This window comes from Mycobacterium sp. E3298 (assembly GCF_001666895.1).
Taxonomy (GTDB): domain Bacteria; phylum Actinomycetota; class Actinomycetes; order Mycobacteriales; family Mycobacteriaceae; genus Mycobacterium.
Genome location: NZ_LZJB01000302.1, coordinates 1 through 55455, shown reverse-complemented (window position 1 = coordinate 55455; position 55455 = coordinate 1). Strand labels below are relative to the sequence as shown.

Annotated in this window: 57 protein-coding genes (1 of these 57 only partly in view); 31 read left to right on the top strand and 26 right to left on the bottom strand. The window is 68.2% G+C overall.

Features of this window, described 5'->3' with window-relative positions; all coding sequences use genetic code 11:
• The 3 genes from A9X05_RS14320 to A9X05_RS14310 form a co-directional block, all read left to right on the top strand.
• Positions 1 to 93: the 3' portion of a DUF5685 family protein gene (locus tag A9X05_RS14320; protein ID WP_067782151.1), read on the top strand. It extends 963 nt beyond the left edge of the window; 93 of the gene's 1056 nt are visible here — the last part of the coding sequence; its start codon lies beyond the left edge, outside the window; the stop codon is at positions 91 to 93.
• Positions 94 to 273: 180 nt separating this feature from the next.
• A complete protein-coding gene (locus A9X05_RS14315; protein ID WP_067782150.1) occupies positions 274 to 1866 on the top strand; it encodes a Na+/H+ antiporter in 1593 nt (530 codons plus the stop codon).
• Positions 1867 to 1898: 32 nt separating this feature from the next.
• Positions 1899 to 3086, top strand: a complete 1188-nt coding sequence (locus A9X05_RS14310) for an AAA family ATPase (protein ID WP_067782148.1) — start codon at positions 1899 to 1901, stop codon at positions 3084 to 3086.
• Positions 3087 to 3165: 79 nt separating this feature from the next.
• Here A9X05_RS14310 and A9X05_RS14305 read toward each other — a convergent pair whose 3' ends face one another.
• Positions 3166 to 3798 carry a TetR/AcrR family transcriptional regulator gene (locus tag A9X05_RS14305; RefSeq protein ID WP_067782145.1) on the bottom strand — a complete coding sequence of 211 codons (633 nt, stop codon included), beginning with the start codon at positions 3796 to 3798 and terminating at the stop codon, positions 3166 to 3168.
• A gap of 38 nt (positions 3799 to 3836) precedes the next feature.
• Positions 3837 to 5006, bottom strand: coding sequence for an aromatic ring-hydroxylating dioxygenase subunit alpha (locus A9X05_RS14300; protein ID WP_067782142.1), 1170 nt, complete (start codon positions 5004 to 5006; stop codon positions 3837 to 3839).
• 88 nt (positions 5007 to 5094) lie between these two features.
• Between A9X05_RS14300 and alsS the strand changes: the two genes are divergently transcribed.
• The 3 genes from alsS (at position 5095) to A9X05_RS14285 (ending at position 8808) form a co-directional block, all read left to right on the top strand.
• Positions 5095 to 6777 carry an acetolactate synthase AlsS gene (gene alsS, locus A9X05_RS14295; protein WP_067782134.1) on the top strand — a complete coding sequence of 561 codons (1683 nt, stop codon included), beginning with the start codon at positions 5095 to 5097 and terminating at the stop codon, positions 6775 to 6777.
• 5 nt (positions 6778 to 6782) lie between these two features.
• A complete protein-coding gene (gene budA, locus A9X05_RS14290) occupies positions 6783 to 7580 on the top strand; it encodes an acetolactate decarboxylase (RefSeq protein ID WP_082970969.1) in 798 nt (265 codons plus the stop codon).
• Positions 7581 to 7665: 85 nt separating this feature from the next.
• On the top strand, positions 7666 to 8808 hold the full coding sequence (locus A9X05_RS14285; protein ID WP_067782131.1) for a glycosyltransferase: 1143 nt from the start codon (positions 7666 to 7668) through the stop codon (positions 8806 to 8808).
• Here the strand turns inward: A9X05_RS14285 and A9X05_RS14280 are convergent, their stop codons facing one another.
• The 3 genes from A9X05_RS14280 to A9X05_RS14270 all read right to left on the bottom strand — a co-directional run bounded on the left by A9X05_RS14280 (position 8809) and on the right by A9X05_RS14270 (position 10471).
• Positions 8809 to 9513: a TetR/AcrR family transcriptional regulator gene (locus A9X05_RS14280; RefSeq protein WP_067782127.1), complete on the bottom strand. Its 705-nt coding sequence runs from the start codon at positions 9511 to 9513 to the stop codon at positions 8809 to 8811.
• Positions 9497 to 9928, bottom strand: coding sequence for a hypothetical protein (locus A9X05_RS14275; protein WP_067751378.1), 432 nt, complete (start codon positions 9926 to 9928; stop codon positions 9497 to 9499). The genes A9X05_RS14280 and A9X05_RS14275 overlap by 17 nt, the downstream gene beginning before the upstream one ends.
• 75 nt (positions 9929 to 10003) lie before the next feature.
• Positions 10004 to 10471: a hypothetical protein gene (locus A9X05_RS14270; RefSeq protein WP_231968972.1), complete on the bottom strand. Its 468-nt coding sequence runs from the start codon at positions 10469 to 10471 to the stop codon at positions 10004 to 10006.
• 78 nt (positions 10472 to 10549) lie between these two features.
• Here A9X05_RS14270 and A9X05_RS14265 point away from each other — a divergent pair, with 78 nt between their 5' ends.
• The gene (locus tag A9X05_RS14265; protein ID WP_067751379.1) at positions 10550 to 11401 is read left to right on the top strand and encodes a sulfurtransferase; all 852 of its coding nucleotides are present in this window, start codon (positions 10550 to 10552) and stop codon (positions 11399 to 11401) included.
• Between the two features lie 3 nt (positions 11402 to 11404).
• Here A9X05_RS14265 and A9X05_RS29750 read toward each other — a convergent pair whose 3' ends face one another.
• A complete protein-coding gene (locus A9X05_RS29750; protein WP_231978377.1) occupies positions 11405 to 12256 on the bottom strand; it encodes a 5'-methylthioadenosine/S-adenosylhomocysteine nucleosidase in 852 nt (283 codons plus the stop codon).
• Positions 12257 to 12382: 126 nt separating this feature from the next.
• Here A9X05_RS29750 and A9X05_RS14255 point away from each other — a divergent pair, with 126 nt between their 5' ends.
• The 6 genes from A9X05_RS14255 to A9X05_RS14230 all read left to right on the top strand — a co-directional run bounded on the left by A9X05_RS14255 (position 12383) and on the right by A9X05_RS14230 (position 17215).
• The gene (locus A9X05_RS14255; protein ID WP_067751382.1) at positions 12383 to 13180 is read left to right on the top strand and encodes an alpha/beta hydrolase; all 798 of its coding nucleotides are present in this window, start codon (positions 12383 to 12385) and stop codon (positions 13178 to 13180) included.
• A 7-nt stretch (positions 13181 to 13187) separates the two neighbouring features.
• Complete coding sequence (locus A9X05_RS14250; RefSeq protein ID WP_067751385.1) at positions 13188 to 13970, top strand: SDR family NAD(P)-dependent oxidoreductase; 783 nt, start codon at positions 13188 to 13190, stop codon at positions 13968 to 13970.
• Positions 13967 to 14836, top strand: a complete 870-nt coding sequence (locus A9X05_RS14245; protein WP_067751387.1) for an LLM class F420-dependent oxidoreductase — start codon at positions 13967 to 13969, stop codon at positions 14834 to 14836. The genes A9X05_RS14250 and A9X05_RS14245 overlap by 4 nt, the downstream gene beginning before the upstream one ends.
• On the top strand, positions 14836 to 15567 hold the full coding sequence (locus A9X05_RS14240; protein ID WP_067782187.1) for a hypothetical protein: 732 nt from the start codon (positions 14836 to 14838) through the stop codon (positions 15565 to 15567). The genes A9X05_RS14245 and A9X05_RS14240 overlap by 1 nt, the downstream gene beginning before the upstream one ends.
• A gap of 83 nt (positions 15568 to 15650) precedes the next feature.
• The gene (locus A9X05_RS14235) at positions 15651 to 16145 is read left to right on the top strand and encodes a lipoprotein LpqH (protein WP_067782118.1); all 495 of its coding nucleotides are present in this window, start codon (positions 15651 to 15653) and stop codon (positions 16143 to 16145) included.
• 83 nt (positions 16146 to 16228) lie between these two features.
• Positions 16229 to 17215: an alpha/beta fold hydrolase gene (locus A9X05_RS14230; protein WP_067782181.1), complete on the top strand. Its 987-nt coding sequence runs from the start codon at positions 16229 to 16231 to the stop codon at positions 17213 to 17215.
• Between the two features lie 85 nt (positions 17216 to 17300).
• Here the strand turns inward: A9X05_RS14230 and A9X05_RS14225 are convergent, their stop codons facing one another.
• A complete protein-coding gene (locus A9X05_RS14225; protein WP_067751391.1) occupies positions 17301 to 18503 on the bottom strand; it encodes a cytochrome P450 in 1203 nt (400 codons plus the stop codon).
• A 16-nt stretch (positions 18504 to 18519) separates the two neighbouring features.
• Positions 18520 to 19173 (bottom strand): TetR/AcrR family transcriptional regulator, encoded by a 654-nt coding sequence (locus tag A9X05_RS14220; protein ID WP_067751394.1) that lies wholly within the window; start codon positions 19171 to 19173, stop codon positions 18520 to 18522.
• Between the two features lie 191 nt (positions 19174 to 19364).
• Between A9X05_RS14220 and A9X05_RS14215 the strand changes: the two genes are divergently transcribed.
• A complete protein-coding gene (locus A9X05_RS14215; protein ID WP_067782114.1) occupies positions 19365 to 20150 on the top strand; it encodes a spirocyclase AveC family protein in 786 nt (261 codons plus the stop codon).
• Between the two features lie 86 nt (positions 20151 to 20236).
• On the opposite strand, the gene A9X05_RS14210 is transcribed toward A9X05_RS14215, so the two are convergent.
• On the bottom strand, positions 20237 to 21211 hold the full coding sequence (locus A9X05_RS14210; RefSeq protein ID WP_067782111.1) for an LLM class flavin-dependent oxidoreductase: 975 nt from the start codon (positions 21209 to 21211) through the stop codon (positions 20237 to 20239).
• A gap of 279 nt (positions 21212 to 21490) precedes the next feature.
• Between A9X05_RS14210 and A9X05_RS14205 the strand changes: the two genes are divergently transcribed.
• Both A9X05_RS14205 and A9X05_RS14200 read left to right on the top strand, forming a co-directional pair.
• Positions 21491 to 22585, top strand: coding sequence for a dihydrodipicolinate reductase (locus A9X05_RS14205; protein ID WP_067782108.1), 1095 nt, complete (start codon positions 21491 to 21493; stop codon positions 22583 to 22585).
• A 9-nt stretch (positions 22586 to 22594) separates the two neighbouring features.
• Positions 22595 to 23794: a MalY/PatB family protein gene (locus A9X05_RS14200; protein ID WP_067782107.1), complete on the top strand. Its 1200-nt coding sequence runs from the start codon at positions 22595 to 22597 to the stop codon at positions 23792 to 23794.
• Here the strand turns inward: A9X05_RS14200 and A9X05_RS14195 are convergent.
• A complete protein-coding gene (locus A9X05_RS14195) occupies positions 23791 to 24519 on the bottom strand; it encodes a DUF2652 domain-containing protein (protein WP_067782178.1) in 729 nt (242 codons plus the stop codon). The genes A9X05_RS14200 and A9X05_RS14195 overlap by 4 nt on opposite strands.
• Before the next feature lie 114 nt (positions 24520 to 24633).
• Here A9X05_RS14195 and A9X05_RS14190 point away from each other — a divergent pair, with 114 nt between their 5' ends.
• Positions 24634 to 25539, top strand: a complete 906-nt coding sequence (locus tag A9X05_RS14190) for a haloalkane dehalogenase (protein ID WP_067782106.1) — start codon at positions 24634 to 24636, stop codon at positions 25537 to 25539.
• A gap of 109 nt (positions 25540 to 25648) precedes the next feature.
• Here the strand turns inward: A9X05_RS14190 and A9X05_RS14185 are convergent, their stop codons facing one another.
• Positions 25649 to 26392 carry a 3'(2'),5'-bisphosphate nucleotidase CysQ gene (locus A9X05_RS14185; RefSeq protein WP_067782103.1) on the bottom strand — a complete coding sequence of 248 codons (744 nt, stop codon included), beginning with the start codon at positions 26390 to 26392 and terminating at the stop codon, positions 25649 to 25651.
• Between the two features lie 163 nt (positions 26393 to 26555).
• Between A9X05_RS14185 and A9X05_RS14180 the strand changes: the two genes are divergently transcribed.
• Positions 26556 to 27110: a hypothetical protein gene (locus A9X05_RS14180; RefSeq protein ID WP_082950371.1), complete on the top strand. Its 555-nt coding sequence runs from the start codon at positions 26556 to 26558 to the stop codon at positions 27108 to 27110.
• A 236-nt stretch (positions 27111 to 27346) separates the two neighbouring features.
• Here the strand turns inward: A9X05_RS14180 and A9X05_RS14175 are convergent, their stop codons facing one another.
• Positions 27347 to 28522, bottom strand: a complete 1176-nt coding sequence (locus A9X05_RS14175; protein WP_067751442.1) for a thiolase family protein — start codon at positions 28520 to 28522, stop codon at positions 27347 to 27349.
• 149 nt (positions 28523 to 28671) lie between these two features.
• On the opposite strand from A9X05_RS14175, the gene A9X05_RS14170 reads away from it, so the two are divergent.
• Complete coding sequence (locus A9X05_RS14170; protein WP_067751424.1) at positions 28672 to 29064, top strand: hypothetical protein; 393 nt, start codon at positions 28672 to 28674, stop codon at positions 29062 to 29064.
• A gap of 228 nt (positions 29065 to 29292) precedes the next feature.
• Here A9X05_RS14170 and A9X05_RS14165 read toward each other — a convergent pair whose 3' ends face one another.
• Positions 29293 to 29880 (bottom strand): TIGR03086 family metal-binding protein, encoded by a 588-nt coding sequence (locus tag A9X05_RS14165; RefSeq protein WP_067782172.1) that lies wholly within the window; start codon positions 29878 to 29880, stop codon positions 29293 to 29295.
• 80 nt (positions 29881 to 29960) lie between these two features.
• Here A9X05_RS14165 and A9X05_RS14160 point away from each other — a divergent pair, with 80 nt between their 5' ends.
• Positions 29961 to 30848: a DMT family transporter gene (locus tag A9X05_RS14160; protein ID WP_067782098.1), complete on the top strand. Its 888-nt coding sequence runs from the start codon at positions 29961 to 29963 to the stop codon at positions 30846 to 30848.
• On the opposite strand, the gene A9X05_RS14155 is transcribed toward A9X05_RS14160, so the two are convergent.
• On the bottom strand, positions 30849 to 31214 hold the full coding sequence (locus A9X05_RS14155; RefSeq protein WP_067782096.1) for a VOC family protein: 366 nt from the start codon (positions 31212 to 31214) through the stop codon (positions 30849 to 30851).
• A 137-nt stretch (positions 31215 to 31351) separates the two neighbouring features.
• Between A9X05_RS14155 and A9X05_RS14150 the strand changes: the two genes are divergently transcribed.
• The 3 genes from A9X05_RS14150 to A9X05_RS14140 all read left to right on the top strand — a co-directional run bounded on the left by A9X05_RS14150 (position 31352) and on the right by A9X05_RS14140 (position 35267).
• Positions 31352 to 32098, top strand: coding sequence for a sensor domain-containing protein (locus tag A9X05_RS14150; protein ID WP_067782092.1), 747 nt, complete (start codon positions 31352 to 31354; stop codon positions 32096 to 32098).
• Positions 32099 to 32304: 206 nt separating this feature from the next.
• Positions 32305 to 33636, top strand: a complete 1332-nt coding sequence (locus tag A9X05_RS14145) for a CBS domain-containing protein (protein WP_067782089.1) — start codon at positions 32305 to 32307, stop codon at positions 33634 to 33636.
• Positions 33633 to 35267, top strand: a complete 1635-nt coding sequence (locus tag A9X05_RS14140) for an Nramp family divalent metal transporter (protein ID WP_067748267.1) — start codon at positions 33633 to 33635, stop codon at positions 35265 to 35267. The genes A9X05_RS14145 and A9X05_RS14140 overlap by 4 nt, the downstream gene beginning before the upstream one ends.
• On the opposite strand, the gene A9X05_RS14135 is transcribed toward A9X05_RS14140, so the two are convergent.
• Positions 35261 to 36283, bottom strand: coding sequence for a TIGR03617 family F420-dependent LLM class oxidoreductase (locus tag A9X05_RS14135; RefSeq protein WP_067782086.1), 1023 nt, complete (start codon positions 36281 to 36283; stop codon positions 35261 to 35263). The genes A9X05_RS14140 and A9X05_RS14135 overlap by 7 nt on opposite strands.
• A 106-nt stretch (positions 36284 to 36389) precedes the next feature.
• Here A9X05_RS14135 and A9X05_RS32710 point away from each other — a divergent pair, with 106 nt between their 5' ends.
• Together A9X05_RS32710 and A9X05_RS14125 are read left to right on the top strand one after the other, a co-directional pair.
• Positions 36390 to 36629 (top strand): excalibur calcium-binding domain-containing protein, encoded by a 240-nt coding sequence (locus A9X05_RS32710; RefSeq protein WP_067782083.1) that lies wholly within the window; start codon positions 36390 to 36392, stop codon positions 36627 to 36629.
• Positions 36620 to 37135, top strand: coding sequence for a hypothetical protein (locus A9X05_RS14125; RefSeq protein WP_231978371.1), 516 nt, complete (start codon positions 36620 to 36622; stop codon positions 37133 to 37135). The genes A9X05_RS32710 and A9X05_RS14125 overlap by 10 nt, the downstream gene beginning before the upstream one ends.
• 5 nt (positions 37136 to 37140) lie before the next feature.
• Here A9X05_RS14125 and A9X05_RS14120 read toward each other — a convergent pair whose 3' ends face one another.
• A complete protein-coding gene (locus A9X05_RS14120; RefSeq protein WP_067782078.1) occupies positions 37141 to 37356 on the bottom strand; it encodes a hypothetical protein in 216 nt (71 codons plus the stop codon).
• A gap of 104 nt (positions 37357 to 37460) precedes the next feature.
• Complete coding sequence (htpG, locus tag A9X05_RS14115; protein WP_067782075.1) at positions 37461 to 39395, bottom strand: molecular chaperone HtpG; 1935 nt, start codon at positions 39393 to 39395, stop codon at positions 37461 to 37463.
• Between the two features lie 92 nt (positions 39396 to 39487).
• On the opposite strand from htpG, the gene A9X05_RS14110 reads away from it, so the two are divergent.
• Positions 39488 to 40108 (top strand): TIGR03085 family metal-binding protein, encoded by a 621-nt coding sequence (locus A9X05_RS14110; RefSeq protein WP_067782070.1) that lies wholly within the window; start codon positions 39488 to 39490, stop codon positions 40106 to 40108.
• Between the two features lie 7 nt (positions 40109 to 40115).
• On the opposite strand, the gene A9X05_RS14105 is transcribed toward A9X05_RS14110, so the two are convergent.
• The 3 genes from A9X05_RS14105 to A9X05_RS14095 all read right to left on the bottom strand — a co-directional run bounded on the left by A9X05_RS14105 (position 40116) and on the right by A9X05_RS14095 (position 43363).
• Entirely contained in the window at positions 40116 to 41666 is a 1551-nt protein-coding gene (locus A9X05_RS14105; RefSeq protein WP_067782067.1) for a class I adenylate-forming enzyme family protein, read from the bottom strand.
• Positions 41663 to 42448 carry a thioesterase family protein gene (locus tag A9X05_RS14100; RefSeq protein ID WP_231978379.1) on the bottom strand — a complete coding sequence of 262 codons (786 nt, stop codon included), beginning with the start codon at positions 42446 to 42448 and terminating at the stop codon, positions 41663 to 41665. Before A9X05_RS14100 ends, A9X05_RS14105 begins: the two co-directional genes overlap by 4 nt.
• Before the next feature lie 177 nt (positions 42449 to 42625).
• Positions 42626 to 43363 (bottom strand): VIT family protein, encoded by a 738-nt coding sequence (locus A9X05_RS14095; protein ID WP_197499059.1) that lies wholly within the window; start codon positions 43361 to 43363, stop codon positions 42626 to 42628.
• A 320-nt stretch (positions 43364 to 43683) separates the two neighbouring features.
• On the opposite strand from A9X05_RS14095, the gene A9X05_RS32175 reads away from it, so the two are divergent.
• The gene (locus A9X05_RS32175; RefSeq protein ID WP_082969655.1) at positions 43684 to 44343 is read left to right on the top strand and encodes a chitin-binding protein; all 660 of its coding nucleotides are present in this window, start codon (positions 43684 to 43686) and stop codon (positions 44341 to 44343) included.
• Between the two features lie 338 nt (positions 44344 to 44681).
• Entirely contained in the window at positions 44682 to 44972 is a 291-nt protein-coding gene (locus A9X05_RS14085; RefSeq protein WP_067782060.1) for a hypothetical protein, read from the top strand.
• Between the two features lie 7 nt (positions 44973 to 44979).
• Here A9X05_RS14085 and A9X05_RS14080 read toward each other — a convergent pair whose 3' ends face one another.
• The 3 genes from A9X05_RS14080 to A9X05_RS14070 form a co-directional block, all read right to left on the bottom strand.
• Entirely contained in the window at positions 44980 to 45615 is a 636-nt protein-coding gene (locus A9X05_RS14080) for a class I SAM-dependent methyltransferase (protein ID WP_067748286.1), read from the bottom strand.
• Positions 45612 to 46544 carry an SAM-dependent methyltransferase gene (locus A9X05_RS14075; RefSeq protein WP_067782058.1) on the bottom strand — a complete coding sequence of 311 codons (933 nt, stop codon included), beginning with the start codon at positions 46542 to 46544 and terminating at the stop codon, positions 45612 to 45614. Before A9X05_RS14075 ends, A9X05_RS14080 begins: the two co-directional genes overlap by 4 nt.
• Before the next feature lie 440 nt (positions 46545 to 46984).
• The gene (locus A9X05_RS14070) at positions 46985 to 47416 is read right to left on the bottom strand and encodes a nitroreductase family deazaflavin-dependent oxidoreductase (protein ID WP_067748291.1); all 432 of its coding nucleotides are present in this window, start codon (positions 47414 to 47416) and stop codon (positions 46985 to 46987) included.
• 126 nt (positions 47417 to 47542) lie between these two features.
• On the opposite strand from A9X05_RS14070, the gene A9X05_RS14065 reads away from it, so the two are divergent.
• Positions 47543 to 48559, top strand: a complete 1017-nt coding sequence (locus tag A9X05_RS14065) for a YihY/virulence factor BrkB family protein (RefSeq protein WP_067782055.1) — start codon at positions 47543 to 47545, stop codon at positions 48557 to 48559.
• Here the strand turns inward: A9X05_RS14065 and A9X05_RS14060 are convergent, their stop codons facing one another.
• A complete protein-coding gene (locus tag A9X05_RS14060; protein ID WP_067782169.1) occupies positions 48560 to 48772 on the bottom strand; it encodes a DUF3072 domain-containing protein in 213 nt (70 codons plus the stop codon).
• Between the two features lie 98 nt (positions 48773 to 48870).
• Between A9X05_RS14060 and A9X05_RS14055 the strand changes: the two genes are divergently transcribed.
• Positions 48871 to 49374, top strand: a complete 504-nt coding sequence (locus tag A9X05_RS14055) for a DUF2505 domain-containing protein (RefSeq protein ID WP_067748295.1) — start codon at positions 48871 to 48873, stop codon at positions 49372 to 49374.
• A gap of 17 nt (positions 49375 to 49391) precedes the next feature.
• Here A9X05_RS14055 and A9X05_RS14050 read toward each other — a convergent pair whose 3' ends face one another.
• Both A9X05_RS14050 and A9X05_RS14045 read right to left on the bottom strand, forming a co-directional pair.
• Positions 49392 to 49709 (bottom strand): STAS domain-containing protein, encoded by a 318-nt coding sequence (locus tag A9X05_RS14050; RefSeq protein WP_067782167.1) that lies wholly within the window; start codon positions 49707 to 49709, stop codon positions 49392 to 49394.
• Positions 49709 to 52282, bottom strand: coding sequence for a SpoIIE family protein phosphatase (locus tag A9X05_RS14045; protein ID WP_067782052.1), 2574 nt, complete (start codon positions 52280 to 52282; stop codon positions 49709 to 49711). Before A9X05_RS14045 ends, A9X05_RS14050 begins: the two co-directional genes overlap by 1 nt.
• 135 nt (positions 52283 to 52417) lie before the next feature.
• Between A9X05_RS14045 and A9X05_RS14040 the strand changes: the two genes are divergently transcribed.
• Positions 52418 to 55455, top strand: a 3038-nt coding sequence (locus tag A9X05_RS14040) for a BTAD domain-containing putative transcriptional regulator (protein ID WP_156736708.1), incomplete at its 3' end; no start/stop codon positions are given.

The window sequence follows — 55455 nt, the reverse complement described above, 5'->3', positions numbered from 1 at the left end:
TCGCGGCGCGGCGACGGAACCGGCTGCTGGTGCTGCTGCGAGGGCTGCGATTGCTGCTGCGACTGCGACGACTGCTGCTGCGACTGCACCTGAGCCCGCAACCAGTAAGTGCTTCTCGAATTTGATATCGCCGGCGCTATCACTTTCGAGAGTCACCAGATGCCCGCCACAGGGTGCGCGTGTGACCGGTGAGACCGCCCACCCAGCGAGCTGACCGCGGCGCCGGCCAAACCCCAAGCCGCGCAATCCGATCATGTCCGGCAGGATGGGTTGGTGTTTGGCCTCGTCCTGATCGTTGCTCTCGTCTCCACCGTCATCGTCGGGACGGTCCTGGGCCGGCGCTACCGCGTTGGCCCCCCGGTGCTGCTCATCGTGCTCGGCACGTTGCTGGGTCTGATCCCCAGCTTCGCGCACGTGCACGTCAACGGCGAGATCGTGCTGTTGCTGTTCCTGCCGGCGATCCTGTACTGGGAGGGCCTGAACACCAGCTTCCGCGAGATCCGCGCGAACGCGCGCATCATCGTGTTCCTCAGTGTCGGCCTGGTGATCGCGACGGCCGTCGCGGTGTCGTGGACGGCGCGGGCGCTCGGCATGGATTCCCACGCGGCCGCCGTCCTGGGCGCCGTGCTCTCCCCCACCGACGCCGCCGCGGTGGCGGGCCTCGCGAAGAAGTTGCCCCGCCGCTCGGTGACCGTGCTCAAGGCCGAGAGCCTCATCAACGACGGCACCGCCCTGGTCCTGTTCGCCGTCACGGTCCACGTCGCGATCGGGGGTGCGGCGATCACCCCGATCGACCTGGTGGGCCGATTCGTCGGCTCCTATCTGGGCGGTATCGCCGCCGGGCTGTTGGTCGGCGGGGCGGTGACGTTGCTGCGCAAGCGGATCGACGCGCCGCAGGAGGAGGGGGCGCTGAGCCTGCTGACGCCGTTCGCGGCGTTCCTGCTGGCGCAGAGCATGGACTGCAGCGGCGTGGTCGCCGTCATGGTCTCCGCCCTGGTGCTCGCCTACGCCGGACCGGTGGTGATCCGGGCGCGGTCGCGCTTGCAGGCGTATGCCTTCTGGGACAGCGCGACGTTCCTGCTCAACGGCTCGTTGTGGGTGTTCGTGGGCGTCCAGATACCGAACGCGCTGCGCGGCATCGTCGGCGTGGACGGCGGGGTGCGCCACGCCCTGTTCATCGCGCTCGCGGTCACCGCCGTGGTGATCCTGTCGCGAATCTTCTGGGGCGAGATCACCGTCGCGCTGATCCGACTGATCGACCGTCGCGAGGCGCAGCGCGAGCGCCGGGTCAGCTGGCGGCAGCGCTTCGTCACGGCCTGGGCCGGGTTCCGCGGCGCCGTGTCGCTGGCGGCGGCGCTGGCCGTGCCGACGACCACCCTCAGCGGCGCGCCCTTCCCCGACCGCAGCCTGCTCATCTTCATCGTGGTCGTCGTGATCCTGACCACCGTCCTGGTTCAAGGGACCACGCTGCCCGCCGTGGTCCGCTGGGCGAAGATGCCCGACGACGTCGCGTACGTCGAAGAATTGGAGCTGGCGCGAACCCGGGGCGTCCAGGCGGCGCTCACCGCGTTGCCCACCGTCGCCGACGAGGTCGGCATCAGCGACGACCTGCGTCGTCGGCTGCAGAAGGAATACGAGGAAAGGGCCGCGCTCGCCCTGGCCACCGAAGGCGGCTCGACGAACAACCGCCTGGTCAAGAAGAAGGAGCTGGTCCGGCGGGTGCGGCTCGGCGTGCTCGAACGGAAGCGGCGCGAGATCACCGCGCTGCGCAACCAGAACCTCATCGACGACATCGTGCTGCGCGAACTGCAGAACGAGATGGACCTCGAGGAAGTGCAACTGCTCGACGAGGCGGACGAGGCTTAAGCCCGTCGGTCGTCGACCGTACAGTCGGCCCCATGTTGCACACGGTGGCGATCCGCGGCTACCGCTCGCTGCGCGAGGTGATCCTGCCGCTGGGGCGGCTGTCGGTGGTCACCGGCGCCAACGGCGCAGGCAAGTCGTCGTTGTACCGCGCGCTGCGGCTGCTGGCCGACTGCGGCCGCGGGGAGGTGATCGCCTCGCTCGCCCGCGAGGGCGGGCTGCAGTCCGCGCTGTGGGCCGGACCCGAGGAGCTCAAGGGCGCCCGCCGGACGGGCAAGGCCCAGGGCACCGTCCGCACCCGGCCCGTATCCCTCGAATTAGGCTTCGCCTCAGACGATTTCGGCTATCTGGTGGACCTCGGCATCCCGCAGATGGCGGGAATCAAGTCGGCGTTCGGCCGCGATCCCGAGATCAAGCGGGAAGCGTTGTTCGCCGGACCGGTGCTGCGCGCCAGTGCGACGCTGGTACGCCGCACCCGCGACTTCGCCGAGATGAGCGCGGAGTCCGGCCGCGGATTCGACGAGCTGTCCCGCTCGTTGCCGTCGTACCGCAGCGTGCTGGCCGAATATGCCCACCCGCACGCGCTTCCCGAACTCGCGGCCGTGCGCGAACGGCTGCGCGGCTGGCGGTTCTACGACGGCTTCCGCGTCGACGCCGGGGCGCCGGCGCGACACCCGCAGGTCGGCACGCGCACCCCGGTGCTCTCCGATGACGGCAGCGATCTGGCCGCCGCGATCCAGACGATCATCGAGACGGGCTTCGACGACCTGAGCCGCGCCGTCGCCGACGCGTTCGACGGGGCCACGGTGTCGGTCGCCGTTCACGACGGGCTGTTCGACCTGCAGCTGCGGCAGCGCGGCATGCTGCGCCCGCTGCGTTCGGCCGAATTATCCGACGGCACACTGCGATTCCTGCTCTGGGCCGCCGCGCTGTCCAGCCCGCATGCGCCGTCGCTGATGGTGCTCAACGAACCGGAGACCTCGCTGCATCCCGACCTGGTGCGTCCGCTCGCGGGGCTGATCCGCACCGCCGCCACGCGCACGCAGGTCCTGGTGGTCACCCATTCCCGCGCGCTGCTCGAATTCCTGGACACCGTCCCGGTGGCCGACGCCGACGGGGACGACCGAGCCGTCGAGATCGAGCTGTACAAGGAGTGGGGCGAGACGCGGGTCGCCGGCCAGGGCCTGCTGACCACGCCGCCGTGGGACTGGGGCAAGCGCTAACGGCCGAAACGCCCCCGCCCCCGATCGAGTGTGCTCCTATGGCGGCGTCGCACGGCGTGTCGCCGCCCTGGGCGCACCCTCAATGTGCTGAGCGCACACTCGAATCCGTGGCGGGCTGAAAATGGGTGATCGCGGGTGCGACCCACTGGCGCAGGTAGTTGCGCAACTCGTCACCGGACCGCGGCGGTCGTCCGGGATCGACGATGAACGATTGCAGAACCCGAAGCATGAATTCGACCAGGCCGTCGCGCCTGTCCTCGGTGATGCCGACGCTGTTCCAGTCCACGTTGAAGCGGTCGATGATCGAGCGCCCCAGCGAGAGCGCGACATCGGAGGTCACGCTCGCCGAGTAAGACGCCGCCTTCTCGGAGGTCAACAGCAGCCCCAGGTATTGGTCCTGGGGAAGCAATTCCAACGTGTGAGCGATACCCTCGACCACCGCCTCGGCGGGGTCGTGAATGGCTTCCAGGTGGGCCGCCAGCCGGTCCAGGGACGGACCCGCTTCCGACAACGCCGTCGCCACCAGCAACGCATCGGTGCTCGGGAAATAGCGGTACACGGTTTGGCGGGTGACCCCGAGATCGCGCGCGACATCGCTGATTTTGATGTCCGCGCCCGACTGCTGTATCGCGCGGCTCGCCGCGGCGATGATTCGCGCAATGGCTTCCTCGTCGCTCGACGGCAATGCGCCGGCCCAGCCGTGTCTGCGCATCTACGGTGCCCTCACGCTCAATATGGTCGCACGAGAACTCAGCCCAGCGCGACGCCAATCTCCTGCGCGAACACCTTGATCATGTGTTGCACGCCGATCTCGTTGCGGCCGATGATCATATGGTCGTGTTGGCCCTGGCGCACGCCCTCGCCGCACTGCGGCAGCATCGCGAAGTCCTCGTCGCGCACCGCCGCGTGCACCGCGTCGTAGATCATGTCGTAGCCGCTGCGCTGGTCGTCGCTCGTGGCCGGGATGCGCGCCAGCCAGCTGTGTCGAACGGTGCAGCGGGTCGGGGCCCCGGCCGGCAGAATGTCGATGACCTCCACACCGACGTTGCTGTTGGCCAGGATCAGGTTTGGGTAGATCCAATAGATCAGTCCCATGTTGTCCCGCACGTCCCACGAACCGTTCGGATCGGCATCGAGGTTGACGATCCAGTTGAACGGAAACCCGAGCCGGTGGTGCTTGCCGTACTCGTCGTAGATCGCGACGTTGGGCAGCGCGTTTTGCCCAATCAGGCTCTCGCCGTGGACAAACGGAAAGTGGTAGCCCTCCGCGAACGCCTCCAACGCCCCCTTCCAGGACACCTCGGAGGTGAATTCGCGATGCGCGTGATACCCGAATGATCCGTAGTCGAGTTCGGCCAGCTGTGAAGCCACCGGTCCCAGATGCGCGTCGACGTCGATGGACGCGTCGGCGCTGAGCACCGCCCAGATGAAGCCGTAGGCCTCCTGGCTCGGCAACTCCACCAGGCCATAATCGCCGGTGTCCATGCCGGTGAAGCCGGATTTGCCTGGGATGCTGAACAATTCGCCCGTGTTCTGGTAGGTCCACGCGTGATAGGGGCAGGTGAAACGAGAGGCGTTGCCCGCGCCGCAGGCCGGCATCGCGCCGCGGTGGCGGCAATAGTTGAGGAACACGCGGCTGACCCCGGCGCGGTCGCGGGTCACCAATAACGAAGTGCCCAGCACCGAGCGGACTTCGAAGTCGTTGGGGCCGGGGATCTGCACGCTGGGCAAGATCGCCAGCGGGGTCCGCCGCAGGATCTGCGACTCCTCGAAGTCGGTGACTTTGCCGTCGCGGTAGTAATGCAGCGGCACCCGCAGCACTTCCGCGGCCAGGTCGGTCGTCTTGGTCAGCACCAGCCGCAAGGCGCGCCGTGTCAGGTCTTCGCTGAGCTCCGCCGGGCGCACGCTCTCGATCGTCACAACTGGGGACCATACACCAGAGCGATCATGGATGGTCAACCCACGCGTAGAGGTCGCAACGCACCGCGACCCGTGCTTGGCTGGATGGATGGCCCCCACGAATCGCGGTGATGCCGTGCGCAGCGCGCAGCGGGTCGTCGACGTCCTGTCGGCCCAGGGCGTGCAGTTCGTCTTCGGTGTGCCGGGCGCGAAGATCGACGCCGTCTACGACGCGCTGCTCGACTCCGGCCCTCGGCTGGTGGTGTGCCGCCACGAACAGAACGCCGCCTTCATGGCCGGGGCCATCGGTCGCCTCACCGGCATCCCGGGCGTGGTGCTGGTGACGTCCGGCCCCGGCACCACCAACCTGGCCACGGGGCTGTTGACCGCCAACACCGAACAGGACCCGGTGGTGGCGCTGTGCGGCGCGGTGCGCCGCGTGGATCGCCTCAAGCGCACGCATCAGTCCATGGACGCGGCCGCCATGCTCAGGACGGTCACCAAGTTCACCGGCGAGGTCAACGACCCCGACAACGCCGCCGAGGCCACCATCGGCGCGTTTCGCGCCGCGCTCGGCGAACCGCGCGGCGCGGCCGCGGTCGTTCTCCCGGCCGATGTGTTGGCCGCTCCGACGACGGCGAGCATCCCGGGCCGGCAGCCGATTCCCCAATTGGCCGCCGCCCCCGCCGCGTCCATCGCCGAGGCGAGCGAGCTGATCCGCGCCGCGCGCCGACCCGCTTTGCTGGTCGGCATGCGCGGCGCCGACCCCGACACCTGCCTGGCGCTGCGCGCCCTGATCGCCACGACCGGGCTGCCGGTTGTCGAGACCTTCCAGGCCGCGGGCGTGATCTCCCGCGCGTTGGAGGACAACTTCTTGGGCCGGGTGGGCCTGTTCCGCAACCAGCCCGGCGACGTCGTCCTGGCCCACGCCGACGTCCTGGTCACGGTCGGATACGACTCGGTCGAATACGACCCGGTGCTGTGGAACGACGACGCCGCGCGCACCGTCGTGCACATCGACTCGGTCCCCGCCGACATCGACAACCACTACCAGCCGACCACGGAGCTGCTCGGCAATATCGCGGCGACGCTCACCTCGCTGACCGACAAGCTGGCCGGCCTGACCCTGACAGACACCTATCAGCACGAGATCGCCACGCAGCGAAAGGCGTTGAGCGACATCGACACCACGGCAGGCCGCACCGAGCCCGAGGGCCCCGGCCTCAACCCCGTCGCCGTCGTGCTGCGGCTGCGGGAGGAACTCGACGACACCGCCACCGTCACCTGCGACGTCGGCTCCGTCTACATCTACCTGGCCCGCCATTTTCGCGTGTACGAGCCGCGGCGTCTGCTCTTCTCCAACGGTCAACAGACCCTCGGCGTCGCGCTGCCATGGGCCATGGCCGCCTGCCTGGTGCGGCCCGGAACTCCGGTCGTGTCCGTCTCCGGCGACGGCGGATTCCTGTTCTCCGCGCAGGAACTCGCGACCGCGGCCCATCTCGGGCTCACCTTCACCCACATCGTGTTCCGGGACAACGCCTATGACATGGTCGGCTTCCAGGAAGTCTTGAAGTACGGCCGCAAATCCGGTGTGCAACTGGGTGATTACGACCTCTTCTCCTACGCGGCGGCCTTCGGCGCCCGCGGCCACCGGGTTACCACGCTGGACGAATTCACCGCGACCCTGCGCCAGGCGCTCGCCGAGGACGGCCCCTCCCTGATCGACGTTCCCGTCGACTACAGCCACAACACCGATCTCGCCGCCCAGCTGCACGACGACCCCTTCGAATAAGGATCATGGACACACATTCGGGTGCCTACGAGCGTTTCCGCCACTGGGCGACAACGCTTCTCACACACCAACGCGTCGACGACGCCGAGGTCTATCAGTTCTCGACGATCGGCGCCCTGCTGGAGGGTGTCTACGACGGCGACGTCACCGTCGCCGAGATCCTGCGCCACGGCGACTTCGGGCTGGGCACCTTCAATCATCTCGACGGCGAAATGGTCATCCTCGACGGCGTCTGCTACCGATTGCGCGCCGACGGAACCGCCGGCCGGGCCGCGCCGACCGATCGCAGCCCGTTCGCGGCGATCACCCGGTTTCACACCGATTTCGAGATCCCGATCCGGACCCGCACCGGGCGCACGGAGGTGATCGCCGCCATCGACCGCCGGATCGCCAGCGCCAACCTGATCTACGCCGTCCGGATCACCGGGCAGTTCGCCGAGCTGCACACCCGCACGGTGATGGCGCAGCAGCCGCCCTACCCGCCGCTGACCCAAGCCACCGAGGAGCAGGCCGAGAAGGTGTTCACGGACGTGCCGGGCACGGTGGTCGGGTTTCGCACCCCCGACTTCGAGCAGGGGATCTCGGTCGCCGGCTATCACCTGCACTTCCTCAACGGTGACCGCACCGGCGGCGGGCACATCCTCGATTTCACGCTCGAGCATGGGGACGTCGCGGTCAGCGGGGCGTCGCAACTGCATCTGAGCCTGCCCACCTCCGGTGACTTCCTCGGCGCCCGGCTGTCCGGCACCGACATCGCCGAGCGGATAAACAAAGCCGAAGGCCCCAAAGGGGGCTCACAGTAGCCGCTACGCCGGAATTCATGGACTGTTCAGGCCAGCGTCAAGTCCACATTGTTGAGTGCACACGCGCACCGCGTGTCCTCACGTTATGCGTGTTGTACAGGTCGCCAACTTCTATGGCCCTCGCTCGGGCGGCCTTCGCACGGCGGTCGATCGGCTGGGCGCCGAATATTGCGCCGGTGGCCACGAGGTGTTCCTGATCGTTCCCGGCCAGCGCGCCGAACGCAGCCAGCTGCGCACCGGTGTGGTCCGAATCACTTTGCCCGCTCGCCTGATTCCGCTCACCGGCGGCTACCGCGCCGTGATGCCCGGGCCGGTCAAGGCTCTCCTGGAGGCGCTGCGGCCCGACGCGTTGGAGGTGTCCGACCGGCTCACGCTGCGGTCACTGGGCCGATGGGGCCGAGACCACGGTGCCACGACAGTGATGATCTCCCACGAGCGGCTGGATCGCCTTGTGGGACAGATACTTCCGCATCGCGCGGCGGTGAAGTTCGCCGATCTGGCCAACGCGCGCACCGCCGCCGATTACGACACCGTGGTGTGCACCACCGGTTTCGCGCGTGAGGAATTCGACCGGATCGGCGCGACGAACACCGTGACGGTCCCGTTGGGCGTGGACCTGCAGACCTTTCATCCGCGCCGGCATTCGTACCTGCTGCGGCGCCGCTGGGCCGCGCCGACGCAGCTGCTGCTGGTTCATTGCGGTCGGCTGTCGGTGGAAAAGCGCGTCGACCGCAGCATCGACGCCGTCGGCGAGTTGCGCCACGCCGGGGTCGATGCCCGACTCGTCGTCGTGGGTGAGGGTCCGTTGCGGGCCAGGCTGGAACGCCAGGCCGCGCGGCTGCCGGTGGACTTCACCGGTTTCGTCTCCGATCGGCATACGGTGGCCGGGCTGCTGGCGTCCGCCGACGTGACGCTGGCTCCCGGGCCGCACGAGACGTTCGGGCTGGCCGCGCTGGAGTCGCTGGCCTGCGGGACGCCGGCCGTCGTCTCGCGCACCTCGGCGCTGACCGAGATCATCACCGCGGACAGCGGCGCCTCGGCGGACAACCACCCGGCCGCAATCGCGCGGGCGGTCAGCGCGGTCACCAGCCGCCCGGAGCACCACCGCCGCGTCTCGGCTCGACGCCGCGCCGAGGACTTCACCTGGCATCGGGCGGCGACGGGCATGCTGGCGTCGTTGGGGGCGCCGACGCTCGACGACCCCGGCGACGCCGAACACACCGCGTAGCTAATAGGTTCTCGGCAGCGCGGCAACCAGCGCTTCGACCTGTGTTCGCGCGAGCGTGGTGACGCTTCCGTCGGGCAGCCCGAGGATGCGGTCGATGGCCAGGCCGTGCAGTCTGAATCGTTTTGTCATGCTGTCGATCGCACGCTCCCGGGCGGATTCGTCGGGCGCCTGCAACACCGCGACGATGGTGGAATTCGTGCGCGCGGCAAGGCCGTAGATCATGTCGGCGACGCCCTCGGGATCGAAGGTGTCGAAGACACCCTCGGCGACCCCCTCTTCGATCAGGCGCGTCAGAAGGGGCAGGACCAGCGCTTCGTCGACCGCTGTTATCCGTGCGTAGAGGTGGGCGTTGTCCGGTCGCAGCAATGACGCCATCGCGGCCAGCTGCTCCGACACATTCATCTGCATCTTGACGTCAAACCCGGCCCGCAGCAGGGCGTTCAGCCGATCCAGCGCGTCACCACCACTTCCGGCGACCGCATCCTCGACCCCGGCGAACGCGGCCCGCGCGCTGCGCTCGGCCAAGGCCGCGATCAACGCGTCCTTCGATGGAAACCAATGGTAGAAGGCACCTTTGGAGACGCCCGCGTCGGCGATCAGATCGTTTAGGCTGACGTTGTCATATCCGTCACGCAGAAACAGCACCGCCGCCCGATCGAGCAGATCCGCGCGACGGACGTCGGGATGCTTAACTACCCGAGGCACTCTCGGGCTTCCAGCCGACGTACGTCAGGTATAGCCCGACGGAGGCGAGGAAGATGAACAACACCCATAGCGCCGCAGTCGCGCCGGAACTGTAGATGGCGTTGCCGGCCGCGTCGTAGGCCCGCGGCAGCGTCAGCAACAGCAGACCACGGATGAAGAAGAACCAGCCCACGGCCGACACGACGATCGCCGCCAGACCGCGCCAATATTGGTGAAAGGCAATGATGAAAATGCCGCCCATCAACAGGATGGCTCCATACAGCCACGGCCACATGGGATTTGCCTTGAACTCGGTGAATAGTTCCTGCATGTATGAACCGCGGATTGCGATCGTGGTCGGCACGATCGACATGTAGGGGCCCAACACGCGGGCGAACATGCGGGTCCGGGTCTGCGATTGCTCGGATGCACTCATTGCGCCACCTCCCTGGCTTGCACCGAGAATAACCGACCGGTGGTCGGTATGCTAGACCAACGGTCGGTCGGATTCTTAGAAGTCGGAGGCCGCCCACGATCCGGGCGGGTAAGGCGGAACCGCGCCGGTGAAGGCGCCGTCGGTGAGCCTGCACAGAGTGTCGGAAATCGTTCCGGCGTCGGCCAATACCTGCGGATCCCCGCCCGGCACCACGCGCGCGACCACCGCCTGCCAGGAGTATCCGACGCCGCCGTGCTCGTACCAGACGAACCAGTCCGCACCGTGACTGCCGGCGCGGATCAGCCGGCGGAACGGCAAGGTCGGATCGCTGACCGAGTCCGTCGCGTTGAAGGGCGCCCCGACGTCGGCGATGGGCGGTAGGAGCTTGAGCAGTTCCGGGGGCAGCTGGGACACATGCTGCACCTCCTGCACGGGTGTCGTCAGGGCGCAGTGAGTGTTCGGGATCGCCTGCGCGGGCGTGGCCGTCAGCAGCGCCGACGCGAGCGCAAGGCACCCGGTGACTTGGTAACTGATGCGCGCCATGACATTGCTCCATCTGCGGTCCTACTGAGCAGGACGCTACGCCACCGCTTTGCTGAGCGAGGCCGCTAGGCTGAATCGGTGGAACCGCGGGACCAGGTTTTGATCACGGCCACCGAGTTGGCCGGCCTCATCGAGTCCGGCGCCCCGGTGGCCATCGTCGACGTGCGCTGGCGGCTCGACGAGCCCGACGGACGGCCCGCCTATCTGGAGGGACACCTACCCGGCGCGGTGTATGCGTCCCTCGAGGACGAGCTCAGCGACCACTCGGTCGCCGGTCGCGGCCGCCACCCGCTGCCGTCGGGCAGCAATTTGCAGGCAGCGGCGCGCCGCTGGGGTGTCCGGCAGGACTCGCCGGTGGTGGTCTACGACGACTGGAATCGCGCCGGTTCGGCGCGCGCGTGGTGGGTGTTGACCGCGGCCGGCCTGCCGGACGTCCGCATCCTGGACGGCGGCCTGGCCGCCTGGCGAGCGTCGGGTCGGAGCCTCGAAACCGGGCCCGTCACACCGCAACCCGGGAATGTGACTGTGCCGCATGACGATCTGCGCGCCGGGAACCGACCGTCCCTGACCGCCGAGCAAGCGGGCGCCGGTGTCGTGACGTTGCTCGACGCGCGGGCGCCCGAACGCTTCCGCGGTGAGGTCGAACCGCTGGACCCCGCGGCCGGGCACATCCCCGGCGCCTTGAACCTGCCGAGCACGGCCCTCCTCGCCGCCGACGGCACGTTTATCGCCGGTGATGCACTCACCCAGCTGCTCGCTGAGCGCGGAATCCGTGACGGTGCGTTGGGCGCCTACTGCGGTTCGGGCGTGACGGCCAGCGTCACGGTCGCGGCGCTGGCGGCGGTGGGCTTGAACGCGGCGCTGTTTCCCGGGTCGTGGTCCGAGTGGTGTTCGGATCCGGGGCGCGCGGTGGCGGTCGGCCCCGCCTGAGGGTCAGGCGCCGCCCCAACTTTGCAGGAAGGCGGCGGTCACCCGGGCGGCGTTGTCGGCCGCGATCCGCTTGTAGCAGAAGAACTGAAACGGAAAGCCCGGCAGGTGAAGCGGGTCACCCGGCCCATCCGTGATGCCGCGGATGCCGAGGAACGGGACACCGTGCTCGTCGGCCACCGTTTGGGCGGCCGCGGTCTCCATGTCGGTCGCGTCGAAGGCCGGGTCCGCCGCCGACACGATGTTGAGGTTGCTGATCAGGGCGCTTCGCACCCACCGTCCCGCCGCCGGGCGGAAGTTGCCGGTGTATCGGTATGACCGGTCGGGCGCGCTGCGCGGTTGGCAGCCAAAAACGTCCCCGCCGTTCGGGATGCAGGGGAACGCCACGCCGTTGTTGTTGTCCCAGCTGTATCCGTCGCCGCCGACCACGACTTGCGGCCGGCGCCGCAGATCGATCCGGCGGGCGACGCTTTCCAGTGCGACGCAGAGCGTTTCGGCCGTCGCCAGCATGGTGGGGTCGACGGGTCGAAACGTGTTGCCGTTGTCCAGTGTCCAGCGCGCCGGTATGGCCACATCCGCGATTTTGGTCCGCGCCGCCCCGCCGGCGACGCCCGAAAACACCACCGCGCCAATCGCGAATCGGGTCAAGGCGGCCTCGGTCGTGTCGGCGGCGTTCACCAGGCCGATGCCGGTCATCGCCACGATCACTTTTTGGCCCGCGATCGAGCCGAGGTAGAAATGCCTGCGGTCGACGATCGCCACCGGATCGGGATCGAGCGTGGTGTGCGACAGCACCGCGTCGGCTTCCGCCGGAAAGGCCGACAGCACCAGCATGCGTCTTTCGCCATCTACACCCACCGCACCAGTAAACGCCACCAGACCTCGTGGCTTCGCCGATTCCGGTCCGCCATGGCCACGTCAGCGGCTAGTCTCAGCGGCACTGCAGCCAAACCGGGGGGCGCGGCCCGACGAGGAGTCACGCTCATGCTCGAAGTGATCGAGAGAAGGCCGGGCGGCGAATCCCACAAGCCGCCGGTGCTGTTCGTGCACGGCGCCTGGCATGGCGCCTGGTGTTGGGACGAGCATTTCCTGGAGTTCTTCGCGGACAAGGGCCACCGAGCGCTGGCCGTCAGCCTGCGCGGTCACGGAAAGAGCCCGGCGCCCAAATCGATGCGGCTCTGCTCGATCGCCGACTTCGTTGCCGACGTTGCCGCCGTCGCCGACGGCCTGCCCGAACGGCCGGTGGTGGTCGGCCACTCGCTGGGCGGCTTCGTGGTGCAGAAGTATCTGGAATCGCACGACGCGGCCGCCGCCGTGCTGCTCGCCTCCGCGCCCCCGAGCGGCATCCTGGGATTCTTGGCCCGCCGATTGAAGCGACACCCGTGGTACACAGCCAGCGGCCTGGCGATGACCAAGTCGCTGCGGGGTGTCGGCGCCACACCGGAATTGGCCCGCGAAACCTTCTTCTCCCGGTCGCATTCCGAAGCCGACGTGGCGCGCTATACCGAAAAACTCTGCGAGGAGTACGCCCTGAAGATCGCGATCGACATGCTGTGGCACGACCTGCCCAGGCCGCGGCTGGTCACCACCCCACTGCTCGTGCTCGGGGCCCAGGACGACGTCTGCTTCACACCGCGGGAAGTGCGGGAAACGGCGGCCGCCTACCACACCGAGGCCGAAATCTTCCCTAAGATGAGCCACGACATGATGCTCGACCCAGGGTGGCTCGCCGTCGCCGAACGTATCCACGCGTGGCTCGAAACACGGGTGCCCGCACGATGACTGCTCCATGAGGGGCCGGCTCGACGGGAAGGTCGCGATCATCACCGGGGCGAGCACCGGCCTGGGACCCGTGCTCGGTTCGGTGTTCGTGCGGGAGGGCGCCCGGGTGCTGTTGGCCGCGCGGCGCGAAGAGCTCGTGCGCGAGGCCGCCCGCGCGGCCGGGCCCGGAGCCATCGCGATGCGCGCCGACGTCACCGACGAGCGTGCCGTCGCGGCCATGGTGGCGCGGGCCGTCGACGAATTCGGCCATGTCGACATCCTGTGCAACAACGCCGCCGCGCCCGGAGAGGACCGGTGGATCTGGGAGCAGACCCTGGACAACTGGAACGCCACGATCGCCATCGACGTCACCGCGGCGATGCTGTGCACCCGGGAAGTACTCAACCAGTCGATGCTGGCGCGCCGTCGCGGCGTGATCCTCAACTTCTCCTCCACGGCAGGCTATTCCGGCGTCGTCCGCAAGAGCCACTACGTCACCGCCAAGGCGTCGCTGCGGGCCTTCACCAAGGCGGTGGCGCTGGAGGTTGGGCCACACGGCATCCGGTGCAATTGCATCGTCCCCGGGGCCATCGACACCGAGCTATGGCGTCGGTGGGTGCAACGCACCGCCGACGAGCAGGGGGTGGACGTCGCCGCCCAGCGCGCGAAGGCGCTCAAAGGAGTTGCGCTGCAGGATATCTCCACCACCGAGGATGTCGCCAACCTGGCGTTGTTCCTGGCCAGCGACGAAAGCCGCACCATCACCGGCCAATCGATCCCGGTCGATGCCGGAGGGTACATGCAGGGATGAGCCCACAACTCTCGGTGGCCACGCCCGTGGTGACCATGTTTCCCAAGGCCAGCGGTGACTGGGAGAAACACGCCTCCATCGAGGAGCTGGCCCGCATCGCCGAGACGGCGGATCGGCTCGGCTACCACCACCTGACCTGCAGCGAGCACATCGCGCTGCCCGCGGCCGAGATGGGCCGCCGCGGCGCCCGCTACTGGGATCCGCTGGCCACATTCGGCTACCTGGCCGCGTGCACCCGGCGAATCCGGTTGGCCACCAACGTCCTGGTGCTCGGGTACCACCATCCGCTCGAGATCGCCAAGCGTTACGGCACTTTGGACAAAGTCAGCGACGGCAGGCTCATCCTCGGCGTCGGAGTGGGCAGCCTCAAAGAAGAGTTCGACCTTCTCGGCGCGCCCTTTGACGACCGCGGGCCGCGCGGTGACGACGCCCTCAAGGCGCTGCGCGCGTCGCTGTCGGTCCCGGAACCCACCTACCGTGGCGAGTTCTACGCCTTCGACGGCATGGTCGTGGACCCGTGCGCGGTGCAGCAGCATGTCCCGATCTGGGTGGGCGGCCGCACGTTGCGATCGCTGCGCCGCGCCGCGACGCTGGCCGACGGCTGGGCGCCCTTCAGCGTGGGACTGCCACAGGCGCGAGACTGGTTGGGCCGCATCGAGCTTCGTCCGGGATTCGAGATCGTCCTGCCCCCACCGGCACCGCTGGACCCGATCAACGAGCCGCAGCGCACCCGCGACGCCATCGGGGAAGCCGCCGCACACGGCGCCACGATCGTGCCCGCCGTCTTCCGGCACACCTCGCTGCAGCATTACCTGGACCAATTGCAGGCGCTCGCCGAGCTGCATGATCCCGGCGGCTCCGCGTGATACGCGTCCGGGCAGGCGTATTCAGCCTCACCGCCGCCGCGCCGGCCGACGACGACGGCAGCTACCTGCGTTGGCACCTGCTGGATCACATGCCGGAGCAGTATCAGCTACCCGGGATCGTGTACGGGTTGCGTTGGATCGCCGACGGCGACTACCCGCAGCACCGCCTGGCCGGAAACGGCCCCTTGGCCGAGATCGCCAACGCGGTGCACTACCTGGTCGGTGACCCCGTCGAGCAGACCTTTGACGACTTCGTCACGCTCGGCCGCGCGTTGCGCGAAAACGGCCGGTTCCCCGTCGTCCGGCCGTCGCTGCAAGTCGCCGGGCTTCGCCTGCTGCAGTGGCAATCTGCACCGCATGCGCTCATCTCCGCGGAGGTGGTGCCGTTTCGGCCGCACCGCGGCGTCGTCCTCATCGTCGAAGAACCCGTCGACGGGCGCCGCCCGGACGACTGGCTGCAATGGCTGCACGCCGAGCACCATCCGGCGCTGCTCGCCACGCCGGGCACGGCCGGCGCGTGGACCTTCGGGTCGAGCACCGGCTGGAGCCACCTACCGCGAGGGTGGCGCACGGAGTTCCAGTACATCACCGTCGTCTACCTCGACGCCGACCCGCTGACCACCACCGCCGCATTGGCGCCCAGCATCGAGGACCGGTGGCGATCGGGTGCCGTGCGGCCCTCGTTCGCCGGACCGCTCCGCGGCATGGTCAATTGGGAAGCCTGGCGATAAACCCATCGGTTGACTGGTCGCCAGGGAAAAGAGACCTTCCCGCAATGAAGAGGCCCTATAGTCCTGGCTGCAAAGGAGGTGAGATGACGAATCGGTACGTCTACGTGGCCGCCGGAATCGCGCTGGCGGCCGGGATGTCCGGCTGTTCCGGCAAGGAAAGCCATCCCGCACCGACCCCGAGTTCGACTCCCGCTGCGGTCACCACGACCGTCATGATCGACGGGAACAAGCACACGATGACCGCGCGGGTCGAATGCAGCAGTTCGGCGGCGCAACCGAACGCGTCTCCCCCGGAATCGGGGGATCTCACCACCCGGATCGGCGTGCACGACGACACGGCGTCGGTCTCGCTGGCCGTCTCGGACGAGAACCCGCCCATGGTCGACGGATTCGCGCTGTCGCTCACGCTGTCCGGCGGCCAGTACCAACTCCCCTATCAGGCCACCAAGTCGGCAACCCAGGTCCAGGCGACCAAGCAGGGCAAGAGTTACACGATCACCGGGACCGGCGAGGCGTCGACCCCGGGCCAAAGCGGCACGCGCCCGGTGACTTTCGGGGTGCACGTGACCTGCCCGTGAGCGCGGCGCGGCGGACCCGGTCTTCGTCCCCTTCCGCAAGCGGAGTGGTTGTCTACCGCGACCGCCTCTGCGATGCTGGCAGCTTGGACATCTTCGCGGAGTGGCAAAGCGGCGGCACGGAGCTGCGCTGGCGGTCGACCACCGCCGCCAACGACGGGCACGAGGTCGCGGTGTTCAGCCGCCGTTGCGGCACACCCGGCGCGCCCGCGCTGGTGCTCGTGCACGGCTTCCCAACGTCGAGCATCGACTTCTTCGCGCTGGCGCGCGAGCTGGGCTCGGAGTTCGACATCTACCTGCTGGACTTCCCGGGCTACGGCCTGTCCGACAAACCGGCTGAGCCGTACGCGTATTCGCTCTACGACGACGCGCGTCTGCTCGTGTACGCGATCACCCAGGTGTGGAACCTCACCGACTACCGCATGCTCACCCATGACCGCGGCAGCAGCGTCGGCATGATCGCCGTGGAGATGCTGGCGGCCCTCGATCCGCCGGCCGTACCGGTCGACCTCATCGTGACGAATGCCAACATCTACCTGCCGCTGTCGAACCTCACCGTCTTCCAGACCGCGTTGCTCGATCCCGCGACCGGGCGGCAAACCGCGGCGGCGACGACGCCGGACATGCTGGCCGCCGGAATGGGCGCCAGCACCTTCATGCCGCGGCGAACGCTGGACGACCCCGAGATCGCCGCGTTGGCGAAGTGCTTCGCCCACAACGACGGAATCCGCGTGCTGCCCGACACCATTCAATACCTCAACGAGCGCGCCGCTGACGAAACCGGTTGGCTGGAAGCGCTTTCCAAGAGCCCGATCAACACCACCGTGGTATGGGGGTTGCACGATAGCGTCGCGCCGCTGCGCGTTCCCAACCATGTGTGGCAGACGTATCTGAAGACCAAGCCCGGCCGCAACCGCTACTGGGTGGTGCCCGGCGCCGACCACTACCTGCAATGCGACGCCCCCGGCCCGCTCGCCGAGATCGTCCGTCTCACCGCCCGGGGCGGGGACATCCCGCTGCAGACGCTCGGCAACGAGCCCGACGGCGCGGTGCTGATCGACCAAAGCGCTTAACTTCGCCCCCCGAGTGTGCGCCTAGCCGCACGTTCGAGCTCGAGTGTGCGGCTGGCCGCGCACTCGCACCGGAGAGACCAGCGCTTCAGCCCGTGACGACGGGCAGCCGCGCCCAGCCGCGCACACTCGCGGTGTGCGCCCGCTGGGCGTTGGCGTAGTCGACCTCCCAGTCGGGCCAGCGCTTGAGGACCTCTTCGAGAGCTACCCGGCCTTCCATCCGGGCCAGCGCAGAGCCCAGGCAGAAGTGCAGGCCCTGCCCGAAGCTCAGGTGGGCGCCCTGGCGGTGGATGTCGTAGCGATCCGGGTCGTCGAAGTGGCGATCGTCGCGGTTGGCGGAACCGTTGAGCAGCAACATGTATGAGCCTTCGGGCACGACGGTGCCGTAGAGTTCGGCGTCCCGGGCGACGTACCGGGCCTGCACCGGCGACGGCGGTTCGTAGCGCAGGGTCTCCTCGACCGCGCCGGGAATCAGCGCCGGGTTCGCCACCAGTTCGCGGCGCTGATCCGGATGATCCGACAGCAGCTGCCCCATGTAGCCGATCAGCCGCGCGGTCGTCTCGTTCCCCGCGCCGGCGATCATGGCCGTGTAGGCCAGCACCTCGGTTCGCGACAACGGCCGCCGCGTGCCGTCGGGCTCGTCGACCTCGGCCCGCAGCAGATCGGTCATCAGATCGTCGGACGGGTGATCGGCGCGCCACTCGATGTACTCGGCGAACAGGGCGATGCTCTCCTCGAAAAGCTTCGCATTCACCGCGGCGGGGTCGCGCTCGTCAGACAACTCGATGTACGCCCCGCCGCGATCGCGAATCTTCTCCTGGTCCTGTTCGGGGATGCCCAGCAGGTACCCGATCGTCCGCATCGGCATCATCGCCCCGAGGTCGGCGATGAAATCGAAGCCGCCGGCGCCGACCAGCGGATCCAGCTCCCGCACACAGAATCCGCGCACCAGGTCCTCGACGGCCAGCATGCGCCGCGGCGTGAACACCCGCGACAGCAGGCGGCGGTGCAGGTCGTGCAGCGGCGGATCCTCGAACAACAGAATTCCCGGGGGCACTTCGATATTGGCGAACAGGATGTCGGCCGTGGTTCCGCGACCGGAGCGGTACGTTTGCCAGTTCGGCAGTTCGCGCGCCACGTCCTCGTAGCGGCTCAGCGCGTAGAAGTTGTATTTCTCGTTGTAGTAGAGCGGCGCTTCGTCGCGCATGCGCTTCCACACCGGGTACGGGTTGTCGTCGATGTCGGAATCGAACGGGTCGTAGTACAAGTCGACCACGCTGGTGCCTGACATTCTGGAATCCCTTCGCTCAGTCGTTTCGGTGCAGGAAGCCGTGCAGGATTGCCTGAACCAGTTCTTCGACGATCACCTCTCGCGACGGCGGCCTGGCGCCGAAATAGGTGGACCGCAACGCGGCCATGCCGGCGATCATCGCGACGGTCGAGTGGGCGGGCAGGTCGGGATGGTCGGACCGCAGGCCCCGCAGGTGCATGCCCTCGGCGCTGATCTGACCGAGCGCCCGGATCGCCTGCCTGATCTCCGCGATGCCGGCGTCGGCCTTCTCCTCCTCACTCAGCGCCTCCGAGGCCATCAGCGTCAACAGCAGGCCCTGGTGTTCGACGAACACGTCGTAGAGCTGCCCGACGAAGTGCCGCGCCAACTCCTTCTCGTCGGTCTCCTCCGGGACCACCGACTGCCAGGTCTTGCCGAACTCGTCGACGAAGGTGGTGAAGGGCAGGACGAGCGCCTCCCGGAACAGCGCCGCCTTCGAACCGAAGTGCCGAAACAGCAGGTGCTCGGTAACCCCTGCGGCCTGGGCGATTTCACGCGTCGTCGTGCTTCGGTAGTCCTGGCGGGCGAAGCGGGCCCGCGCCGCGTCGAGCAGCAACCCCCGCGGTGCGCCGCGGGGCCGGCGCGACGCCGCGGCCGACGCGCCGCGCTTCGTGGGTGGCCGCTGGGGCACGATCGTCGCTCCTGTCCGGGTGGTTGACTGCCTTTAGGATAGTGTGCACTATCTAAAGAGTCGAGCGTTGAAAGGGGTGCGAGCGTGGGCGCCGTGATCATGCTGGGCACGTTGTTCGGGTTGATCGCCCTGATCTTCGGGCTGGTGCTGCGCTTCGACCCGCAGGCACGCCGGACCCCGGGGAACGACCGGTGAGCTCCCAGATGACGCCCGTGATGCAGGCGGCCAGCGACTTCGCCCTCGTCGGCGGCATCACGTTCACCGCGCTCGGCGTGTTCTTGAGCGTTCGCCGGCGCCGCCTGCACCCGCTCCTGCTGCTGTGCATCTCGGCGATCTCGTTCTCGTGGATCGAGGCGCCATACGACTGGGCGATGTACGCGCAGTTCCCGCCGGCCATCCCGCGCATGCCATCCTGGTGGCCGCTGAACGTGACGTGGGGCGGGCTGCCCCTGTTCGTTCCGGTCGGCTACATCTCCTACTTCGTGCTGCCGGCTGTGACGGGCACGGCGCTCGGGCGGTGGCTGAGCGCGCGGTTTGGGTGGCGAAGGCCGCCAACCCTTTTGGTGGTGGGACTGATCGTCGGCTTCTGCTGGGCGCTCTTCTTCAACGGGTTCCTGGGCGCCAAGCTCGGCGTGTTCTATTACGGCAGGGTGATTCCGGGGCTGGCCATCCGCGAGGGGACCGTGCATCAGTACCCGCTCTACGACTCCCTCGCGATGGCGATCCAGATGATGGTCTTCACCTATCTGCTCGGCCGCACCGACTCGCAGGGACGCAACGTCATCGAGATGTGGGCCGCCAACCGGTCGAAGAGCCGCCTCGCATCTTCGCTGCTGTCCGTCGCCGCCGTGATCGTCATCGGCAACCTGCTCTACGGCGCGGTTTTCGCGCCGCACCTGGTGACGAAGCTGGGCGGGTGGGTGACCGCGGGGCCGACGGAACAGCTGTTCCCGGGCGTGCCGAACCAACCCGCATAGAAATCCGCGCGCCCAGCATGGGGTTGTCGGGCCGAAATGCGCGAATTCGGCTCAACAACTCGACGTTCGGATCCGGCTCGGGGAAGTCAGCCAAGCGCCTCGGGAAGCACGACGTCGCCCACGCGCTTCAGATACTGCCACGCGATCTCGGGCGGCAGCCCGCCGCACAGCGGCGACAGGTTGAGCACCTGCCCGGCACGGACTCGCGAAACAGCTTCTGGCACAGAGATAATCACGTGCGACTTCCCCGTCTCGCGCAGCTGGTCGACGGTGTCCACGTGGGAGAAACCGGCCGTCGTCTCGTCCCCTGGATTCCAGGCGGCGTAGGTGCGCACGTCGTGCAACAGGTGATCGCCGATCTCCTTCCACGCCTGGTCCACGTCGTCGGCGACGAACACCACCGAAGGGGTGTCGCGGCTGGGAAACATCGTCGGCCCCGGTGTATGGCCGTGTTCGCGGCACGCCTCCTCGTAGGCCTCCTGCATGCCCGGGGCGTTGGCGTTGCCGAGCATGCCCAGTCCGTACCTGCCGGCCCGACGCGCGGCGGCCAACGTTCCCCCGCCCCACATCATCGACGGACCGCCCTCGGTGAGTGGCGCCGGTGTCACCGCGATCCGGCGGCCGCCGTCGTCAACCGTTTCGCCCGCGAGCAGCCGGCGCAACAGTCCCAGCTTTTCGTCCGCGAGCCGGCCGCGCTTGCGGATTTCCAGCCCGAAGTGCTCGAACTCCTCGGGCCGGTACCCGAGGGCAAGCGTGTACGACGCGCGACCGCCGCTGACGAGGTCGAGGACCGTCATGTCCTCGGCCAACCGCACCGGGTCGTAGAACGGCAGAATCAGGATCAGGTTCATCGGCAACCGCTCGGTGCGCGCCGCGATGGCCGGCGCCAGCATCAGCGGCGACGGCAAATAGCCGTCCTCCGAGCCGTGGTGCTCGCACAGGACAGCGGCCAGAGCACCGTGTTCCTCGGCCCAGGCACACATTTCGGGCACCGCGGCGTACAGCGCGGCGGGTGGAGCCCCCCACGACGGGGCACGCATATCGAAGCGCAGTGTGTACACGGCAAACTCCTCGCTGGCCGAATCCGTTGCGACGTACGTTACACGTCTAGTCGAAGGCGTAAAGCGGAGCATGACCGCGATGCCCACCGAACTGAGTAGGCCGGGGCAGCGTAACCTAAGATTTGTTCTTTAAGATAGTGTGCGCTCTCTTAAACCCTTGACCGCGCGGCCCCGCGCTGTTAACTTCCGAATCGAACGTTGAGCGATAGCAGCCGGCCGCTGGCGTAAGGGCAACGGCCGCCTCAGCTTTCACCACACACCCGCCACGAGGAGGACGGCATGACGGCTCACCGCGTGGTGGTGTGGGCGACGGGCGGCATCGGGTCGATCGCCATCCGGACCATTCAGCGTCGCCCAAACCTGGACTTGGTCGGTGTGTGGGTGCACTCGCCGGAGAAGGACGGCAAGGACGCCGGCGAACTCGCCAACGGCGAGCCGATCGGTCTGGCCGCCACCACGGACGCGGACGCACTGATCGCGCTGAAGCCCGATTGCGTCATCTACGCCGCCAGCGGCCCGGAGCGCGACGCGCTGGCCATCCCCGACTACGTCCGGCTACTCGAGGCCGGCATCAACGTCGTCACGACCAGCACCACGCGGCTGGTCAACCCGCACGCCTACGAACCCGCGGAATGGCGCGACCAGCTGGTGGCCGCGGCCAAGCACGGCCAGGTTTCGCTGTACGCGTCGGGGATCGAACCCGGCTTCGCCGCCGACTACCTGCCGCTGGTGTTGTCCACCCAGTCGTCGTCCATCGAGAAGATCCACGCATTCGAGATCGGTCTGTACGACGACTACGGCGTCCCCGACATCATGAGCGACGCATTGGGTTTCGGCCGGCCGCTCGACTACCAGCCGTGGATCGGGTTTCCGGGGGCGATCGCCGGCGAATGGCAGGGACAGATCCGGTTGGTCGCCGACGCACTCGGCGTCGAGGTGCAGGAGGTCCGCGAATATTTCGACCGCGCGGTCACCGACCGGACGCTGGAGGTCGCCATGGGCACCGTCGAGGCGGGGACCTGTGGCGCGCTGCGCATGCGGGCGATCGGCGTGGTCGACGGCCGCGAGGCCATCGTCATCGAGCACGTCACCCGGCTGGCCCACGACGTCGCCCCGGACTGGCCGACCGGCATCGGGGACCTGTCCTATCGGGTGCTGATCAGCGGCGACCCCGACATCGATTGCACCTTGGCGGCGACGCTCAAAGACCCGCGCAAGGCCGGGGTGGCGGGGATGACGTCGGGCGCCGGCGCCATGGTCGCCACCGCCATGCGCGTGGTCAACGCCGTGCCGTATGTCGTTGCCGCAGAACCCGGGCTGCTGAGTTCGGTCGACCTGCCCCTCACGATTCCAAAGCACGCGTTCGCCACTTAGTCTGCCCGAGTGACGTTTAACCCACTCGAGGAACTCACGCTGCCACAGCTCCGGGAGCGCACCAGCATGAAGTGGCGCGCGCACCCGGACGACGTCCTGCCGCTGTGGGTCGCCGAGATGGACGTCAACCTCGCCCCGACGGTGGCCGACGCCCTGCGGCGGGCCATCGACATCGGTGACACCGGATACCCATGCGGCACCGCGTTCGCCGAAGCGGTCAGCGAATTCGCCTCGCGCCGTTGGCAATGGCACGACCTGGAGGTTGGCCGCACGGCGATCGTCCCGGACGTCATGCTCGGTGCCGTCGAGGTGCTGCGCTTGGTCACGGGCCGTGGCGATGCCGTCATCGTCAACCCGCCGGTGTATGCGCCGTTCTACGCGTTCGTGTCGCACGACGGCCGCAGGATCGTCGAGGCGCCGCTGGGCGCCGGGGGCCGGATCGATCTGGACGTGTTGGCGGAAGCCTTCGCGCGCGCCCGCGCGGGGGGCGGCAGGGCGGCGTACCTGTTGTGCAATCCGCACAACCCCACCGGGACGGTGCACACGGCCGAGGAACTCGGCGCGGTCGCCGAGCTGGCCCGCCGGTTCGATGTCCGGGTGGTGTCGGACGAGATTCACTCGCCCGTCGTCTTGCCCGGCGCCCGGTTCACCCCATTCCTGACGGTGCCCGGAGCCGAGAACGCCTTCGCCCTGATGTCCGCCTCCAAGGCCTGGAACCTGTCCGGCCTCAAGGCGGCGCTGGCCATCGCCGGACCGGAGGCGGTCGCGGACCTGCACCGGATGCCCGAGGAGGTCAGCCACGGGCCGAGCCACTTCGGCGTCATCGCCCACGCCGAAGCGTTCCGAACCGGCGACGATTGGCTCGACGCACTGCTGCGCGGCCTGGATGAAAACCGAACGCTGCTCGGCGATCTGGTCACCCAGCACCTCCCGGGCGTGAAATGCCAATGGCCGCAAGGGACTTACCTCGCCTGGCTGGATTGCCGGAAGCTCGGATTCGTCGAAGAATCCGCCGCGGGTCTGGCGGTGGTCGCCGACCTGTCCGGGGCCGCCCGGTGGTTCCTCGACCACGCTCGGGTGGCGCTCAGTTCCGGCCACGTCTTCGGAACCGGCGGCGCCGGCCATGTCCGATTGAACTTCGCGACCTCGCGGGCCATCCTGACCGAGGCCGTGTCGCGGATGGGCCGGGCGCTCGCCGACGCCCGCTAGGCGGGGATCTCCTCGGCGCCGCGGCCCAGGTTGCGGAAGCCCTCGGCGGGCTCCTTCAAGCCAAGCACGAACGGCAGCGAGCTCAGCTCGAGTTTCATCGTCGCCCCGAACCGCCGAAGAAAGCCGGACTCGGGCTGTGCGAGGGAAACCTGCGAGGTCGCGAGGTCGATGTAGTGCGTCGGCGTCTCCCCGATGTCGTCGAAGATGTGGGTCAGCGGTTTGCACTGGGAGCGCACCGATTCGTCGAGGCAGGCCGCGACGGAATCGGTCATCAGCACGTATTCGACCACGGGGACCATGTTTTTCAGCATGCGATGCACCAGGATGACGTCGAAGCCGGCGAGCTCCACGTGGCGCTTCACCCGTTGTTCGGCCACCTCACCCTGATGGACCACGAATTTCAGCGAGAGGTTATCCAACTGCGCGCAACTCGCGCACTCGCAGGCGAGGTCCTTCTTGAAGCGCTCGCGCCGCGCGATGAACGCCTCCCGCATCCGGGACAGCCGGTCACACACCAGCACTTTGGCGTCGCCGTCGGGCGCCCAGAAGAAGGCGGCGTCACCCTCGAGCTTCGCCAGCTTCAGCCCCCTGCCTGCGTCGATCACCGACTCCAGCAGGCCCGCCACCGTCAACTGCGCATGGGCTAGGTGCGTTCGGTTCCATTGCATGTAGTGGGTGTAACCGCTGATGTCCGCGATGACGAGGACCGCGCGCCGAATCGCCATGAACAAGCCAGTTTAATGTCCACACGACGTCTAGCCCAATGAAATCTCCCACTAGACGAACTCGCGTTGTCGCGAGAGGCTTGCAGAGGCGCCCGCCCACCGGAGGAGCTGAATATGCATGTGCTACGAACCCCGGACTCCCGATTCGAAAACCTGGAGGGCTATCCGTTCGTAGCGAACTACGTTGACGTCGCGGCAAGCGACACCCAGACGCTGCGCATGCACTTTCTGGACGAGGGCCCCGCCGACGGGCCGCCGATCGTGCTGCTGCACGGGGAGCCCACCTGGAGCTACCTGTACCGGACGATGATCCAGCCGCTGGCCGACGCCGGGAACCGCGTGCTCGCGCCCGACCTGATCGGTTTCGGCCGCTCCGACAAGCCCGGCCGGATCGAGGATTACACCTATCAACGGCACGTCGAATGGGTGACGTCGTGGTTCGAACGGCTGAACCTCAAGGACGTGACGCTGTTCGTGCAGGACTGGGGATCGCTGATCGGGCTGCGCATCGCCGCCGAACAGGGTGACCGCATCGCACGGCTCGTGGTGGCCAACGGCTTCCTGCCGACCGCGGAGCGACCCACCCCGCCCGCCTTCTACGCCTGGCGCGCGTTCGCGCGCTACTCCCCCGTGTTGCCCGCGGGCCGCATCGTTGCGGTGGGGACCGTGCGCCGGGTTTCCGCCAGGGTCAGGGCTGGGTATGACGCGCCGTTTCCCGACAAGACGTATCAGGCCGGTGCCCGGGCCTTCCCGCAGTTGGTGCCGACCTCACCGGACGATCCGGCGATCCCCGCCAACAGGGCCGCGTGGAAGGCCCTGGGCCAATGGGAGAAACCCTGCCTCGCCATTTTCGGGGCCCGCGATCCGATCCTCGGCAAAGCTGACCGTCCCCTCATCAAGCACATCCCCGGCGCCGCGGGCCAGCCGCACGCCCGCATCAACGCCAGTCATTTCATCCAGGAAGACTCCGGACCCGAACTGGCCGAACGCATTCTGTCCTGGCAGCAAGCGCTGCGCTGACGGCGTCAGCGGGTACTGACGAGCCGCACGACGCCCCGCATGACCACTCTGCTCGCGGGCCAGGAGGACATGCTCGTCGACATCGCCCTCGACCTGACCGGTGCGACGATCAGCCCGTGACGGCCAGCACGGCTTCCGCCAACTCGGGCCGGCAGACCACCAAATCAGGCAATTTCGGGTCCGACCGGTTGTAGGCGAGGGCGGACCCGTCGATGCGGGAGGTATGCAGGCCGGCCGCTCTTGCCACGGCCACCGGCGCGGCCGAGTCCCATTCGAATTGGCCGCCGGCGTGCACGTACACATCCGACAAGCCCTGGACGATCGATGCCACTTTGGCTCCGGCAGAACCCATTTCGACCAGCACCCCGTCCAGCGCGTCGCGGACGGCCAGCGCAACGGCCGGGGGCCGGGTGCGCGACACCACGATGCGCGGCTTGCCCGGCGCGGCGGGGGGCCAGGCCACCTCGGGGGTGGCCAGGGTGATCCCCTGCGCCGGCAGCGCCACCGCCCCGGCGACGAGCTCACCGGCCTCCCACAGCGCGACGTGGACCGCCCAGTCGTCGCGCCCGAGCTCGGAGAATTCCCGCGTCCCGTCAAGCGGATCGACAATCCACACCCGCTCCGAGCGCAGCCGGACCGGGTCGTCGGCGCCCTCCTCGGACAGCACCGCGTCCTCGGGCCGCTCGCCCGCTAGCGCCTCGATCAGAAAGTCATGGGATCGCTTGTCGCCCGCGGCTTTCCGCTCGCCTGCTTCCGCGTCTGCGAACTCTTCCCGGACCGTGAGCAACAGCCGTCCGGCCTCGGTGGCCAACCGCGCGGCCAGTTCGTGGTCATCCGTCAGCTGCAAGGCCATCACAATCCTTAAGTTGGCAGTGTTGACCAACTTTACCCTGCCATCGCGGCGCCGGCGGGCACCACCCCTCGCGGAATGTTCCGGCCGTAATCTGTTGATCGTGAGCGGGGGCAACGTTCCTTTGTTGGGTCGGCTGGGGCGCATTACGCGGGGGCGTCTGGTTGTGATCGGGATCGTCTCGGCGGTCGCGCTGGGCGGCATCCTCACCTTCGTGGTGCTGAAGCTGACCCAGGGTGACCAGGGCGTCAAGCCACCCACCGCCCAGCCGGCACCGCCGCAGAGCTTCGCGATCCCGGGCTGCTACAACCTGTCCGTTCCGCCCGTCGAACGGCCTAAGCGGCTCAACGTGCTGGGCTGCGCGAGCGTCGCCGTTGCGCTGCAAGACATGTCGTGGAGTTCGTGGGGCCAACAGGGCGCCGACGGCAGTGGCACGGCCGTGTTCAAGGTCTGCGATCCGAATTGCGCGGCCGGGTATCAACTCACCGAACCCGTAATCGTCCACGCGTGGAATCCACAGCCGCCGCGGCGCGAGGCCATCTGCCAGGTCGGCTTGAACATCTTCGCCGACATGATCCTGGCCTTTCCCAAAGGTGTTCCCCCGCCGACCGTGCAGAAGATGAACACCCAGTACAACGGGGAACCGGCGGTGCACTTCGCCAACTACTCGAGCGGCGACACGCGCGGAACGCAATTCATCGGCTACACGTACTGCAACTGATCGCCGCGCTCGCGATCGCCGCTGACCCGACGGCGGCGACCCGCTTCACCCGCAAGCGGGAGGTGCCCCCATCGCCCGGCTCCGCCGCGCTCGCGATCGCCGCTGACCCGACGGCGGCGACCCGCTTCGCCCGGCTCCGCCGCGCTCGCGATCGCCGCTGACCCGACGGCGGCGACCCGTCCCCCGCAAGCGGGAGGTGCCCCCATCGCCCGGCTCCGCCGCGCTCGCGATCGCCGCTAGACCTCGATCACCACGGCGCCGCCCTGGCCACCACCCGCGCACATGGCCGCGACGCCGATGCCGCCGCCACGGCGGGCCAGCTCGTAGACCAGCGTGGTCACCATGCGCGCGCCCGAGGCCGCGATGGGGTGGCCGAGGCTGCAGCCGCTGCCGGAGAAGTTCACCTTCTCCTCGTCGATGCCGTACTCGCGGCACGCCGCGATCGGCACCGAGGCGAACGCCTCGTTGATCTCCCACAGCGCGACGTCGTCGACCGACAGCCCGGCCCGCTGCAGCACTTTGCCGATGACCTTGACGGCCCCCAGCCCGGTGTCGCGGGGGGCGACGCCCGCGGCCGCCCACGCCCGGACCGCGCCCATGACATTGAGGTTTTCGGCCGCGGCGTAGTCGCGGTCCACGAGAGCCACCGCCGCGGCGGCGTCGTTGGTGCCGCTGCTGTTGCCGGCCGTGATCGAGAACCCCTCGATCTCGGGGTGCAGCACTTTGAGCGCGGCGAGCTTTTCGACGGTGGTGTCTCGGCGGGGATGCTCGTCCACGGAGAACTCGGTGACCGAACCGTCGAACTGGGTGACCTTCAGCGGGATGATCTCATCGACGAACTTGCCCGCGTCCATGGCCGCGATGGCGCGCTGATGTGAGCGGGCCGCCCAGGCGTCCATCTCTTCGCGCGTGATCCCGACCGCCTGGGCGGTGTTCCAGCCCACGGTGATCGACATGTCCTTGGCGGGCGCGTCCGGCGTTTCGACGTGCGTCGGCGGCATCCAGCGCTCCTCGAACTTGAGCTCCGGGCCGGGGATCCGCCAGTTGGTCAGCGGCGTCATCGACAACGACTGCACGCCGCCGGCGATCAGCACGCGTTCCATCCCGGAACCGATCTGCGCCGCCGCGTTGCCGATGGCGGTCAGGCTGCCCGCACAGTGCCGGTTCACCGACTGGCCGGGAATGTCCTCCATCCCCGTGGCGGTGGCGGCATACCTCGCCAAATCCCCGCCCCCGTAATGGGATTCAGCGAAGATGATGTCGTCGATGGCGGACGGGTCGACGCCGGAGCGGCGCACGACCTCCGGAAGCACCGTGGTGATCAGCGTCTCGGGTGGCGTGTTGACGAGCGTGCCCTTGAAGGAGCGGCCGATCGCCGTCCGAACCGCTCCGACAATGACGGGTTTGGCCATGTTCTCAACCTCGAACGGTCTGGCTGCGGTCGGCAGCGCGGGTGTCAGCAGATGACGCGAATCGTAACAAATACCGTATGGCCAATAGTAAACGGCCTGAGTTTCCGCCATCCCGATACCGACCGCGCGTGACAGGACACAATGGGTCGATGACAACCAGGCCAGTCGCCGTGCGTGACACCACCGAGCTCACCGCGTATCGCGTCGCGGCGATGCTCCTGGGCGTGGGGACGCTGCACTTCGTGGCGCCCAAGCCGTTCGACACGATCGTCCCGGCCGAGCTCCCGGGCAGCGCCCGCTTCTACACCTATGCGTCCGGAGTGGCCGAGGTGGGCATCGGAGCGGCGTTGCTGCCACGACGCACGCGGCGACTGGCCGCGCTCGCGGCCGCCGTGTTGTTCGTCGGCGTGTTTCCGGCCAACGTCAACATGTGCCGGCTGTGGTGGGACAAGCCCTGGCCGATGCGGATCGTCGCCCTGGCCCGGTTGCCCCTGCAGATCCCCATGATCACCACCGCACTCAAGATCAGCCGCAACAGCTGAGGGCACCCATCTTCGTCACATGCGCCACAGCCGTCGCTGGGGGCGGGGATGCCCGGCGTGCCCGCCTCTCAGCGACAATGCGTTCGTTGGGCTGGGCGGCGGCCTCATCGCCCGCGTTGTCGCTCCGAGGCGGGCAACCTGTGTGTCTCCCGGCGCGGGGGCTGGTGCTGCCTCTGCGACTGGCCCGACCACGGGACGCTCCGCAAAACGCCTGTGCCGCAGGCGGACTCAGCCACCGATGTCGACCGAGCGCCCCAGGAAAGCCATCAGCCGCGCGGTCGGCGTCGCGTCATCCGGTGCGGGCTGGGCCGGCCCGAAGCCGCCCGGCCGCCGCAACAGGTGCTCGGGCAGCGACTCCACCAACCCGCGGCACAGCCCCAGCAGGTCCGCGGGCAGCTCGATCAGCCGCCCTTGCGACCGTTGGATGTCCCAGGCGTGCATGGCCAGGTCGGACACCGGATACGTCAGCGCCCGCCGCAACGGAACCTCACCTTCGGGCGACCTCCGCGGTCCGTCGAGGTCGGCGCCGGGCAACCCGGCCCGCAGCCGCGCCGCCAGCTCGCGCAGCCGCTGGCTCGGGTCATCGCATATCCAGTCGGCAGGCTGCGACGGGCGGTCCCAGAGCTCACCGTCCTCGACCAGGGTCACCACTTTCGCCGCGCTGCCCGTGACGTGCCCGACCAGCTCGCGCAGGCTCCAGCCCTCGAGGTTGGACGACTGATCCCAGCGCTCCGGGGAAACCTGGTCGACGGCGGCGATGAGCAGATCGATTGCCTCGGTGGCCAGCACGCCGATCCGGGAGTTCGTGTCGTTCATGGCGTGCATCCCCTCGAAACGCCGTGTCGCGTACCGTCCAGAAGTCTAGGGTCGCAACCCCGGTTACACAGGAGGTCCGCTTGGGCAAGACGGATATCGCGGCGCTCCTCGCGGTCGCGTCCGCCCTGATGGTGGGTTTCGGAGACGTCATCCAGCAGCGATCCGCCCAACAGGTCACCGACAAGCCGGTCGGAACCATCGCTCTGTTCCGCCAGCTCCTGCGCGATCGGCAATGGTGGACAGGCAGCCTGGTGGCCGCCGCCGGGTTCGGCTTGCAGGCAGCGGCGCTTGACCTGGGCTCGGTGGTGCTGGTGCAGGCGCTGTTGGTGACGTCGTTGCTGTTCGCGTTGCTGATCAGCGCGCGGACCAATCACCGGAGAATCACGCCGCGGCAAGGCATTTGGGCCGTGCTGCTGGCCGCGGCGGTCGCGGTGGTCGTGACGGTCGGCGACCCCCAGGAGGGAACGCCGCGCGGGTCTGTGCATACCTGGAGCATCGTGGCATTGGTCATGGGTCCGGCGCTGATCCTGTGCGTGATCGGCGCGCGCATGTTCCCCGGCACCGTTGGCGCGCTGCTGCTGGGTCTGATGTCGGGCTCGCTGTGGGGATTGTTTTCGGTACTGACCAAGGGTGTGGTCGACCAGCTGGACCGCGGCATCCCCGCGCTGCTGCGCCTGCCCGAGGTGTACGTGTGGGTGGTGGTGGCCATCGCGGCGACGGCCTGGGAGCAGTCCGCGTTTCGGGCCGGTCCGCTCACCGCGTCGCTTCCGGCCGTGACCGTCGCCGAGCCCGTCGTCGGATCGGTGCTCGGCGTCACCGTGCTCGGTGAGACGCTGCGCACCAACGACATCGGCCTGGTGGCACTGGGCTTGTCGGTTGCGGTGATGGCGGCCGCGACCGTGGCACTCGCCCACAGCCAGGCCGCCGGGGCCCCGCCGACCGGCGAAAAGCCCGCAATATCAGCTTGATCAGATGCGCGAGCCGACCCGGTGCGCCGTGCCGTCCGGATCGACATAGGCGAATTCGCGCAGACCGTAGGGAGTGTCCTGCGGTGGGAGCAGGCGGCCCTCGAGGTCTTCCAGTGCAGCCCACTCCGCATGGAGGACGTCGGCATCGCTGACGTAGAGGTACACGCTTGCACCGGTTCGCAACGGGTCGTGCTCGTCCCACTCCGTCAGGTGGATGGATACGGATCCACGGTCGACGAACCCGTAGCGATCCGGTCCGTCGTATGCGCGTGCAGCGAAGCCGAGTCGTCGATAGCGATCCAGGGCGACGTCGAGATTCCGTACCGGGACGATCGGCGCTACCGAGGTGAAGTCAACTGCGGTCACACCGCGAACATATCGCTTGGCGCCGAACCCCCTCGCGACACCCGGCCGCTGACGTACGCTGCATCGGACCGACTTCTGAATAGGGGACGCGCTGGGGGTGCGCGAAAAGGCTTGCCTAGGCAGGAAAGGCATTCGACATGCGCCAGCTGACAGCTTCAGTCGCCATAGCCGCCGCCGGAATACTGCTCGCCGGCTGCAGCCACGATGGCGGGAGCGCCGCGTCGTCGACCACCAGCAGCACCACGGCTGTGGCTAAGACGCCCCTCATCAAGGCCCAGCTGCCCGACCTCATGCTCAGCCCTAGCGATATCGACACGATGCTGGGGGTCACCGGCACCACCAGCGACCCACCGAAGACCGCGCTGGAAGAAGACACAGCCAAGCGCAGCGACTACACGCTTCCCGCCGAATGCAAGTACGCCCTCCACGCGGCCCTGGCACCCGTTTATGCGGACAGCGGGTACACGGCGGTTTACGGCTACCACGACCTTGCACCCACTCCCCCGGGCGCGGATGACCTGGAAAGCCCTGACGTGTACCAGTTTGTCGTGTTGTTCCCCGCGCCCGACCAGGCGAACGCGTTTTTCACCACCTCATCGCAGCAATGGCCCGCCTGCGCCAACCGCTTGGAAACCGTGCCCGCCGACGGCGCCCATCCCGAACTCCAGTGGAAGGTCGGACCGGTCACCAACGCCAACGGGGTGCTGAGCACGACCGTAACGCTGAGCTTCAGCCGTAACGGAGTGAATTTGACCGTCCCGTGTCAGCGGGCGTTGACCGTTCGCAGCAACGTCGTCGTCGACGTGGACGCATGCCGCAAGGACGCGGGAGATCTCGGCATCAACATCGCCAACCAGATCGCCGGGAAGATCGGCAAGCAATAGGACCTCAATGGCCGCCCGCCGTTCATCCATCGGCGGTAGCTGCTCGCCGCGCCCCTGGCGTACGATCTTGCGGCCGAACCCGGTCAAGCGACGACACTTGCGCCACCAACGATCCTGGCGGTAAGCCGTAGCTGCACCCGGCGTCGCGACGCGGTTTCGTGCAGTCTGCTCGGATGGTCGGCGGCGGGGTGTCGAGGAGGAAACGCATGGGCGCATCGGAGAAGGCGGCCGAACGCGGCGGCGGACGGCCGGTGATCCACCTCTCGCAGCTGCTGCGTGCGCCGGTGCTGGCCCGCGCCGGGGAAACGGTGGGCCGTGTCGAGGACGTGATCGTGCGGCTGCGGGGCGCCGACGAGTACCCCCTTGTCACCGGGATCGTGGCCGGGGTCGGCGGGCGGCGGGTGTTCATCGGTGACAAATCGATCGACGAGTACGCCGCGGACCGAGTCCTGTTGACCAAGAACAAGGTTGACCTTCGCGGCTTCGAGCGCCGTGAAGGTGAGGTGCTGCTGCGCGCCGACGTGTTGGGCCACCGGCTGATCGATGTGGCCAATGTCGAGCTGATCCGCGCCTACGACGTGGAACTGGAAGACACCGGCGCCGGATGGATGCTGACGCGCGTGGACACCCGACGGCCACCGCGGTTGTTCGGACTGATCAGGCAGTCGGGCGGGCACGCGGCCCGCGATTGGAAGGCGTTCGAGCCGCTGATCGGCGACGCCCGCTCGGACGCCGTGCGGCGCCTGTCGGACCGCTTCGGCGAGTTCAAGGCCGCCGAGATCGCCGACCTTCTCGAGGAGGCGGACAAGGCCGAGGGCGGCGAGATCCTCGACCGCGTGCGCAGCGACCCCGAACTGGAAGCCGACGTGTTCGAAGAGCTGGAGCCGGACAAGGCCAGCCGGCTCCTCGACGGCATGCCCGACAACGAGGTCGCCGCGCTGCTGGGCCGGATGCGGGCCGACGACGCCGCCGACGCGATCGCCGACCTGCGCCAGTCGCGGCGCCGGCGCGTGCTGGAGTTGATGCCGGGCCCGCAGCGCACCAAGGTCATCACCCTGATGGGCTTCAACCCCGAGAGCGCCGGCGGCCTGATGAACGTCGACTTCGTCTCGTGCGCGGCCGCCACCACGGCGGCCGAAGCGCTGGCGCTGATCGCGTCCGCCGGCACCATACAGCCGGAGGCGCTGATCAAAGTGCATGTGATCGACGAGGACAGACGGCTCGACGGTGTCGTCTCGGTCATCACCTTGTTGCAGGCCCCGGCCGGTGAAACCCTTGCGCGGCTGATGGATTCCGATCCGGTGCGGGTCACGCCGGACGCCGACCTGACCGATGTCGCGCTGTTGATGGCCGACTTCAACCTCTACTCCATCCCGGTGGTCGACGACCAGGATCGCGTGCTCGGGGTGGTCACCGTCGACGACGTGCTCGAGGCGACCATCCCGGAGGATTGGCGCCGGCGAGAGCCCGCGCCGCGTCCCGTGCGCGAGATTCCCGGTGACCAGAGCGCGCGCGTGCCGGGAGGTAATGCGCTGTGACGACCGGTCGCGAAGAGATTCACCGGCCCAGCGCGGTGCTGGACGCCGCGCACCTCGGTGACATCGAGGGCGCGTTCGGTCGCATCAGCGTCGGCGAAACCGAGCACGGCCGCACCTGGAAGACGCGGTTGCTGACCCTGCTCGCGATCGTCGGTCCCGGAATCATCGTGATGGTCGGCGACAACGACGCCGGCGGCGTCGCCACCTACGCCCAGGCCGGACAGAACTACGGCTACTCCCTGCTGTGGGTGCTGCTGCTGTTGATACCCGTCCTGATCGTCAACCAGGAGATGGTGGTGCGGCTCGGCGCGGTCACCGGCGTCGGGCACGCGCGGCTGATCAACGAACGCTTCGGCCGCGGCTGGGGCTGGTTCTCGGTCGGCGACCTGTTCCTGCTCAACTTCCTGACGATCGTCACCGAATTCATCGGCATCAGCCTGGCCGCCGAATTCATCGGCGTCTCCAAATACGTTGTGGTGCCGGTCTCGGCGGTGGCGCTGGTCGCGATCATGGCGAGCGGGAGCTTCCGCCGCTGGGAGCGCGCCATGTTCATTTTCATCGCCGTGACGCTGCTGCAGATCCCGATGCTGCTGATGTCCCACCCCCAGTGGCGTCAGGCCGCCAAATCGTTCGTGATACCCAGCATTTCGGGCGGGGTGAGCTCGGATGCGGTGCTGCTCATCATCGCCATCGTCGGCACCACCGTGGCGCCCTGGCAGCTGTTCTTCCAGCAGTCCAACGTCGTCGACAAGCGCATCACCCCGCGCTTCATCGGGTACGAGCGCGCCGACACCGTGCTGGGTGCCTTCGTCGTGGTCATCGGTGCCGCGGCGCTGGTGATGACCGGTGAATGGGCGGCACGCTCCACCAACACCGTCGGCGGCTTCACCGACGCCGGTGCCACCGCACACCTGCTCGGCGAGCACCGCGGGACGCTGGGCTGGATCTTCGCGATCGTGCTGATGGACGCCTCGATCATCGGGGCCGCCGCGGTAACCCTGGCCACCAGTTACGCCTTCGGTGACGTGTTCGGCCTGAAGCACTCCCTGCACCGCGGATTCGCCGACGCCAAGCAGTTCTACCTGTCCTACACCGCCATGGTGGTAGTGGCCGCGGCCATCGTGCTGATTCCCGGCGCGCCGCTCGGGCTGATCACCACCGCCGTGCAAGCCCTCGCCGGCCTACTGCTGCCCAGCGCCAGCGTCTTCCTACTGCTGCTGTGCAACGACCGGGAAGTGTTGGGCCCGTGGGTCAATCGCCCCTGGCTCAACTGGGTCGCCGGGTTGATCGTCGGCACGCTGCTGCTGCTGTCGGGAATCCTGATGGCCACCACGCTGTTCCGCGATCTCAACGTCGTGGCGGTGGCCGGCTACCTCGCCCTGGCCCTGGCGGTACTCGCCGCCGCGGCGGTGCCGGTGCTGCGCTGGATGGCCCGTCGTCAACCCGCGGCGCCCGCGCCACGGCTGCCCGCGCGCGGCGTCGACCGCAACACCTGGCGGATGCCGCCCCTGACGCTGCTCGAGCCGGTCACCTGGTCACCGGGCACCCGACTCGGCATGATCGCGCTACGCGCCTACCTGATCGTCGGCGCACTCCTGTTGGTGGTCAAGGCGATACAGCTCAGTCACTGACGCCCTTGTTGTATGCGGCGGGCCACCTCGCCGTACCGCTCGAACCGCTCCGGATCACCCACGGCGTTGTAAAGCACCAGGCGCGTGGCCTTTTCGGCGTACTTCTCGATCAGCGCGTCGGCGAGTCCGTCCCACGTCGACTCGGTGGCGAAGGCGGCGATGTGGTCGTCGCTGACCTGGGCGGCCATGCCCGCGAAGTCACCGGCCTTCTGCCTCTCGCGGATCCGGGCGGTCGTGCCCTCGAACCCGGCCTGATCCCAGATGAACGCGTAATTGGGGGTGCTGCCGTAGAAAGCCATGCTGGCGCGCACGCCTTCTCGTTGCTTGTCGCGCTCCTCGTCGGTGTCACCGACGATGGTCATCACCGGCACGATCACCGCGATGTCGGCCGGCGACCGTCCCGCCTTCGCCGCCCCGTCGGCGACGTTCGGCAAGACGTGGCGGGCGATGTATCCCGGCTCGCCGATCGGGTGCACGTGCACCCCGTCGGCGACCTCGCCGGCCATCCGCAGCATCCACGGATTGACCGCTGCGATATCGACTTTCGGGTCGGGCGCGTCGATCGGACCCGGGCTCCACTGCGGAGTGATGAAGTCGAGGTCGTAGAAGTCGCCGTGGTGATCCAGCGTCCCGGAGCGGAACGCCGCGAAACAAGCCTTGACCGCGAACAGGTAGTCGCGCAGGCGCGGTCCGGGCCGCTCGAATGCCACCCCGTAGCGCCGGACGACGTGGGTGCGCACCTGGGTGCCCAGACCCAGGCGGAAGTTCCCGCCGGTCGCCTCCTGAAGCTCCCAGGCCGTGGCGGCCGTGACGAAGGGGCTGCGCGGGAAGGCGACGGCCACGCCGGTGGACAACTCGAGGCCGGGCGCGGCCTGGGACGCCACGGCCGCGTTGAGGTAGGCCGTGCGGCCCGTCTCGGTGAACAACAGACCGGAGAAACCGGCGGCTTGCGTTCGCCGGGCCAGGTCGCCGATCTGGTGCAGCGGCTGCGGGACCGTCATCGCATCGACGTGCATGAGCGGAGCCTACGTGGGCTCGGCCCTTGCCCGGTGACCGCGTCACGGTGTTAGCTCATTATTCGTCAGCAACCAACGCCGCTTCGCTAACAGGAGGCTCGCCAACATGCTTCGTGGATTGCTCATCGGCGGAGCAATCGTCGTGGGGATTGCGGGGCCACCCGCGGCCCAGGCCGCCCCATCGACGACGACCTCACCCGCGCCGACGACGGGCGCCAGCGTTTACTACCCGAACTGCAAGGCGGCGTGCGCCGACGGCGTGGCCCCGATCTACCGTGGACAGCCGGGTTACCGGTCCGGCCTGGATCGTGACGGCGACGGCATCGCGTGCGAGGTATGCCACTGATGTGGGTCCCGATTCCGCGGTTGGTCGCCGTCCTCGCCATGGCGTCGGCCGGCCTCGTGGCCTGCGGGTCGCAGCACGCTGCGGCGCCCGCCGCATCCAGTTCAAGTGCGGCGAAGCCGTCGCCGCCCCCCAGCCCCATCGCCTCGTCCAGCACGCCCACGCCCACGACCACCAGCGCGCCGGACTGCGTCGGGCTGTCGATTTGCCGGCCACCACCGCCGGACGCCGAGGGAAATCCGGCGTGCTACTACGCGGACGGGTGGCGCGGTGATTCCTCGGGCACCGGGATCGAGGTGTGGTACTTCCGCGACCCGCAAAGCCCGCCCAAGCCGGACAAGGTCACCGCGCTCGTACGCAAGAAGGACGGCACCACCGAGTCGCAGGATGCCGACATCGCCGCCGACCAACAGGTGCATCGGTTCGGATTCCCCACCGTCGCGCCGTCGGTGGTTCAAGAGGTGTTGTTCAGCAGCGGCGGCGGCCGCTGCTTCGTCGTCGGACCGTAACCGGATCAGCGCTTCTGGGGGCGGTGGCTCACCGGGGCGGTGAACCCCTGGGTGTCGTCGAAGTTGGCCCACTGGCCGTCGTCGTTGACCTGCATGCGCCAGCCGAGCTCGGTGTCGCCGCCGATCGAGGCGATGAACCACGCGTGTGCGGACTCCGCGCTGGCAAAATTCTTCGTCGCGACGACCCGCCCGCGTGGGTCGATGACGCGAAATTCAGCCATGGGAGGTGATTATCCCTGCCAGCGGGTTTTCAATCCGGCTTATCTCCCATTTGCCGGCCAAGCCGACCGCGAACACCCCTGGCGCAAACCTGGCAAATCCCGGGCTACACGGTGCGGGTCAACCGGTCGGCGAGCAGCTCGGCGAACCGGGCCGGATCGTCAAGCGCACCCCCTTCGGCGAGAAGCGCTGTGCCGTAGAGCAATTCGGCGGTCTCGGCAAGGGCGGCGAGCGCGGCGTCGCCCTCCGCCTTCTTTTGCGCCTCTCGCAGGCCGGTAACCAGCGGGTGGTTCGGGTTGAGCTCGAGAATCCGCTTGCCGACCGGGATGTCCTGCCCGGACGCGCGGTAGAGCCGCGCCAGCGCCGGGGTGATGCCGAAGGCGTCGGTGATCAGGCAGGCCGGCGACTCCGTCAATCGGCTGGAGAGCCGCACCTCCTTGACGTGGTCGCTCAACGTCTCCTTCATCCAGGTCAGCAGGTCGGCGAAGTCCTTCTGTTGCTCCTCGCGCTCGGCCTCGCTCTCGTCGCCTTCGGCGCTCAGGTCCACCTCGCCCTTGGCGACCGATTGCAGCGGCTTGCCGTCGAACTCTGTCACCGTTCCGACCCAGACCTCGTCGACCGGGTCGGTGAGCAGCAAGACCTCGTAGCCCTTGGCTTTGAAGGCCTCCAGGTGCGGCGACTTCAGGATCTGTTGCCGCGTCTCCCCCGTGGCGAAGAAGATCTGCTCCTGGCCCTCCTTCATCCGTTCCACATACTCGGCGAGGGTGGTGGCCTCCTCCTCACTGTGCGTCGAGGCGAATGAGCAGACTTGCAGCAGGGTCTCGCGGTTGTCGAAGTCGGACAGCAGGCCCTCTTTGACGACTCGGCCGAACTGGGTCCAGAAGCTGCGGTAGTCGTCGGGCCGCTCGGACTGCAGCTCCTTGATGGTCGACAGGACCTTCTTGGTGAGCCGCCGCCGGATGGCCTTGATCTGCCGATCCTGCTGCAGGATCTCGCGCGAGACGTTGAGCGACATGTCCTGCGCGTCCACGACGCCTTTGACGAAGCGCAGGTATTCGGGCATCAGCTGGTCGCAGTCGCCCATGATGAACACCCGCTTGACGTACAGCTGGATCCCGGTCTGCGCGTCCCGGTTGAACAGGTCGAACGGCGCGTGCGACGGGATGAACAGCAGCGCCTGGTATTCGAAGGTGCCCTCGGCCTTCATCGCGATGATTTCCAGCGGGTCGTCCCAGGCGTGGGCGACGTGCTTGTAGAACTCCTTGTACTCCTCCTCGGAGACCTCTTCTTTGGGCCTGGCCCAGAGCGCCTTCATCGAGTTGAGGGTCTCGGTTTCGAGCGTGACGGTCTCCTCGCCGCCCTCCTCCTCAGCCGGAGTCCGTCGTTCGACCTCCATCCGGATGGGCCAGGCGATGAAGTCGGAATACTTCTTGACCAGGCTGCGGATCTTCCACTCCGAGGTGTAGTCGTGCAGCTCGTCCTCGGCGTCTTCGGGCTTGAGGTGCAGCGTGACCGACGTCCCCTGTGGTGCGTCCTCGACGGCTTCGATGGTGTAGGTGCCCTCGCCGCTGGATTCCCACTTGGTGGCTTCGCTCTCGCCGGCCTTGCGGGTGAGCAGCTCGACCTTGTCGGCGACCATGAAGCTCGAATAGAACCCGATGCCGAACTGACCGATCAGTTCCTCCGACGCGGCCTCGTTCTGGGCCTCCTTCAATTGCTGACGCAGCTCGGCCGTGCCCGACTTGGCCAGGGTGCCGATCAGCCCCACCACCTCGTCCCGGGTCATGCCGATGCCGTTGTCGCGGATAGTGAGCGTCCGGGCGCTCTTATCCACCTCGATCTCGATGTGCAAGTCGGAGGTGTCGACATCGAGGTCTTTATTGCGGAAGGCTTCCAGCCGCAGCTTGTCCAGTGCGTCGGAAGCGTTCGAGATCAGCTCCCGCAGAAACGAATCCTTATTGGAGTAGACGGAGTGGACCATCAGGTCCAGCAGTTGCCGGGCCTCGGCCTGAAACTCCAGCTGCTCGACACGCGCGTTCATCAGATTGCCTGCACTTTCCTCCAGGAGACGACGATGCAAATTTACCGAGACGCGGATGGTCCGTGCCCGGGGGCTGGTCCTACCCTGAACACATGTCTGTCGCGCAACGCGAACGTGCCGCCCTCGTCGAAACCATGCGCGCAGCCGGGCCGGATGCGCCCACCTTGTGCGAGGGGTGGAAGACGCGGGACCTCGCCGCCCACCTCGTCATCCGGGAGTACCGGCCCGACGCCGCCCCGGGCATCCTGATCCCGTTCTTCGCCCCGCACACCGAAAAGGTGCAGAACCAGGTGGCCGAACGGGCCGAGTGGGACGAGCTGGTCGACAAGGTCGCATCCGGCCCGCCGCTTTACTCGCCGTTGAAGCTGCTCGACCCGGTGGCCAACGTGGCGGAGATGTTCATCCATCACGAGGACGTGCGGCGCGCGCAGCCGGGCTGGGAGCCGCGGGCGCTGGAACCCGAGCTGAGCGCCAGGCTGCGCCGCACCCTGCCGATGATGGCGCGGCTGACGCTGGCCAAGGTGCCGGGCCGGGTGGCACTGCGCACCCCGGAGGGCAAGACGATGCTGACCGCGGGAAGCGGCCCGGCCGTCACGGTGACCGGCCCGCCCGAGGAGCTGCTGCTGTTCTCGGTCGGGCGTTCGGCGCGAGTGGAGTTCGACGGCGACGCGGCCGCGGTGCAGGCCGTCCGCGAGGCCCCCAAGGGGCTGTAGCCCGAAATCACCCGAAGGCTTCGCGGAGGTCTTTCTTGATGACCTTGCCGAATTGGTTGCGCGGCAAGGCTTCGACCATCACCAATCGTTCTGGGTGTTTATAGCGGCTCAGCCCGTTCGAATGGCAATGCTGCACAAGGGATTCCAACGACACGCTCTCGGCCGACGCGGGCACCACGACCGCGCATACCCGCTCGCCGGTGCGCGGGTCGGGAACCCCGATGACCGCCACGTCGGCGACCGCGGGGTGGGTGGCCAGCACATTCTCGACTTCGAGAGCCGAAACGTTCTCGGCATTGCGGATGATCGCATCCTTGATCCGACCGGTCACGCGGACGTTGCCGTCCTGATCGACCAGCCCGAGATCTCCCGTGCGGAGCCAGCCGTCCTCGTCGAACGCGTCGGCGTCCAGCGCGGGGTCGGCGTAGCCGAGAAAGCATTGGGGACCCTTGAGGCGGAGCTCGCCCTCCTGACCGACGGGCAGTTCGCCTTCGTCGTTGCCCACCACCCGGACGCTGACCCCCCGCGTCGGCCTACCGACGGTGTGGTCCAGCGAATCCGGCGTGTCGGTGAGCGACGGTGAAGCCGCCACCGGGAACTCGGTGAGCCCCCAGGCGTTGGCGATGCCGGGAAGACCGAAGGCTTCCCGGATCTGGCGACCGAGTTCGGCGGTGATGGGCGCGCCGCCGGCCAGGCAGCCGCGCAGGAACGGGAACAACGGCCGGTCGCCGTGGGCTCGCTGGGCTTCGAGGAAGCCGAGGAAAAAGGGGGTCGCGGTGCCCAGGAAGGTCGGGTTGTGCGCCGCGATGGAGTACGGCGTCGCCGGCGGGTCGAATACCTCGAACAGCGCCAACCGCATGCCGGTCCGCAGCGCGGCGGCCAGCATCACCGCGCCGCCGATGTGCGCGACCGGAAAGGCGATGGGATCGACATCGTCGCCGGTGATGCCGATCGCCTCGACCAGCCCGGTCGCGCCGGCCATCACCGATGCGTCGGTATGGCAAATCCCTTTGGGCGCGGCGGTGGTTCCCGACGAGTAGTAGACCCATCGCGCATCGCGGGCCGAAGCCGGCGGCGGCGGGAGCGCACCGGCGTCCGCCTGAGGCAGCCGAAGCTCGCCGCCGGCCGGCGGCGTCACCAAGTCGACGGTGATGACCTTGAAACCTCGACTCGCGGACAGGGCCCGCGCCAGGGCGCCATGATCGAATCCGCGCCAAAGCTCGGGCACCACAAGGTATTCCGAGGAGAGCTGCTCGGTGATGAAACCGACCTCGTGCTCCCGCAAGATCGGGATGATCGGGTTTTGCACCGCACCGAGCCGGGCCAGCGCCGCCATGACGACCACGGTCTCCAGCGTGGTCGGCAACTGCCAAGACACGACGGTTCCCGCGCGGATCCCCAAAGCGGCGAACGCGGCGGCCGTCGCGCAGGCGGCATCGTGGAACTGCCGCGCCGTCAGCGTGCGCGCGTGGTCGTCGGCGAGCAGCGGCCGGGGCGATTCCGCCCGCGCCGCGTCGGCGACCAGCCTCCAGTAGGTGACGTCGCTTCCGATGCTCATTCGCTCGTCGGATTGACCTGTGTCGGGCGGAATCCGGAGTGCGCTATGCCAACCGAAACGCCGCTGCCGATGGGACCCGTGCGGTCGACGAGTACAGCCGAACCGGTGGCCACCCCGTCGTGGCTGTAGTGGGTCAGCGAGGCCATGCCGATGTGTGGGCCTTCCGGCAGTCGGCTCAGCGTGAGCGTGTAGTCGGCATTGATGAACTGCAAACCGTTTGTTCCCCAATTGGCAAGGGAGGCAGTGATATCGGCTGCCATGGCGGCGCGGGTGAACGGGCTGAGCGGTTCACCGCCGATGAGCGAGCGGGTTTCGCAAAGCCAGGTGTATTTCTGGCCGGAGGCGTCGACCCATTCGGGGTCGCGATTCTGCAATTCGGTGCCCCATCCGTAGGTGCGCATGAAGAGCGTCGGTTGGGCGCCGTCCTCGATGGGCAGCGGCGGCATCTGTGGGTTCGGCGACCACACCTGCCCCTCTGGCTGGGGGCCGCGCCGCAGGAACAAGGCGCTCCCCCGCGCAACCGGGAGACCGTGCTGGGTGAGGACGACCTCGACGAGCCGCAGCCGCCGCCGGTCGTGGTGCACGGTGGTATGCACCTCCATGGGTTCCAGCGCGACCGGTGCGGGAAGGTCGACGGTCAGGCGGGCGGGTTGAAGTTCCGGGTCATCGACCGCGCGTTCCACCGCCCACCCGAGGAGTCCGCCGACGACGTGTCCGCTGAGCGACGGGCCCCACCCACCGCGCGCGATCGGGTTTGGCACGAAACGGGTTTCGTCGCGCAGGAAGTATGGCTCCTGCGCCGCCGAATCGACGTCATCGGGCACGAGATTCGTTTCGGTCAATGCGCGACGCTCCGCCCGGAGTTGGGATCCCTCATGCAAGGATGGCAACAGTAGATATTACAGTTACCGGCCACAGTCGCCCCGGGTCGACCCGATTCAGGCAGGTTATACCGCGGCTCAGGCGATCGCCGCGCCCACCAGGTGGCCGATCACGTACGTGATCGCCAATGCGAGACCGCCTCCGATGACGTTGCGGAGCACAGCGCGGCCCTTGGGCGCTCCGCCCAAACCGGCCGACACCGCCCCGGTGATGACCAGCGCGACGAGCACCGCCGCGACGGTGACCGGGATCCGCCACGCCGCCGGCGGAACCAAGATCGCGATCAGCGGCAGCAGGGCCCCGATTGCGAACGACAACGCCGAAGACGACGCCGCCTGCCAGGGATTGGTCAGCTCCTCGGGATTGATGCCCAGTTCGACTTCGGCGTGCGCGAGAAGCGGATTGTGGTCGGTGAGTTCCTCGGCGACGGTGCGGGCGGTCGCGGCCGTCAGGCCTTTCGCCTCGTACAAGGCGGCGAGCTCGTCCATTTCGGCGACCGGATCGTCGCGCAGCTCCTGGCGTTCCTTGTGCAGCAGCGCCTTCTCGGTGTCACGTTGGGTGCTGACCGAAACGTATTCGCCCAGCGCCATCGACACCGCTCCGGCGACCAGTCCGGCGGTGCCGGCGGTCAACACGGGAGCGCGTTCCACCGTCGCGGCCGCGACCCCCACCACGATGCCCGCCGTGGACACGATTCCGTCGTTGGCGCCCAGGACTCCGGCGCGCAGCCAGTTCAATTTCGACGACACCGAACCCACGTGCGGCTCGGACGGATGGGGATGCGACGGGCTCGACACGGCCGCAACGATATACATCAAAGACCCGCCGGACTAGCAAACATAGCCTTGCCAAACGGTTTACTCCCGCTTGTCGGGCTACCCAAAGGTGCCGCGTCTGGCTGGCGCCGAGCCGCGACACATAAACGCCTGCGACGACACGCCGTCGCGGATCGCAGCGGTTTATGTCTCGCGGTACCTGAGCCGACCGTCCGCCTTCCGTGGTCGGGGTGCCGCGTGCACGACCCAAAGCTCCGCATGGGCCTCTCACAGCCGTTGCATAGGCAAGCTATCTATGGTCGGTTGATGTAAGGGGGGATTCTGAGGAATTCACCAGTAGTCAGACAGGGTGAAGAACTATGAAACTTAAGCAATTTCTTGGGGGGATGACCGTTGCCGGCGCTCTGAGCGCTGCGGCGTTGGGCATGGGTTCCGGTGCGGCCAGCGCCGCTCCCGGCGGGCCGCCGCCTGGCCCGGCAGGCAACCATGGCGCACCCGCTCCCGGGGGCATTCATCCCCCGAACGCACCCGGCGATCCGGGCGGACCTGGGGGCCCCGGCGGGCCGGGCGGACCTGGGGGCCCCGGCGGTCCCGGCGGGCCGCAGGGCGGACCTGGTGGGCCAGGTGGCCCCGGTCACCCGGGCGGGCCAAATGGTCCCGGTGGACCCGGAGGCCCCGGAGGCCCCGGAGGGCCCGATCATCCAGGCGGACCCGGCGGCCCGGGCGGGCCCGACCACCCAGGCGGCCCCGGCGGCCCCGGCGGACCGGGCGGACCGGGCGGTCCGTGGCACGGAGATCCTCAGCGCGGCTACTTCCGCGGCGCCCCGTGGGGTGACGGTCCGGCGCCTTGGGGACCCGGTGCGCCGCCTCGCCCCGCGTGGGACCGGCCGCTCCCCCCGCCCGGTGGATATTGGGGGTACGGTCCGATCAACTACTGGGGCTATCAGGAGACCCCGGTGTGGGACCCCGGCTTCAATCAGTGGGGCTTCTGGTTCTTCGGAGTGTGGATTCCGCTGTAAACCGCAGTAAGCACGACGCCCGCTTCGCCACCCGGCGGGGCGGGCATCGTGCTGCTTGTCGATAACCTGGCTCGCAGGTGGCGAATCACCCCGCACCGCAGACGTTTATGCCGCCCCGGCATGCGGACCGAATGAAAAGAATTGCCGCGGTGGGACCTTTGGCCTCTCGGTGGGGGTACTACGCCGTTGCATCGATGCCGTATGGCCCTCGATTGACGTGTCTCGATAGCGAAACATCGAGGTCACGGTTTGGGTTTCCCCCTGCCAGAGTAATCGACCGATGAGGAGGCGCGATGTCCACGCGGCCCGCACGAGACCCTCGCGTAACCCTTCTCTACTTGGTCACATTCGCCGTCGCGATGGTCGCGGGAATGTGCGCTTTGGTGGCGCTCGTCGCCGGCTCGCCGCTTCAATTCGGCTTCGCGCTGGCCCTTTTCGGCGCCGGGTGGATCGCCTCCGACTTCATCGATCGGACGGGTGAGCTCGGGCAGGAGCGCTTCGCCCGGCAGCATGTCGCCATCGTCGCCCGCCCGGCCCAGGCGTATCGACCCTCCCGCGTGGTGCACACCGGTCACCGCGATCCATTCCCGCGATCCGCTCCTCGCGCCGCGAGCGCGGTGGCCGCCTGACGGTCGATCAGTTCTTGATGCCGACTGTGATCAGGTCGGAAACGACGCGTGTCCAGACCGGCCGCGGGATGCGGCGCTGCTCGCTGACGACGAACCCGGCGTCTTCGAACATCGTGCGCATCTCCGTCGGCGACGCATTGTGTTGCGGCTTCCACCTATTGGCCGACGGTGCCTGGAGTCGCCGTTGCCGCGCACTGAGGGCCGATACGGCCACCAGTCCGCCGGGCGCCAGCACGCGGTGGAATTCGCGCAGCGCCGCCGGCTGATCGAAGAAGTGGAACGCCGAGGTGGTCACCACCGCGTCGAGGGCCCCGTCGTCGAAAGGGAGCCGCTCCGCAGGGCCACGTAACCACTGCACCCGGTCGGTTCGGGCGCGCGCCTGGCCGAGCATGCCCTCGGACATGTCGACACCGTAGATCTCGTCGGGCTGGAGCTCGCGCGCGATCCGATCACTGAGAATGCCTGTGCCGCAAGCGATATCGGCTATCTTGTGGGCATGGTGAGCACGCAGTTGCGCTATCACCTCGTCGTGCGGCGGACGATATACCCACTGCTGCAACAACGGCAGGTCGTAGACCGGGGCCAGGAAGCTCCAGAGCCGCGTGACCGCGTCGTTGAGTCCTCGGCGGCTCGGCTCCGTCATTCGCCCAGAACCGAGCTGTAGTAGATCGTGTCGGCGACGGACACCGAGTCGTTGGTCTGGGGAATCGCCGCGAGCCCGCTGCCGGCCAGCAGCTCACTCATAGGCTTGCCGACCGTCCGCCAGCCGAGATCCTTCAGGTAGTCGGCGACGTCGTTGCGCTCACCGTCGAAACCCAGCTCCTCCCAATCCAACTCGAAGCCGTGCTCGCGCCACTTGGCGGTGGCCCGGCGCATCATTTCGCGCGCCTTCTCGACGTCTTGCTGCGGACGGTCCGGGATGGCTTCGACGGCCAGCCTGCTGCCCTCGGCGCTCAGCGCGGAGATGTTGTCGAGCAAGCGGTCCTGCGCCTCGGGCGGCAGGTACCCGAAAAGACCCTCCGCGATCCAGGCGGTTGGGCGGCTCTTGTCAAAGCCCGCATCCACCAGAGCTTTCGGCCAGTCGCTGCGCAGATCAATGGCGACGGCGCGCAGGTCTGCCCGCGGGGCCGCGCCCAACTTCGCCAGGGTGGCGGTCTTGAACTCGATCACCGCCGGCTGGTCGATCTCGAAGACCGTCATGTCGGCAGGCCATGCCAACCGGTAGGCACGCGCGTCCAGGCCGGAAGCCAGGATTACGGCCTGGCGGATCCCGGCCTGCGCCGCGTCGTGGAAGAAGGCGTCGAAGAATCGGGTGCGGGCGGCCATCGCCAGGGGCATGTGCTCGAGCTTCCAACCGGATTCGTGGTCGTCGACGTCAGCGGCGACGAGGTCGCCGTCGACCCATCGCGTGAAGAAGTCCACTCCGACCGCGCGAACCAGCGGCTCGGCGAATCGGTCTTCGATAAGCGGGTTGTCAGCCCTGGTCGCGATCGCTCGGGCCGCGGCCACCATCGTGGCGGTCGCGCCCACGCTGGTGGCCAGATCCCAGCTGTCGTTGTCTGTGCGTGGCATGCGTCTTCCCCTCGCAGTCATGGCGATACTTAGCCAGTATAACGACCCGCGAGGGGCGAAGAGTTCCCGAGCCAGCCGGGCCCTACCGCGGGCCGGGCCCTCCCGGCCCACCTGGGCCACCAGGCCCACCCGGTCCCCCGGGTCCTCCCGGACCACCAGGCCCGCCGGGTCCGCCCGGCCCATTCACCGCCGGGACCCAGGGAACGCATTGATGCAAGTCCGCGCTCCAGATAAACCCTTCAGCACAATTGGGATCGGCCCGGCCGATCGCCGGCGCCGAAACCGCGATCACCGGCAACATCGCCAAAACGAGTGCGACGGCCCAGAGCATCCGGCCGCGCACCGGGGGCGTCATTGCTGCACACGTCATGTCGGTCTCCTCCCCGCCGATGACACTCGGTTCAAATGATTTTGCGACACGAAACCGGTTGGCGGTGCTGTTATTCGGTAACCAGCTCGAACACCGGGATGACGCGGTCGGTGCGCTCCTGGTAGTCGCCGAAGCCCGGCGCCCGCTCGACCACGATCCGGTAGACGGAATCCCGCTCGTCGCGCGGCAATTCGCGCACGGTCGCCGGCTTGGGCTCCTGTGAGCCGATCTCCACGGTCACCCGCGGATGGGCGCGAATGTTGTGCACCCAAGCGGGGTTCTTCTCCCGGCCCGCGGCGGACCCGACGACGTAGATCCTGCCGTCGACATCGAAGTAAGCGACGGGGTTTACCCGCTGCGCACCGCTTCGTGCCCCGGTCGAGGTCAACAGCAGCAACGGGAAGCCCTCGAACTGCCCGCCGACCTTGCCGCCGTTGCGGCGGAACTCCTCGATGTTGCGCTCGTTGAATTCGCGCTCCGAATGCATTTCGTCGTCGCCCATCTCCCCATCCTGGCACGGGGGCAGCCCCACAGGGCCCGCGCGGGATTGATCGTCGCCGAATGCGGGTATCACCAGGCAATCCCATCGGGGGGGTATCCGCTTCCGTAGAAACGAAGTGAGCACGAGATGGTCGGCTGGCTGGACAGGCTGCAGCGACGAAACCGCGCCGCCGGCGTGGTTATCGGGGTCGTCTACAAATATCTGGATGATCAAGGCGGCTACCTATCCGCCTTGATCACCTACTACGGGTTCGTATCCCTGTTCCCGCTACTGCTGCTGTTGACCACCGGCCTCGGAGTGGTGCTCGCCGGACGCCCCGACCTGCGGGAACAGGTGCTGCACAGCACGTTGAGCCAATTCCCGGTCATCGGCGATCAGCTGCATCAGCCCGCAGGGCTCAGCGGAGGAACCGTCGCCGTGGTCGTCGGCATCGCCGGCGCCCTCTACGGCGGCCTTGGCGTGGGTCAGGCGGTGCAGAATGCCATGGACTCGGTGTGGGCCGTCCCTAGGAACAAGCGTCCGGACCCCGTCCGCTCACGACTGCGCAGCTTGATGTTGCTGTTGGTCCTGGGCTCGGCGGCCATCGCCGCCACGGTCCTGTCGGCGGCCGGCCAGGCGACAGGAGCGCTGGGCGTCTTCGGAAAGATCGGCATCGCGCTGGTGGCCGTGGCGATCAACGCGATGATTTGCCTGGTGGCGTTTCGCGTCACCACCGCGCGGGAGCTGACGTATCGCCAGGTGCTGCCCGGAGCGCTTGCGGCAGCGGTCATTTGGCAGATCCTGCAGTGGGGCGGCGCCGGATACATTCGGCACACCGTGAAGTCGGCCAGCGCGACCAACAGCGTCTTCGCCTTGGTTCTGGGATTACTGGCCTTTCTGTTTCTAGTGTCGTCAACGCTGGTTCTGTGCGCCGAGATCAATGTCGTTCTGGTGGAACGCCTTTACCCGCGGGCGTTGCTCACGCCCTTCACAGACAACGCGGAACTTACGCCGGCCGACCGCAAGACCTACACCAAGAAGGCGAAAGCCGAACGCGTCAAGGGCTTTCAGCGCGTCAGCGTCAGATTCGGAGACCTCACCGGTAAGGCGACCCGGCCCCGGACGCCGACGACGCCCACCGTCCGGGGCGGGCCCGCCGGCTGATCAGTTGCCGCGTCCGGTCTGTTCCTGCAACTCGTCGATGAGCTCGGACGCCTGCGCCTTGGTCAAATCATCGGGAACGTCCCGGCCCGCTTCCTGGGCCAACGTTTGCAGGTAGCTGCGCTGCGGACCGGTCATCGGCTCGTCGCCGGTCACCCACTGGGACGTGTCCTTCTCCGGATTCTCGCTCGGCGCCTGTCGCGTGTCGTCAGTCATGTCCTTCACCTCCGCGAGGAGGGATAACCATCGCACGTACGTTCGAAACCTGCGCCACGCCGCTCGCCGTGGCCGGCCCTTTGCAAGAATCGGTTGCTATGTCGCGCTCCTTCGACATCCGCATCGAATCGCCCGCCAGCGTGGAACAAATCCACGCGGCGTTTGGGCGGGAGGACTACTGGCTGGCCCGCCTGAAAGCGAGCAACGCCCCCACCACGCTGGATTCGCTGGAAGTCGACGCCGACGGCACGGTGAGCATGCGGGCAACCCAACACGTATCCCGGCAGATAATGCCCGCGCTGATTGCCAAGGTCGTCCCCGGGGAGCTGAAGATCGTTCACAGCGAGACGTGGCGATCGATCGGTGATGGCGAAGTCCGCGGGCAGATCAACGTCGTGTCCTCCGGCGGTCTGGGGTCAGGGCGCGCGGACGCGGTCATGGCGCCCGCCGGAGACGGGGCTCGACTGCGCTTCGCCGTGGAGGTGGCGATGAGGATCCCGTTGGTGGGCCGCAAACTCGAGAAATCGATGCAAGCCGATCTGACCCAAAGCCTGCCAGCGTTGCAGCGCTTCACCACCACCTGGATCGCCGAGAACCCCTGACGCTCGGCCGGTCGTCGTCAGTCCGCCAAAGCCGCGGGTTCGACGGCGACCAATTCGGTGAGGCCGCTGACGGTGAGGATCGGCATCAGGATCGGGTGGGCGATCAGGTTGATGTGGTCGGCGTGGGAGAACAAGGCATTGATGGCGGCGCTGTCGAGGTACTCGACGCCGCTGAGGTCGACGGTGAGCGGACCACCGCTCGCGGCTTCTCCGCTGATGTTGGTGAGGGCCTGCACGAAGTCGTCGATGTTGCTCAGATCGATCTCCCCGGCCGCGACCAACATCAGCTCCCCGTCGGCGCGGCGCGCGGTGTCGAGGGAGAGCGACGTGGGCATCATGTGATCCTCGCGGATAGGTGAACCGTGGTTCCGGCGGCATCAGGATTGATGGTGACGTCATTCATGAGCCCCCGCATGAGGGCAATACCCCGTCCCCGGTGGGGATAACTAGCCGGTTGCGGAGTTTTCCACGAGCCGGTGTCGGTGATGGTCAACTGCACCCGGTCGACCAGTGCGGTCGCGCCCAGCTTGATGGTGCCTTCCCGCTGGCCCCGGTGACCGTGCTCGATGGCGTTGGCGACGGCCTCCCCGGCGGCGACCAGCACGTTCATCGCCTGTTCCGGGTCCAGTCGGGTGCGTGTCAGCCAGGTGCGGAGCGCGGTTCGTGCCGGCGCCAAGTGACTGACATCGGCCGGGAACGTCAGCTCCAGTGGAGCGGGATGACGGTAAAGCAGAACGACAACGTCGTCCTGATACCCGCCGCTAGGGGCCAGACCGGACATGATGTGGTTCGCCAATTCGTCCAGCGTCTCCCCGCGCCCGTCCTTCACGAATTCGGCGGCCCTGGAGATGCCCTGCCCCAACGCGGTACGGCGACGTTCGACCAGGCCGTCGGTATAGAGCAGCAAGGTGGCGCGCGCCGGCACAGTCGCCCGGGCCTCGGGGCGAGACCAGTTGGGCCGTACCCCCAACGCGATGGTGTGGCCGTCGTCGAGCATCTGGGTGGTGCCATCCGCGTGCACCAGGATGGGCGGCGGGTGCCCGGCACTGGAATAGACCAGCTCGCCGGTCTCGGGGTTGAGCACCGCGCAGACGGCGGTGGTGCATTGCGCGCCGGGCAGCCGTGCGGCGAAGCGATCCATCCCGGCGAGAGCCGCCCCCGGGCTCGGGTTTTCGAACAGCAACGCGCGGCACGCGCTGCGCACCTGCCCCATCACGGTCGCGGCGGCCAGGCCATGCCCGACGCAGTCGCCGACGACCATCGCGATACGGCCGTCTTCGAGGTCGACGATGTCGTACCAGTCGCCGCCCACCTGCAAGGGGCGGCTGGCGGCCTGATAGCGCACGGCGAACCCGTGCGGCAGATCAGCGGGACCCAGGATCGCGTGCTGGAGCGCCAGGGCGGTTTCGCGCTGCTGGTCAACCTGATGGACCCGCTGCAGGCCCTGGCCGAGCCGGCCCGCCAGCACGGTCAGCAGGGTCTGGTCTTCGAGCGTGAACGGCCGGCGTTCGGCCAAATCGATCCAGACCACAAGCACGCCCTCGGGGTGCTGCAGCGCGATGCCCGCCGTCCCGGGCTCCCCCGTGCTGGGGGTGAGGAGGTCGCCATCGCGCAACGCGCTGAGCACGTGCTGGGTACGGGGTGGCAGGTCTGCCCACTGCGCGGGCTCACCGACCGACACGACTTGTGTTGGGCCATAGGCGGTTCCGGTGGAAGAACTCTGAGCCGGAAAGGTGACGGCGACGACGCGGCGGGCCCGCCACAGCCGGCGCAATTCCTCCGCCGCGGCGTTCACCGCGTCGTCCACGCTGTCGGCTAGGGCGAGTTCCTGGTTGAGCGCGTGTTCGCGGCCCGCCGCGAGCGCCAGGGCGATGGCCGCGTGCCGGGCGAAGTCGCTGACGAGCTCGAGGTAATCGTCGCCAAAGGGCGACTGCTGCGGGTCGCGAGCGACGGCGATGACGCCTAGCACCGCGCCGTCGGCGATCAGCGGCATCACGATCGCGGAGCGTTCGCCGACGTCGGTGAAACCCTCGATCGGGTATTGGAAGGAGTCGGTGATGAGCGGCAGGCCGCGCCGCGCGACACCGCCCGTGGTGGAGCCGTCCATCGGCACCTGGCGACCGATCACTTCCGAGGAGTATCGACCGGCGGTGGCGGCCACGACCAGGGTGTCGACCTCGTCGGCGGGCAGGTCCGGCTCCTTTGGAACCAGCAGGATCGCTTGCTCGGCGCCGGCCAACTCGAGCGCCCGGTTGACGATCAGCTGGAGCGGTCCGGTCTGGGGGTCGCCGGACAGCAGCGCGGTGGTGATTTCGCGGCTGGCCTTCGTCCATTTGGCGGATTCGCGTTCCCGCTCGAAGAGGCGCGCGTTGTCGACGGCCGCCGCCGCGGCGGTCGCCAGGGCCCGCACGGCCGCTGCCTGGGAGTCGGAAAACGCTCGGCCGGCCACGTCGTCGGCGAGGTAGAGGCTGCCGAAGTCCGCTCCGCGGACCGTGATCGGAATCCCGAGCAGCGCGCGCACCGGCGGATCGTGGTCTTGCAGCGCGCCGGCCTGCGGATGGGCACTCACGTCGGCGAGCCGGAGACCCTCACCCACCGGCAGATCACCGAGCAGCCGCGCCGTGTCGTCGTCGATCCCCGCGCGCACGAATGAGACGAAGGCGCCATCGGGAGCGCGGATGCCCAGGGCTGCGTAGCGGCAGCCGGTCAGCTCCATCGCCCCCTTGACGATTCGGTGCAGGGTCACGTCGAGGTCGAGGTCCGAACCGATTTCGCTGATGACGCGGACCAGTTGTTCCATCTGGTCGCGGGCTTCCACCAGCTCGTCGAGCTGCTCGTGGATCTGGCTGACCAACTCGCGCCGGCCCTGCCAGGTGAACGCCGATCCACCTCCCCCTTCATTGCCCATGGATACAAACCTAACGGTTCACACTGCCCGGCCCTAGGGTGGCGGCGGGCTTCGGCGCGACGAGAGCTTTACTCGATCTTGACCATGCATTGAATCGCCCCACCGACGATGACCGATGTGAGTACGCTTCCATCGGTGGAACTGGGGGTTTTGGGACCTCTGCAGGTTCGGCTAGGCGGGGCGCCCGTCGTCATCCCGGGCGCCAAACCTCGCGCGATCCTTTCGATGCTGGGTTTGCACGGCGGCTCCGTCGTCGCGGCCGACACGCTCGTCGAACTGCTCTGGGGCGAGGACCCACCGCGCACCGCGGCCAAGGCGCTGCAAACCCACATCTCGTCCCTACGTCGCGCGCTGGGTGACGGCTTCGTCTTGACGGCGGGCGCGGGCTGGACGCTGGCCGAGACGCAGGTGGACGCCGCGCGGTACAAGTCGGCCGCCCGGCTGGGACGCGACGCCGCCGCCGCCGGTGACATCGGCCAGGCGGTGGCCCGTTTCGAGGAGGCACTCGCCCTCTGGCGCGGGATCCCGGAGCTGCCCGACAGCCGGCGGGGAACCTCCGAGAAAACGCGGTGGATCGAGGGCCATGCGGCGCTGGTGGAGGATCGGGCCGATGCGCTGCTCGCGACCGGCCGGGCCGCGGAGATCATCGGGGAGCTCGAGGCCGCGGTCGCCGACGCGCCGCTGCGTGAGCGGCGGTGGGGCCAGCTCATGCTCGCGCTGTATCGCGCCGGCAGGCAGGGCGAAGCGCTTGGCGCATACCAGCGTGCGCGTGCGCTGCTGGCCGACGAACTGGGCGTTGACCCCGGCCCCGAGCTCCGCCGGCTGGAAGCCGCGATCGTCGCACAAGACTCCTCGCTGGAAACGCCTGCTGCACAGCAGCTTTCGTCGGTCACTCGTGCTGTCACCTTCCTGCTGACAGACATCGAAGGGTCGACGGCCGCGTGGGAGGCGGACGCCGCGGCGATGGCGGTGGCGCTGGCACGACACGACGAGGTCGTCGAACAGGTCGTGACGTCGCGCGGCGGGCGGCTGATCAAGACGCGCGGCGAGGGCGACGCGACATTCTCGGTTTTCGATCGGCCCTCGGCGGCTGCCGCCGCGGCCATCGAGCTCCAAGACGCGATCGTGCACGAGCCGTGGGCGCTGCGCGAACCCATGCGTATCCGCGTGGCTTTGCACACCGGGGAGGTCGAGCTCCGCGACGGCGACTACTTCGGTCGCGCCGTCAACCGCGCCGCTCGCCTCCGGTCGCTGGCCGCCGGCGGCCAGATCTTGTGCTCGGGTGCGACGGCGGAGCTCGTCATCGACTCGCTGCCCGACGACGTTGTGCTGGCCGACCTGGGAACCCGCCAACTGCGCAACCTGGCGCGACCGGAACACGTTTTCGAGCTTCAACTGCTTACCGTCGACGCCCCCGGTCCGGCGGCTCCCACCGAGCCGCCGCTGGAACGCCCTAGCCTGCCTGCGGTGCTCGCCGGGCGCGGCCCGTTCGTCGGGCGGGGCCACGAGCTCGAGCGACTGGCTTCGGGCTGGCAGACCGCGCTCGCCGGGGGCACCCACGCGATGCTGATCGCCGGGGAACCGGGGGTCGGCAAGACACGCCTGGCCGGCGAGTGGTCCCGGCAGGCCCACGACCAGGGCGCACTCGTGATCTACGGCCGATGCGACGAGGACCTTGGCGCGCCGTACCAGCCCTTCGCGGAAGCGCTGCGTTCGCTGGTGCCGTGCCTGGGTGCAAGCGGGCTCCGCGGGCTGCGCGGCGTGGAGGCGCTACTCACGCTCATTCCCGGGCTGGCCGATGTCCTCCCCGATCTGGCGGCACCGACGCGGGCCGATCCGGACACCGAACGCTATGCGCTGTTCGACGCGGTCGTCGCGCTGCTGGCGATGGCTTCCGCGCACGCGCCCGTCGTGCTGATCCTCGACGACCTGCACTGGGCGGCCAAGCCCACGCTGCTGCTGTTGCGGCATCTGCTGCGTTTCGGTGAGCAGGCCCGGCTGCAGATCATCGGCACGTATCGCAGCACCGATCTCGACCGCGCCCACCCTCTGGCCGCGATGCTCGCCGACTTGCACCGCGACGGCACCGCCAGTCGCTTAGCGCTGAGCGGTCTCGACGAGGACGACGTGACCACCTACGTCGCGGAGGCCGGCTACAACGACGAAGAGCTCGCCCGGGCATTGGCCTCGGTCACCGGAGGCAACCCGTTCTTCCTCATCGAGGCGCTGCGCCACGTGGACGAAAGCGGCGGCCGCTGGGACCAGAGCACCCTGCCCCAGGGGGTGCGCGAGGCGGTAAGCCGCCGTCTTTCGCGGCTTCCGGCCGAGGCCAACAAGGCGCTCGCCGCGGCCGCTGTCGTCGGGAGCCGGTTTGCACTGGAACTGGTCGAACGCGTGGTCGGCGACGACCTGGTCGATGCGTTCGACGAGGCGTGTAAGGCAGGCATCGTCATCGAAGAGCCCGGCGGCCGTTACCGGTTCAACCACGCGATCGTTCGGCAGTCGCTGCTGGCCGAATTGCCGTCGGTGCGGCGCATGCGGTTGCACCAGCGCATCGCCACCACGTTGGAAAGCGAGCCCGGCGCCGACGAGGAACTGCTCGCCGAACTGGCGTATCACTACTTCGAATGCGCGTGGGCGGGCAACGCGGCGAAGGCGGTCGAATACTGCAGGCGCGCGGCGGATCAGGCGATGACACGGCTCGCCTACGAGGGCGCGGCCGACCTCTACGACCGCGCATTGCACGCCCTGGAAGAGATCGACGACGAGCTGCCCGACCGCGACGACCAGGTTGCCGCGCTGCTGATCGCGCGCTGCGAGGCCCTGCTGGCCGCGGGTGACGTGGCGTCGGCAGCCAGTGCCGTCGCTCAATTGCAAACGGCCACGGTCGATTCCGCCCAACTCGCGGCATGGGCGACATGCTTCGACGGCCAATTGTCGATGCTGATTCACCCCGAGCGGCTCGACGAGATCGAGGCCGCGGTGGGCGCCGCCGCCAACAAACTGGCGGAATTGGGCGATGCCGCAGGAGAAGCGAAGGCGCACACCGTTCGTGCCGGGTGCCTGGCCCGGCTGGGCAGGATCGGCGACTGTGAGATCGCCCTGGACGACGCCCTCACCGCGGCGCGGCGCGCCCGTGAACACCGCCGGGTGAACGCGGTGCTGGCCCAGGC

Excerpts from the sequence above, each read along its gene's own strand:
- A9X05_RS14065 (WP_067782055.1), top strand. The coding sequence starts at position 47,543 with ATGGTCGGCTGGCTGGACAGGCTGCAGCGACGAAACCGCGCCGCCGGC.
- A9X05_RS14235 (WP_067782118.1), top strand. The coding sequence starts at position 15,651 with ATGACGAATCGGTACGTCTACGTGGCCGCCGGAATCGCGCTGGCGGCC.
- A9X05_RS14225 (WP_067751391.1), bottom strand. The coding sequence starts at position 18,503 with ATGTCAGGCACCAGCGTGGTCGACTTGTACTACGACCCGTTCGATTCC.
- A9X05_RS14135 (WP_067782086.1), bottom strand. The coding sequence starts at position 36,283 with ATGCACGTCGATGCGATGACGGTCCCGCAGCCGCTGCACCAGATCGGC.
- A9X05_RS14245 (WP_067751387.1), top strand. The coding sequence starts at position 13,967 with ATGAGCCCACAACTCTCGGTGGCCACGCCCGTGGTGACCATGTTTCCC.
- A9X05_RS14110 (WP_067782070.1), top strand. The coding sequence starts at position 39,488 with ATGTCTGTCGCGCAACGCGAACGTGCCGCCCTCGTCGAAACCATGCGC.
- A9X05_RS14105 (WP_067782067.1), bottom strand. The coding sequence starts at position 41,666 with ATGAGCATCGGAAGCGACGTCACCTACTGGAGGCTGGTCGCCGACGCG.
- A9X05_RS14095 (WP_197499059.1), bottom strand. The coding sequence starts at position 43,363 with ATGTATATCGTTGCGGCCGTGTCGAGCCCGTCGCATCCCCATCCGTCC.
- A9X05_RS32710 (WP_067782083.1), top strand. The coding sequence starts at position 36,390 with ATGCTTCGTGGATTGCTCATCGGCGGAGCAATCGTCGTGGGGATTGCG.
- A9X05_RS14175 (WP_067751442.1), bottom strand. The coding sequence starts at position 28,522 with ATGGCCAAACCCGTCATTGTCGGAGCGGTTCGGACGGCGATCGGCCGC.
- A9X05_RS14185 (WP_067782103.1), bottom strand. The coding sequence starts at position 26,392 with ATGGCCTTGCAGCTGACGGATGACCACGAACTGGCCGCGCGGTTGGCC.
- A9X05_RS14195 (WP_067782178.1), bottom strand. The coding sequence starts at position 24,519 with ATGGCGATTCGGCGCGCGGTCCTCGTCATCGCGGACATCAGCGGTTAC.
- A9X05_RS14050 (WP_067782167.1), bottom strand. The coding sequence starts at position 49,709 with ATGCCCACGTCGCTCTCCCTCGACACCGCGCGCCGCGCCGACGGGGAG.
- A9X05_RS14055 (WP_067748295.1), top strand. The coding sequence starts at position 48,871 with ATGTCGCGCTCCTTCGACATCCGCATCGAATCGCCCGCCAGCGTGGAA.
- A9X05_RS14310 (WP_067782148.1), top strand. The coding sequence starts at position 1,899 with ATGTTGCACACGGTGGCGATCCGCGGCTACCGCTCGCTGCGCGAGGTG.
- A9X05_RS14270 (WP_231968972.1), bottom strand. The coding sequence starts at position 10,471 with ATGGCGCGCATCAGTTACCAAGTCACCGGGTGCCTTGCGCTCGCGTCG.
- A9X05_RS14060 (WP_067782169.1), bottom strand. The coding sequence starts at position 48,772 with ATGACTGACGACACGCGACAGGCGCCGAGCGAGAATCCGGAGAAGGAC.
- A9X05_RS14120 (WP_067782078.1), bottom strand. The coding sequence starts at position 37,356 with ATGGCTGAATTTCGCGTCATCGACCCACGCGGGCGGGTCGTCGCGACG.
- A9X05_RS14190 (WP_067782106.1), top strand. The coding sequence starts at position 24,634 with ATGCATGTGCTACGAACCCCGGACTCCCGATTCGAAAACCTGGAGGGC.
- A9X05_RS14305 (WP_067782145.1), bottom strand. The coding sequence starts at position 3,798 with ATGCGCAGACACGGCTGGGCCGGCGCATTGCCGTCGAGCGACGAGGAA.
- A9X05_RS14075 (WP_067782058.1), bottom strand. The coding sequence starts at position 46,544 with ATGCCACGCACAGACAACGACAGCTGGGATCTGGCCACCAGCGTGGGC.
- A9X05_RS14255 (WP_067751382.1), top strand. The coding sequence starts at position 12,383 with ATGCTCGAAGTGATCGAGAGAAGGCCGGGCGGCGAATCCCACAAGCCG.
- A9X05_RS14150 (WP_067782092.1), top strand. The coding sequence starts at position 31,352 with ATGCGCCAGCTGACAGCTTCAGTCGCCATAGCCGCCGCCGGAATACTG.
- alsS (WP_067782134.1), top strand. The coding sequence starts at position 5,095 with ATGGCCCCCACGAATCGCGGTGATGCCGTGCGCAGCGCGCAGCGGGTC.
- A9X05_RS14080 (WP_067748286.1), bottom strand. The coding sequence starts at position 45,615 with ATGACGGAGCCGAGCCGCCGAGGACTCAACGACGCGGTCACGCGGCTC.
- A9X05_RS14165 (WP_067782172.1), bottom strand. The coding sequence starts at position 29,880 with ATGAACGACACGAACTCCCGGATCGGCGTGCTGGCCACCGAGGCAATC.
- A9X05_RS14285 (WP_067782131.1), top strand. The coding sequence starts at position 7,666 with ATGCGTGTTGTACAGGTCGCCAACTTCTATGGCCCTCGCTCGGGCGGC.
- A9X05_RS14045 (WP_067782052.1), bottom strand. The coding sequence starts at position 52,282 with ATGGGCAATGAAGGGGGAGGTGGATCGGCGTTCACCTGGCAGGGCCGG.
- A9X05_RS14070 (WP_067748291.1), bottom strand. The coding sequence starts at position 47,416 with ATGGGCGACGACGAAATGCATTCGGAGCGCGAATTCAACGAGCGCAAC.
- A9X05_RS14125 (WP_231978371.1), top strand. The coding sequence starts at position 36,620 with ATGCCACTGATGTGGGTCCCGATTCCGCGGTTGGTCGCCGTCCTCGCC.
- htpG (WP_067782075.1), bottom strand. The coding sequence starts at position 39,395 with ATGAACGCGCGTGTCGAGCAGCTGGAGTTTCAGGCCGAGGCCCGGCAA.
- A9X05_RS14250 (WP_067751385.1), top strand. The coding sequence starts at position 13,188 with ATGAGGGGCCGGCTCGACGGGAAGGTCGCGATCATCACCGGGGCGAGC.
- A9X05_RS14275 (WP_067751378.1), bottom strand. The coding sequence starts at position 9,928 with ATGAGTGCATCCGAGCAATCGCAGACCCGGACCCGCATGTTCGCCCGC.
- budA (WP_082970969.1), top strand. The coding sequence starts at position 6,783 with ATGGACACACATTCGGGTGCCTACGAGCGTTTCCGCCACTGGGCGACA.
- A9X05_RS32175 (WP_082969655.1), top strand. The coding sequence starts at position 43,684 with ATGAAACTTAAGCAATTTCTTGGGGGGATGACCGTTGCCGGCGCTCTG.
- A9X05_RS14145 (WP_067782089.1), top strand. The coding sequence starts at position 32,305 with ATGGGCGCATCGGAGAAGGCGGCCGAACGCGGCGGCGGACGGCCGGTG.
- A9X05_RS14205 (WP_067782108.1), top strand. The coding sequence starts at position 21,491 with ATGACGGCTCACCGCGTGGTGGTGTGGGCGACGGGCGGCATCGGGTCG.
- A9X05_RS14170 (WP_067751424.1), top strand. The coding sequence starts at position 28,672 with ATGACAACCAGGCCAGTCGCCGTGCGTGACACCACCGAGCTCACCGCG.